54 protein-coding genes and 1 pseudogene (1 of these 55 cut by a window edge) are annotated in these 55,557 nt (G+C 66.0%); 26 read left to right on the top strand and 29 right to left on the bottom strand.

The genetic code is table 11. The features are described from left to right. Positions 1–12: 12 nt before the first annotated feature. The gene (locus QX051_RS12075) at positions 13–585 is read right to left on the bottom strand and encodes a septal ring lytic transglycosylase RlpA family protein (RefSeq protein ID WP_315740882.1); all 573 of its coding nucleotides are present in this window, start codon (positions 583–585) and stop codon (positions 13–15) included. Positions 586–784: 199 nt separating this feature from the next. On the opposite strand from QX051_RS12075, the gene QX051_RS12070 reads away from it, so the two are divergent. Beyond that, a complete protein-coding gene (locus QX051_RS12070) occupies positions 785–1,627 on the top strand; it encodes a nucleotidyltransferase domain-containing protein (protein ID WP_315776230.1) in 843 nt (280 codons plus the stop codon). A gap of 66 nt (positions 1,628–1,693) precedes the next feature. Here QX051_RS12070 and QX051_RS12065 read toward each other — a convergent pair whose 3' ends face one another. Then, positions 1,694–2,548, bottom strand: coding sequence for a DUF1194 domain-containing protein (locus QX051_RS12065; protein WP_315772915.1), 855 nt, complete (start codon positions 2,546–2,548; stop codon positions 1,694–1,696). Positions 2,549–2,773: 225 nt separating this feature from the next. Here QX051_RS12065 and clpS point away from each other — a divergent pair, with 225 nt between their 5' ends. After that, the gene (gene clpS / locus QX051_RS12060) at positions 2,774–3,079 is read left to right on the top strand and encodes an ATP-dependent Clp protease adapter ClpS (protein ID WP_035654766.1); all 306 of its coding nucleotides are present in this window, start codon (positions 2,774–2,776) and stop codon (positions 3,077–3,079) included. A gap of 12 nt (positions 3,080–3,091) precedes the next feature. Here the strand turns inward: clpS and QX051_RS12055 are convergent, their stop codons facing one another. Continuing rightward, complete coding sequence (locus tag QX051_RS12055) at positions 3,092–4,282, bottom strand: adenylate/guanylate cyclase domain-containing protein (RefSeq protein WP_315776229.1); 1,191 nt, start codon at positions 4,280–4,282, stop codon at positions 3,092–3,094. Positions 4,283–4,682: 400 nt separating this feature from the next. Between QX051_RS12055 and QX051_RS12045 the strand changes: the two genes are divergently transcribed. Continuing rightward, a complete protein-coding gene (locus QX051_RS12045; RefSeq protein WP_315776228.1) occupies positions 4,683–5,444 on the top strand; it encodes a hypothetical protein in 762 nt (253 codons plus the stop codon). Here QX051_RS12045 and aroC read toward each other — a convergent pair whose 3' ends face one another. From aroC to fabI, 3 genes are all read right to left on the bottom strand, one after another. After that, positions 5,445–6,530, bottom strand: coding sequence for a chorismate synthase (gene aroC, locus QX051_RS12040; protein WP_315740888.1), 1,086 nt, complete (start codon positions 6,528–6,530; stop codon positions 5,445–5,447). A 114-nt stretch (positions 6,531–6,644) separates the two neighbouring features. Then, positions 6,645–7,244 carry a histidine phosphatase family protein gene (locus QX051_RS12035; protein WP_315758041.1) on the bottom strand — a complete coding sequence of 200 codons (600 nt, stop codon included), beginning with the start codon at positions 7,242–7,244 and terminating at the stop codon, positions 6,645–6,647. Between the two features lie 26 nt (positions 7,245–7,270). After that, positions 7,271–8,104 (bottom strand): enoyl-ACP reductase FabI, encoded by an 834-nt coding sequence (gene fabI / locus QX051_RS12030; RefSeq protein ID WP_315776227.1) that lies wholly within the window; start codon positions 8,102–8,104, stop codon positions 7,271–7,273. Between the two features lie 205 nt (positions 8,105–8,309). Here fabI and QX051_RS12025 point away from each other — a divergent pair, with 205 nt between their 5' ends. Together QX051_RS12025 and QX051_RS12020 are read left to right on the top strand one after the other, a co-directional pair. Next, positions 8,310–8,798, top strand: a complete 489-nt coding sequence (locus tag QX051_RS12025; protein ID WP_315740891.1) for a sigma-70 family RNA polymerase sigma factor — start codon at positions 8,310–8,312, stop codon at positions 8,796–8,798. Positions 8,799–8,889: 91 nt separating this feature from the next. After that, on the top strand, positions 8,890–9,663 hold the full coding sequence (locus QX051_RS12020) for an anti-sigma factor (protein ID WP_315740892.1): 774 nt from the start codon (positions 8,890–8,892) through the stop codon (positions 9,661–9,663). Positions 9,664–10,032: 369 nt separating this feature from the next. Here the strand turns inward: QX051_RS12020 and QX051_RS12015 are convergent, their stop codons facing one another. Next, a complete protein-coding gene (locus QX051_RS12015; protein WP_315772904.1) occupies positions 10,033–10,992 on the bottom strand; it encodes a DnaJ C-terminal domain-containing protein in 960 nt (319 codons plus the stop codon). Between the two features lie 112 nt (positions 10,993–11,104). After that, positions 11,105–11,509, bottom strand: a complete 405-nt coding sequence (locus tag QX051_RS12010) for an RT0821/Lpp0805 family surface protein (protein ID WP_315776226.1) — start codon at positions 11,507–11,509, stop codon at positions 11,105–11,107. Between the two features lie 125 nt (positions 11,510–11,634). On the opposite strand from QX051_RS12010, the gene pdxH reads away from it, so the two are divergent. After that, positions 11,635–12,285 (top strand): pyridoxamine 5'-phosphate oxidase, encoded by a 651-nt coding sequence (pdxH, locus tag QX051_RS12005; protein WP_315740895.1) that lies wholly within the window; start codon positions 11,635–11,637, stop codon positions 12,283–12,285. Between the two features lie 139 nt (positions 12,286–12,424). Continuing rightward, complete coding sequence (locus tag QX051_RS12000) at positions 12,425–13,177, top strand: SDR family oxidoreductase (RefSeq protein WP_315776225.1); 753 nt, start codon at positions 12,425–12,427, stop codon at positions 13,175–13,177. Between the two features lie 275 nt (positions 13,178–13,452). On the opposite strand, the gene QX051_RS11995 is transcribed toward QX051_RS12000, so the two are convergent. Both QX051_RS11995 and QX051_RS11990 read right to left on the bottom strand, forming a co-directional pair. Further along, entirely contained in the window at positions 13,453–13,665 is a 213-nt protein-coding gene (locus QX051_RS11995; RefSeq protein WP_409998085.1) for a hypothetical protein, read from the bottom strand. Between the two features lie 423 nt (positions 13,666–14,088). After that, positions 14,089–15,066 carry a magnesium transporter CorA family protein gene (locus QX051_RS11990; protein ID WP_315740897.1) on the bottom strand — a complete coding sequence of 326 codons (978 nt, stop codon included), beginning with the start codon at positions 15,064–15,066 and terminating at the stop codon, positions 14,089–14,091. A gap of 343 nt (positions 15,067–15,409) precedes the next feature. On the opposite strand from QX051_RS11990, the gene QX051_RS11985 reads away from it, so the two are divergent. Next, the gene (locus QX051_RS11985; RefSeq protein ID WP_315758048.1) at positions 15,410–16,090 is read left to right on the top strand and encodes a L,D-transpeptidase; all 681 of its coding nucleotides are present in this window, start codon (positions 15,410–15,412) and stop codon (positions 16,088–16,090) included. Positions 16,091–16,669: 579 nt separating this feature from the next. Here QX051_RS11985 and QX051_RS11980 read toward each other — a convergent pair. Beyond that, positions 16,670–17,734 (bottom strand): annotated as a pseudogene (locus QX051_RS11980) (extensin family protein); the annotation flags it as partial. Positions 17,735–17,854: 120 nt separating this feature from the next. On the opposite strand from QX051_RS11980, the gene QX051_RS11975 reads away from it, so the two are divergent. From QX051_RS11975 to QX051_RS11965, 3 genes are all read left to right on the top strand, one after another. Next, on the top strand, positions 17,855–19,483 hold the full coding sequence (locus QX051_RS11975) for a fatty-acid--CoA ligase (protein ID WP_315776224.1): 1,629 nt from the start codon (positions 17,855–17,857) through the stop codon (positions 19,481–19,483). Between the two features lie 131 nt (positions 19,484–19,614). Continuing rightward, entirely contained in the window at positions 19,615–20,832 is a 1,218-nt protein-coding gene (locus QX051_RS11970; RefSeq protein ID WP_315776223.1) for an MFS transporter, read from the top strand. Positions 20,833–20,965: 133 nt separating this feature from the next. Beyond that, positions 20,966–21,826: a DUF1499 domain-containing protein gene (locus QX051_RS11965; RefSeq protein WP_315758050.1), complete on the top strand. Its 861-nt coding sequence runs from the start codon at positions 20,966–20,968 to the stop codon at positions 21,824–21,826. A gap of 108 nt (positions 21,827–21,934) precedes the next feature. Here QX051_RS11965 and QX051_RS11960 read toward each other — a convergent pair whose 3' ends face one another. The 3 genes from QX051_RS11960 to ribB form a co-directional block, all read right to left on the bottom strand. Then, positions 21,935–22,849, bottom strand: coding sequence for an MBL fold metallo-hydrolase (locus QX051_RS11960; RefSeq protein ID WP_315776222.1), 915 nt, complete (start codon positions 22,847–22,849; stop codon positions 21,935–21,937). 219 nt (positions 22,850–23,068) lie between these two features. Continuing rightward, a complete protein-coding gene (locus tag QX051_RS11955; protein ID WP_315715517.1) occupies positions 23,069–24,283 on the bottom strand; it encodes an acyl-CoA dehydrogenase in 1,215 nt (404 codons plus the stop codon). Between the two features lie 64 nt (positions 24,284–24,347). Further along, on the bottom strand, positions 24,348–25,424 hold the full coding sequence (gene ribB, locus QX051_RS11950) for a 3,4-dihydroxy-2-butanone-4-phosphate synthase (RefSeq protein WP_315740903.1): 1,077 nt from the start codon (positions 25,422–25,424) through the stop codon (positions 24,348–24,350). A gap of 176 nt (positions 25,425–25,600) precedes the next feature. Here ribB and QX051_RS11945 point away from each other — a divergent pair, with 176 nt between their 5' ends. Continuing rightward, entirely contained in the window at positions 25,601–26,839 is a 1,239-nt protein-coding gene (locus QX051_RS11945; protein ID WP_315776221.1) for a PLP-dependent aminotransferase family protein, read from the top strand. Positions 26,840–26,850: 11 nt separating this feature from the next. Here the strand turns inward: QX051_RS11945 and QX051_RS11940 are convergent, their stop codons facing one another. Next, positions 26,851–28,131, bottom strand: a complete 1,281-nt coding sequence (locus QX051_RS11940) for an amidohydrolase/deacetylase family metallohydrolase (protein WP_315740905.1) — start codon at positions 28,129–28,131, stop codon at positions 26,851–26,853. A gap of 170 nt (positions 28,132–28,301) precedes the next feature. On the opposite strand from QX051_RS11940, the gene QX051_RS11935 reads away from it, so the two are divergent. Beyond that, on the top strand, positions 28,302–28,751 hold the full coding sequence (locus QX051_RS11935; RefSeq protein ID WP_315776220.1) for a hypothetical protein: 450 nt from the start codon (positions 28,302–28,304) through the stop codon (positions 28,749–28,751). Positions 28,752–28,889: 138 nt separating this feature from the next. Further along, on the top strand, positions 28,890–29,117 hold the full coding sequence (locus QX051_RS11930) for a hypothetical protein (RefSeq protein WP_315758055.1): 228 nt from the start codon (positions 28,890–28,892) through the stop codon (positions 29,115–29,117). A gap of 79 nt (positions 29,118–29,196) precedes the next feature. On the opposite strand, the gene QX051_RS11925 is transcribed toward QX051_RS11930, so the two are convergent. The 3 genes from QX051_RS11925 to QX051_RS11915 form a co-directional block, all read right to left on the bottom strand. After that, a complete protein-coding gene (locus QX051_RS11925) occupies positions 29,197–30,018 on the bottom strand; it encodes an aldo/keto reductase (protein WP_315758056.1) in 822 nt (273 codons plus the stop codon). Between the two features lie 187 nt (positions 30,019–30,205). Beyond that, positions 30,206–30,625 (bottom strand): hypothetical protein, encoded by a 420-nt coding sequence (locus QX051_RS11920; RefSeq protein WP_315740909.1) that lies wholly within the window; start codon positions 30,623–30,625, stop codon positions 30,206–30,208. A 316-nt stretch (positions 30,626–30,941) separates the two neighbouring features. Next, positions 30,942–31,823, bottom strand: a complete 882-nt coding sequence (locus tag QX051_RS11915) for an aldose 1-epimerase family protein (protein WP_315776272.1) — start codon at positions 31,821–31,823, stop codon at positions 30,942–30,944. 318 nt (positions 31,824–32,141) lie between these two features. Between QX051_RS11915 and QX051_RS11910 the strand changes: the two genes are divergently transcribed. Continuing rightward, on the top strand, positions 32,142–33,338 hold the full coding sequence (locus QX051_RS11910; RefSeq protein ID WP_315776219.1) for an amidohydrolase family protein: 1,197 nt from the start codon (positions 32,142–32,144) through the stop codon (positions 33,336–33,338). 272 nt (positions 33,339–33,610) lie between these two features. Here the strand turns inward: QX051_RS11910 and QX051_RS11905 are convergent, their stop codons facing one another. The 8 genes from QX051_RS11905 to QX051_RS11870 form a co-directional block, all read right to left on the bottom strand. Further along, positions 33,611–34,126: a MarR family winged helix-turn-helix transcriptional regulator gene (locus QX051_RS11905; RefSeq protein WP_315740911.1), complete on the bottom strand. Its 516-nt coding sequence runs from the start codon at positions 34,124–34,126 to the stop codon at positions 33,611–33,613. 13 nt (positions 34,127–34,139) lie between these two features. Beyond that, on the bottom strand, positions 34,140–34,844 hold the full coding sequence (locus QX051_RS11900; RefSeq protein ID WP_315740912.1) for an ABC transporter ATP-binding protein: 705 nt from the start codon (positions 34,842–34,844) through the stop codon (positions 34,140–34,142). Then, complete coding sequence (locus QX051_RS11895) at positions 34,841–35,632, bottom strand: ABC transporter ATP-binding protein (protein WP_315740913.1); 792 nt, start codon at positions 35,630–35,632, stop codon at positions 34,841–34,843. Before QX051_RS11895 ends, QX051_RS11900 begins: the two co-directional genes overlap by 4 nt. After that, positions 35,629–37,515 (bottom strand): ABC transporter permease, encoded by a 1,887-nt coding sequence (locus QX051_RS11890; RefSeq protein ID WP_315776218.1) that lies wholly within the window; start codon positions 37,513–37,515, stop codon positions 35,629–35,631. Before QX051_RS11890 ends, QX051_RS11895 begins: the two co-directional genes overlap by 4 nt. Positions 37,516–37,698: 183 nt before the next feature. Beyond that, positions 37,699–38,901, bottom strand: coding sequence for an ABC transporter substrate-binding protein (locus tag QX051_RS11885; RefSeq protein ID WP_315776217.1), 1,203 nt, complete (start codon positions 38,899–38,901; stop codon positions 37,699–37,701). Between the two features lie 26 nt (positions 38,902–38,927). Next, positions 38,928–39,512, bottom strand: coding sequence for an amino acid synthesis family protein (locus QX051_RS11880; protein WP_315776216.1), 585 nt, complete (start codon positions 39,510–39,512; stop codon positions 38,928–38,930). A 39-nt stretch (positions 39,513–39,551) separates the two neighbouring features. Then, positions 39,552–40,439 (bottom strand): UPF0280 family protein, encoded by an 888-nt coding sequence (locus tag QX051_RS11875; protein WP_315776271.1) that lies wholly within the window; start codon positions 40,437–40,439, stop codon positions 39,552–39,554. Further along, positions 40,436–41,887: a 6-hydroxynicotinate reductase gene (locus QX051_RS11870; protein ID WP_315776215.1), complete on the bottom strand. Its 1,452-nt coding sequence runs from the start codon at positions 41,885–41,887 to the stop codon at positions 40,436–40,438. The genes QX051_RS11875 and QX051_RS11870 overlap by 4 nt, the downstream gene beginning before the upstream one ends. A 285-nt stretch (positions 41,888–42,172) precedes the next feature. On the opposite strand from QX051_RS11870, the gene QX051_RS11865 reads away from it, so the two are divergent. The 9 genes from QX051_RS11865 to QX051_RS11825 all read left to right on the top strand — a co-directional run bounded on the left by QX051_RS11865 (position 42,173) and on the right by QX051_RS11825 (position 53,800). Continuing rightward, a complete protein-coding gene (locus tag QX051_RS11865; protein ID WP_315776214.1) occupies positions 42,173–42,655 on the top strand; it encodes a (2Fe-2S)-binding protein in 483 nt (160 codons plus the stop codon). Then, complete coding sequence (locus QX051_RS11860; protein WP_409998084.1) at positions 42,655–46,200, top strand: molybdopterin cofactor-binding domain-containing protein; 3,546 nt, start codon at positions 42,655–42,657, stop codon at positions 46,198–46,200. The genes QX051_RS11865 and QX051_RS11860 overlap by 1 nt, the downstream gene beginning before the upstream one ends. A gap of 153 nt (positions 46,201–46,353) precedes the next feature. Beyond that, on the top strand, positions 46,354–47,136 hold the full coding sequence (locus tag QX051_RS11855; protein ID WP_315740919.1) for an IclR family transcriptional regulator: 783 nt from the start codon (positions 46,354–46,356) through the stop codon (positions 47,134–47,136). Further along, positions 47,136–48,011 (top strand): ABC transporter permease, encoded by an 876-nt coding sequence (locus QX051_RS11850; protein ID WP_315758074.1) that lies wholly within the window; start codon positions 47,136–47,138, stop codon positions 48,009–48,011. The genes QX051_RS11855 and QX051_RS11850 overlap by 1 nt, the downstream gene beginning before the upstream one ends. Before the next feature lie 8 nt (positions 48,012–48,019). Continuing rightward, positions 48,020–48,898, top strand: a complete 879-nt coding sequence (locus QX051_RS11845) for an ABC transporter permease (protein WP_315776213.1) — start codon at positions 48,020–48,022, stop codon at positions 48,896–48,898. A gap of 14 nt (positions 48,899–48,912) precedes the next feature. Continuing rightward, positions 48,913–49,977, top strand: a complete 1,065-nt coding sequence (locus QX051_RS11840) for an extracellular solute-binding protein (protein WP_315776212.1) — start codon at positions 48,913–48,915, stop codon at positions 49,975–49,977. Beyond that, a complete protein-coding gene (locus QX051_RS11835; protein ID WP_315776211.1) occupies positions 49,974–51,062 on the top strand; it encodes an ABC transporter ATP-binding protein in 1,089 nt (362 codons plus the stop codon). Before QX051_RS11840 ends, QX051_RS11835 begins: the two co-directional genes overlap by 4 nt. Positions 51,063–51,155: 93 nt before the next feature. Further along, a complete protein-coding gene (locus QX051_RS11830; RefSeq protein WP_409998090.1) occupies positions 51,156–52,244 on the top strand; it encodes a DUF917 domain-containing protein in 1,089 nt (362 codons plus the stop codon). 2 nt (positions 52,245–52,246) lie between these two features. Continuing rightward, on the top strand, positions 52,247–53,800 hold the full coding sequence (locus QX051_RS11825; RefSeq protein WP_315776209.1) for a hydantoinase/oxoprolinase family protein: 1,554 nt from the start codon (positions 52,247–52,249) through the stop codon (positions 53,798–53,800). A 10-nt stretch (positions 53,801–53,810) separates the two neighbouring features. Here the strand turns inward: QX051_RS11825 and pncA are convergent, their stop codons facing one another. After that, complete coding sequence (pncA, locus tag QX051_RS11820; protein ID WP_315776269.1) at positions 53,811–54,446, bottom strand: bifunctional nicotinamidase/pyrazinamidase; 636 nt, start codon at positions 54,444–54,446, stop codon at positions 53,811–53,813. A 170-nt stretch (positions 54,447–54,616) separates the two neighbouring features. Here pncA and QX051_RS11815 point away from each other — a divergent pair, with 170 nt between their 5' ends. Next, positions 54,617–54,910 carry a hypothetical protein gene (locus tag QX051_RS11815; protein WP_315776208.1) on the top strand — a complete coding sequence of 98 codons (294 nt, stop codon included), beginning with the start codon at positions 54,617–54,619 and terminating at the stop codon, positions 54,908–54,910. A 59-nt stretch (positions 54,911–54,969) separates the two neighbouring features. Continuing rightward, positions 54,970–55,170 carry a hypothetical protein gene (locus QX051_RS11810; RefSeq protein ID WP_315776207.1) on the top strand — a complete coding sequence of 67 codons (201 nt, stop codon included), beginning with the start codon at positions 54,970–54,972 and terminating at the stop codon, positions 55,168–55,170. 2 nt (positions 55,171–55,172) lie between these two features. On the opposite strand, the gene QX051_RS11805 is transcribed toward QX051_RS11810, so the two are convergent. Beyond that, a complete protein-coding gene (locus QX051_RS11805) occupies positions 55,173–55,373 on the bottom strand; it encodes a DUF3606 domain-containing protein (protein ID WP_315776206.1) in 201 nt (66 codons plus the stop codon). Between the two features lie 76 nt (positions 55,374–55,449). After that, a protein-coding gene (locus QX051_RS11800; RefSeq protein ID WP_315776205.1) for an aldehyde dehydrogenase family protein crosses the window boundary here: on the bottom strand, positions 55,450–55,557 show its 3' end. It continues 1,443 nt past the right edge of the window; only the last 108 of its 1,551 coding nucleotides appear in the window; its start codon lies beyond the right edge, outside the window; the stop codon is at positions 55,450–55,452.

Here is a 55,557-nt window from a genome sequence, read left to right as displayed (position 1 = left end):
ACGAGGACATGTCTACCTGACCACGCTGACCTTCACCGGCGCGACGCCGGAGTTGACCATGCCGAGCGCCTGCGCGGCTGAGTAGGACACGTCGACCACCCGCCCCTGCACGAACGGTCCGCGATCATTGACGCGCACCACCACGGAGCGGCCGGTCTTGACGTTGGTGACCTGCAGCCGCGTGCCGAACGGCAGGCTGCGATGCGCGGCCGTCAGCTCGGAGGGATTGAAGCGCTCGCCGCTCGCGGTCTTCTGGCCTTCCGAATAGTAGCTGGCGAGACCGGACGCTCCGGAGTGCGCCGGCGGCGGGCTGAGCTCGGCCCGCCGGACGCGCACCACTGACTCCGGCGCCGTCTCCGCACGCTGCACCTGCGGCCGGAATTCGGCTCCGGCTTGCTTCGTCGGCGCCGCCCAGCGCGCCTGCCGGACCGCCGATGATTGCGCGCAGGCTGCGAGCGAAGCCGCCGCCGCACACACCAGCGCTGCCCTGAGAAGTTGGCAAGCGAGCCCTGCACGCGGACCTTGGATGACTGACGAGCGCCTGACGCGCTGCGCGGGATGGGCTGTCCGGTCGATGATACGCATGTTCTGTGCGCCTCCGCCTCAACCCGCTCATGGTCGCGGCCCAATCGCGGCGGCACGGTGGCAAAGGGAAACTTGCGAGAGGTACAACCCCTGGTTTTTGGGAGATTGTGGCTTAATGGCAACAGATCAGCCTGAACGGCGGCCCTGTGGAGTTTTTCCACGCAAGAACTTCATACTGTCATCCTGGGAGAACACGTGAATGCCTGACCCGCTGCTGACTCGCATCGTTGGCGAACTTGCCGATGTCCCGGGACTGCGCGCCATCGCGCTCGGTGGATCACGTGCGCGCGGCACCGCGCAGGCGGGCTCGGACTACGACGTCGGGCTCTACATCGCATCCAGGCACGACCTCGACACCGACGCGCTGCGCGAAGCAGTGCGGCGGCTCGTCGACGCCCCGCAAACGGTCGAACTGACGGCGGTCGGCGGCTGGGGACAGTGGGTCGTCGGCGGCGGCTGGCTCAGAATCGACGGGCACAAGGTCGACCTGCTCTATCGCGAGATCGATGCGGTCGGCGGCGTGATCGACGACTGCCGGAAAGGGCGGATCGAGATGCACTACCAGCCAGGCCATCCGCATGGCTTCGTCTCGGCGATCTGGATGGGCGAGGTCGCGCTCTGCCGCCCGCTGCACGATCCCGCGCAACTGCTGGCGAGACTGAAGTCGCGCTGCACGCCCTATCCGCGCCGCCTGCGCGACGCGATTATTGCGCGCTTCCAGTGGGAGATCGCATTCAGCATCGATAATGCCGAGTTGGCTGTCGGGCGTGGCGACCATACCCACGTCGCGGGCTGCGCCTATCGCGCCCTCGCCTGCCTTGCGCAGGTGCTGTTTGCGGTCAACGGGCGCTACCTGATCAACGAGAAGGGGGCGCTCAAGGAGGCCGCGACGTTTGGACTGGCGCTCGGCGGTCTCGCGGCGCGCGTGGAGCTCATCTGGCAATCGATCGGCAATGGCGAATTCGGTGCGGCGCTCCGCAGCCTGCGGGAGGTCGAGGCCGAATTGAAACAGGCGTTGGTCCATGCTGCGACGGCCGGCTGAGATCGCGGCGCCTTACCAATCAAGCCTCCCCGCGCGCTCGTCTGCTCGGCAGCCCGGGCCTGCTGGTCACCGCCCCCAGCGGTCCTGCCAGATCTTCTCGCCGATCGTGCAGGACACGCGCGGCTCCTTGTCGGCATCGTCGGCGACCGGCACGATGCGCGGCGGCGGTGTACGTCCGGCGACCTCCATCAGCAGCTTGGTGCGGATGGCTTCCTTGAATTCGTCGCGGCTCTTGATCGTCACCACGAACGAGCCGTGGCCGCCGGTCACGCAATCCTTGTAGTAGAGATCGAGATTCTCGATATCCATGGTCGAGTAGGACGGCTCCTTGACCATGATCGGCAGGCCGTTGATCGTGATGCCCTTGTCGACGGCCTCATCGCGCGCGATCGTCACCGGCGAAGGACCATTGTTGTTGGGCCCGTCGCCGGAGATATCGATGACGCGGCGCAGCCCGCGATAGGGGTTCTCATCGAACAGCGGCATGGCGAAGTAGATCGCGCCCGAGATCGAGGTGCGCGACGCGCGGCGGATCGGCGTCTTCATGATCTCGGCGGCCACGGCGTCGGCACTTTCCGGTCCGTCGATCAGGCGCCATGGAATGATGATCTTCTGGTCGCTCGAAGCCGCCCATTCGAAATAGGTCACGGCGATGCGGCCGTGCACGCCGCTCTTCAGTGCCTGCAGGAACTCGCGCGAGCTGAGCGCCTGGGCGTAGCCTTCGCGCTGGATCGCCAGCTCGTCCAGATCCATCGAGTAGGACACATCGACGGCGAGGATCAGTTCGACGTCGACGGACGCTTCCTTCTCGCTCAGTTGCTGAGCCGGCTGGGCCCTCGGCGCTGCCACGACGGTGGCGACGTCGCCGCCGGCCAAGGCGCCTGCCAGACACGCCACCCCGATCGAGATCCACCAGCGCATGAGCTGCCCTCCAATCGCGTCTGACGATGGTGACATGCAATCCGCAGAGCGCAAAGCGGGAACGCACACATCCATTCACATTCCGGTTAGTCCCCGGGGTTTGCCCGGATGTCAGGCAGCTGCGTGCGCCCATCGCGCAAGGCATGCAGCCCGTGGTTTCCCGGAGCAGCCGAAGCCTGTATCGTGGCCCGACTGCCGCATCAGGAACACAGGCGCGCCCTTAGAATGAACGATGCCGTCACCAAGCCCAAGACGAAGGTACGCACCAAGACCGAGCGTCCGCGGCTCTACAAGGTGATCCTCGTCAACGACGATTTCACCCCGCGCGATTTTGTGGTGATGATCCTGAAGGCGGAATTCCGCATGACCGAGGACCAGGCCTACAAGGTCATGATCACGGCGCATAAGCTCGGCGTCTGCGTGGTGGCCGTGTTCACCAAGGACGTTGCCGAGACCAAGGCGACCCGCGCGACCGATGCCGGCCGCGCCAAGGGATACCCGCTGCTGTTCACTACCGAGCCGGAGACCTGAGCCGGCGGCGAACTAATTCCCTTCCTCACGCAGCCCATACACACGTTGTGCGGTCGCGAGGCCAGCGATCGGAAATTCACCGAGATCGGTCCAGAGATCGGTCAGCGGCTCGGGACAGGCGCCGGCAAAGGCCTCGGACGCGACCACCGTCCGCTGCAGCCGCGCGGCCATCTTCTCCAACCGTGCGGCGAGATTGACGGCCGGGCCGATGCAGGTGAAGTCGAGCCGGTTGCCGCCGCCGATATTGCCATAGAGCAACCGTCCGACATGCAGGGCGACGCCGAAGCGAAAGCGCTCGATCCGGCCGCCAACCGCATATTCCAGCGCATCGACACTGGCGCGCGAGGTCCGCGCCGCCGAGAGCACGCGCCCGCAGACCGCGCTCGGATCACCGTCCTGCTCGGGAATCGGAAACACCGCGAGCAGACCGTCGCCCATGAACTTCAACACTTCGCCGCCCTGCTCCCGGATCGCGGCGACCTGGCAGTCGAAGTAGTTGTTGAGGATCTCGACCACGTCTTCGGCCGGCAGCCGGTCCGACAACGGCGTGAAGCCGCGCAGGTCCGACAGCCAGATCGCCGCATCCATCGTATCGGTATGGCCGCGGCGGATCTGGCCGCCGAGAATGCGCTCGCCGGCGCTGTTGCCGACATAGGTGTCCAGCAGCATCGAGGCAGTCCGGCGCAGCGTGACGATCTCGGTGTAGCGTGCCAGGGCCGGCATCAGCGACCGGATTGCGTTCACGTGCTGCTCGCTGAAGCCACGGGGATCCCTCGTGGTCCAGCTCGAGGCATGGATCGCCCGATCGACGAAGGTCAAGGGCAGCGCGAGATAGTCGGTCGCCCCCTCGGCGCGCACATCCATCAGGATCGGAAAGCGCTCGGCCTCCGAGCCGCGAGGATCAGCCCTGAATTCCGCCCCGCTCTCGAACACGAGCGCGAGCGGGCTGCTCCTGTAAATCGGGCGGCTCTCAAAGCCGAAATCAACGGTGGAGGTCTCGACCTCCGCTCCCGGCCGCCAGATGAAGCTGCGGCCCGCAATGTCCGGATGCAGGGTGCGGACGAACACGCCGACGCGCCACAACGGCACACCGAGCCCGACCAGCCGCTCGCAGCATTCGGACATCATCTGGCCCGGCGTCGCTGCGGAACGCGCACCGTCGACCAGCCAGTCCTTGATCTCCCGCAGCTTGGACGTGTCCATGGGCCTACATTAGGCGAGCGGCGTGACGACGGCAAACTGTCGAGGCGAGCCCATCCCTACCCGACCTGACCGCGATGGCACAGCAAATGGTCGGCGAGGACGCAGGCCATCATCGCCTCGCCCATGGGCATCTCGCCTGGCGCAGCTTCAGGATCGAGGAGGTCGACTTGACCGCGAAGCGCATCACGGGCCGACCGTTTCGCTCGGCTCGTGCACAGACCATGCGCTGGCGATCAGCCAGGAGATGAACTCCAGATACGTGGTCCGGTCCATGGCGCGAGGTCAGGCCAAGAGCGGCGAGCCCGATAGCTCATGCGGACATCGGGGCCGCGCTCAGCGTGCTGACAATTTTAGTCATTGGCGAGAACGGGCATTCAGCTCCACGCAGTATCATGGCGGCATGAAAGAGAGCCTCCGCAGCGCGCCATCCACCATCGTTCCTCAGACCTCCTTCGGACCGCTCCGGCTGCTGCCCGCATTGCCATGGCTGATCCTTGCTGCGGCGATGCGGGTGATCGCCTTCGCTGGCGGCCCCGCCAGCCTGCCCGCCCTGATCGTTGCAGCGGTCGCGGTGCTGCACGCCTTCATCGTCACGGCGCAGCGTTGCATCGAGGCAAGCGGCGGGACCAGCGGCCTGGGCGACCTGACCTTGGGCGAGCAGTTGAGGCTCTCATTGGCGGTGCTGTGGCGGATCGCGTTGCTCATGGTCATCGCCACGCTGGCGCTGGCGTTCACGCCCTATGCAGCGCGGAGCCATCACCTGATGGCCGGGCTGGATGGCATGGCCTTCGACCAGTTAACTCATCTCGGCCGGTTCTGGAGCGCATTCATCGCAGCCCTGGTGCTGCTGATGATCCTTCAAGCCGAGCGGAACAACGGCCGGACTGCGTTCTTCCCGGCACTCGGTGAGTTCGCCCGGCGCGTTCTATGGCTCGGCACCGCCGTGCTGGTGCTGGGCCTGGTCAACATCGGACTGGGCCACGGTCAGAATGCCGTGCGCAGCATGATCTGGACGTTCGGACAGACCGACGCCACCCAGTTCGCCAAGAACCTGATCTTCTTCGTCTTCATCTTCTCGTTCGCGATGCTGCGACTCTGGGTGACGCTCTCGATCGTCACCTTCGGACTGAAGGCATCGTATGTATACGGCGAGAGCGACTAGCTAGCCCACCTGACCGCGATGGCGCAGCAGGTGATCGGCCAACACGCAGGCCATCATCGCCTCGCCGACCGGAACCGCGCGGATGCCGACGCACGGGTCGTGCCGGCCCTTGGTCAGGATCTCGGTCTCCTGGCCTGAGCGGTCGACGGTCTGGCGCGGGGTGAGGATCGACGAGGTCGGCTTGACCGCGAAGCGCAGCACGATCGGCTGTCCAGTCGCGATGCCGCCGAGAATGCCGCCGGCATTGTTGGAGAGAAAGCGCGTGCCGTCATTGGCCGAGCGCATCTCGTCGGCATTCTCCTCGCCGGTCAGCTCGGCGGCGCCGAAGCCGGCGCCGATCTCGACGCCCTTCACGGCATTGATGCTCATCATCGCCGCGGCGAGTTCGGCATCGAGCTTGCCGTAGAGCGGCGCGCCAAGTCCCGCCGGCACGCCCTCGGCGACGATCTCGAGCACGGCGCCGATCGACGAGCCGGATTTCCTGATGCCGTCGAGATAGTCCTCGAAGAACGCCGCCTTGTCCTTGTCGGGGCAGAAGAAGGGATTGCGCGCGACCTCGTCCCAGTCCCAGTTGCCGCGGTCGATCTTGTGCGGGCCCATCTGCACCAGCGCGCCGCGCACCTTCACGTCCGGCAGGACCTTGCGCGCGACGGCGCCGGCCGCAACGCGCGTCGCGGTCTCGCGCGCCGAGGAGCGGCCGCCGCCGCGATAGTCGCGCAGGCCATATTTGGCCTCGTAGGTGAAGTCGGCGTGACCCGGACGAAACTTGTCCTTGATCTCGGAATAGTCCTTGGAGCGCTGGTCGGTGTTCTCGATCAGGAGCGCAATCGGCGTGCCCGTGGTGACCTGCGCTCCCGTGTCGGGATCGGCCATCACGCCGGACAGGATCTTCACCTGGTCCGGCTCCTGGCGCTGGGTGGTGAAGCGCGACTGGCCGGGACGGCGGCGGTCGAGATCACGCTGGATCTCCTCGGCCGTCAGCGGAATGCGTGGCGGACAGCCGTCGACGACGCAGCCGATGGCGACGCCATGGCTCTCGCCGAAGGTGGTGACGCGGAACATGTGGCCGAAGGTGTTGAAGGACATGATCTGATCACCCAATCGGAAAAACCGTCATTCCGGGATGGTCCGAAGGACCAGACCCGGACTCTCGAGATTCCGGGTTCGCCTCTGCGAGGCGCCCCGGAATGACGGGGATAACTAACTGTACTTCTCGAACCCGTTCTCGCCGAACACATAGACCGCGCCCTGCTGGATCGGCAGGTCGACGGCGCCGTGCGGCGTCTCGAAGCCCAAGGCGACCATCAGCGCCCGCGCCGTGCCGCCATGGGCGACCGCCACGATATCGCCAGACAGCCCATCGTACCAGTCGCGCACGCGGCGCTCGACGTCGGCATAGGTCTCGCCGCCCTCGGGCGCCAGCGACCATTTGTCGGTCAGACGCCTGGCATAGAAGGCGGGATCTGCCGCCTGCATTTCCGGCAGCGTCGCCCCTTCCCATTTGCCGTAGCCGATCTCGCGCAGCCGGGCATCGAGCGCATAGCCCTCGGCCGGCAGCCTCAGGGTCTCACGCACCAGCTCCATGGTCGCGCGGGCGCGGCTGAGCGGACTCGCGACGTAAGGCAGGCCCGCCGCATCATGGCCGTTGCGCGCAACAATCTCGGCCAGGATGTTGCCGGCCTGGACCGCCTGCACCTGCCCGAGCGCGTTCAGCGGAATGTCCTGCGTGCCTTGCAGCCGGCCGAGCGCATTCCATTCCGTCTCGCCGTGGCGGATGTAGTAGATCGTGGGCCGTGGCATCGCGCGTTGACGTTATTCCTTGAACGCTATTCTTTGGCGCCGACGGAATTGCTGAGCGAGATGTCGGGCGCCTCGGGCCGCTTCATGCCGACGACGTGATAGCCGGAATCGACGTGATGCACCTCGCCGGTGACGCCGCGCGACAGGTCGGACAAGAGATACAGCGCGCTGTCGCCGACCTCGTCGATGGTCACGGTCCGACGCAGCGGCGCATTGTACTCGTTCCACTTCAGGATATAGCGGAAGTCGCCAATGCCCGAGGCGGCCAGCGTCTTGATCGGTCCTGCCGAGATCGCGTTGACGCGGATGTTCTTCTCGCCGAGATCGGCGGCGAGATAGCGCACGCTGGCCTCCAGCGCGGCCTTGGCGACGCCCATCACGTTGTAGTGCGGCATCCATTTCTCGGCGCCGTAATAGGTCAGCGTGATGATCGAGCCGCCGTCGGTCATCAGCTTCTCGGCGCGCTGCGAGATCGCGGTCAGCGAGTAGCAGCTGATCAGCATGCTCTTGGAGAAATTGTCCTGCGTGGTCTCGATGTAGCGCCCGTCGAGCTGGTCCTTGTCGGAGAAGGCGATGGCGTGGACGACGAAATCGATCTTGCCCCACTTCTCCTTGAGCACGTCGAATACCGCATCGATGGTGGCGGGATCGGTGACGTCGCAATGGCCGAGCACGAGGCCGCCGAGCTCGGCCGCCAGCGGCTCGACCCGCTTCTTCAGCGCGTCGCCCTGGTAGGTCAGCGCGATCTCCGCGCCGGCCGCACGCGCCGCCTTGGCAATGCCCCAGGCGATCGAGCGGTTGTTGGCCACGCCGAGAACGACCCCGCGCTTGCCCTGCATCAAACCTGAAATCTGCGCCATGCGGCTTCCCATCGAACTGATTATTAAGGACTGGACGTACACCACCGGTCTGGCCCGGTACAGCCCCATTCCGCCCGCTCTGTGGCAAACTCCCCGCAGGGCTTGCGGCCCGGAATAGGCGCGTCATCGCGGTGTTATGATCTTTGCAAGGCACAGGCTGCGGCCTGCGCCCGTGTCATCGCAGCGAACAGCCGCAGGGCATTCCATGAACGCGTTCCGCCAGAGCGTCGAGGCCATGATTCCGGCACTGCGCCGTTATGCCCGGGCGCTGGCGCGCGACATGGACGCGGCCGACGAGCTGGTCCAGGACACGCTGGTGCGGGCACTGCGCTCGGAACGGCTGTTTCTGGGCGGCGACATCAGGAGCTGGCTGTACACGATCCTGACCAATCTGAACAAGAACCGCCGGCGTTCACTGGCGCGGCGGCCCCACTTCATGCCGCTTCGGGACGACAATCCCGACGCCAGCGGCACCGAGGCCGAGGGCCGGGACATCGAGCGCGCACTGGCGACCCTGGTGGAGGAGCAGCGCGCAGCACTTCTCCTCGTCGTGCTCGAAGGCATGAGCTACCGCGAGGTCGCCGACATCCAGGGTGTCCCGATCGGCACCGTGATGTCCCGCCTCGCCCGCGCTCGCGCCCATGTCCGTGCCGTGCTCGAGGGCGAGCGGCCGGCGCTGCGGAGGGTGAAATGACCACTGCACAAAAGCCGCCCTGCCATGTTCGCCTGCTCAAGCCTGCAGCGACCGCGCATCGCCGCAGCCGCTCGATTGCCATGAGATCCCGATGATGACCGACCCGACCATTCCCGTCACCGAAGACGAGCTGCACGCCTATGTCGACAACGAGCTGCCGGCCGAGCGCCGCAGCGACGTCGAGCGCTGGCTGGCCGAGCATCCGGCGGACGCCGAGCGGGTGCAATCCTGGCGCAGCATGGCCGAGGCGCTTCACGCCCGCTACGATTCGATCGTCAACGAGCCGGTGCCGCCGCGGCTCGACCTCGACGGTCTGGACCGCCGGCCGCGGCGCTGGGTCATCGGTGCGATGGCGGCAAGCGTGGCGGCCTTCGCGGTCGGCGGCGCGGTCGGCTGGGTCGCGCGTGGCGCCGCGTCCTCGCCGTCGCCGCTGCAGGCCCTCGCCGGCGAGGCGCTCGATGCGCACCGGCTCTACGTCGTGGAGGTGCGCCATCCGGTCGAGGTCCCCGGCGACGAGAAGGCCCATCTGCAGCAATGGCTGACGCGGCGCTGTGGTCGCACCGTGCAGGCGCCGGAGCTGGAAACCACAGGACTGAAGCTCGTCGGTGGCCGGCTGCTGCCGGGACCGGCCGGCCCGGCCTCCTTCCTGATGTATGAGAGCACCTCCGGCGAGCGCTTCACGGTGTATGCGACCAAGGTCGGGATCGAGGCGGCCGAGATGCGCTATACGGCGCAGGGCACCACCGCTGCGCTGTCCTGGGCGGAGCGCGGCGTCAGCTACGTCGTCAGCGGCAGCAGCGACCGGACGCGTCTCACCCAGGTTGCGCGCCTTGTTTATGATCAGTCCGAACGGACGGGCGGCTAGCGGCGAGACGCCGGAGATCTTGGCCCCCACGAGTACCGTCACAATTCCCGATACGATCTGAAGGGCTTGCTCGCAGGCTGCAGGAGATGAGCGAGGGGAAGCGGTGCCTGCGTCCTCCCGCGCAGGGGGACACGCCAAAGCCGGCGCCGCAATTCGGTCACCGGAAATCTGGAATCCGGCCACCGGCACGTCTCAATATAGCGCCAAATGTTCACGAAAAAATGAGGAGTGTTCGATCCGCCGATCGACACGGAAGCGGCCTCGATTGGGGTTTTGTACCGCGCTGGTCCCCCTTTCGAGGCCGCACTTTTTTCTCAGCTTTCCAGCTCGCACTTCAACTTCTAGCCGATATACCTGCGAAATGCAACCTCAGGAGAGGTTGCTGCGCGGATTGTAGGTATGGCGATCGCGCCACTTGGTCATCAGCGCCTCGAGCTCGGCGTCGTTGCCGTCGGGCAGCACGATCCGGGTGGTGACGAACAGATCGCCGGCCGAGCCATCGCTCTTGGGCAAGCCCTTGCCCTTGAGCCGGAAGGTCCGGCCGCTGGACGTGTTCTTCGGGATCGATAGCTCGACCGCGCTGCCGAGCGTCGGCGCCCTCACCTTGGCGCCCAGGACCGCCTCGTAAAGCGTGATCGGCAGATCGAGCCTGAGGTCGCTGCCCTCGACCTTGAAGAACGGATGCGGCGCGATCTGGATGGTGATCAGGAGATCACCCGGCCGGTGTCCGGGCGCGCTCTCGCCCTGCCCCTTCAGCCTAATCTGCTGGCCGGCGGTGACGCCGGCGGGGACCTTGACGTTGAGCTCCTTGCCCGACGGCAGCCGCACGCGCTTCTCGCCGCCCTTGACGGACTCCTCGAGCGAGACCGACATCGCAACCTTCAGATCGAGGTCGAGGCCGACACCGCCGGCGTCGAACTCGAACGGGCTGCCCCCGCCGCGCGCGCCGCGCTGGGCGCCGCCGAACATGCTGTTCAGAATGTCCTCGAAACCGCCGCCGCCGAAGCCGCCGCCCGGCCCGCCGCCACTGCGGAAGGTATAGTTCTCGAAGCCGCCCCCTGGACCGCCGCGCCCGGCGCCGCCACCAGGAAAGCCCTGGAAGCGCGGCTTGCCGTCAGCATCGATCTCGCCGCGATCGAACTGCTTGCGCTTCTCCTCGTCGCCCAGGATCTCGTTGGCAGAACTGATCTCGGCAAACCTTGCCGATGCCTTCGGATCATCCTTGTTGCTGTCGGGATGGTGCTTCTTGGCGAGCTTGCGATAGGCGCTCTTGATGGCCGCAGCGCTGGCGCTTCGCGGCACCCCCAAGACCTCATAGGGGTCGCGCATCCGTCACGTCTCCTTACAGAAAGTCAGATACTAACCTATGGGCTCCCCGCCCGCTTTGCATTTCATCTGGGGAGTCCGTTGTATTTTTGCAACGGGTTTCAGACGATCCCAGCTAGCTTTGCTGCCAGGGCTTGAGCGTCTGGATGTCCCAGCGCCCCCGCTCGATCCGGCACGCCGACCCCTGCAGCCAGCGCTCGGTCTTGCCGTTGACGTAGCTCGCCAGGAAATCCCGGCAGGTACGGCCGTTGTCCGCGGTGTAGGACTTGGCGATCGGCGTCACCGAGCCGCGGGCGCCGGTCTGCGGATTCTGCCAGGGCTGGCTGGAATCCTTGGTCCCCTTGGTCAGCACGTCCGACGCAGCGTTGCGGGCAAAAGCGAGATCGGCTTCGGTCGGCTCGCGCTCGGGCGGCGGGCTGATCGCGCCGGTGACCTCCGCATCGTCCATCTTGGCAAAGGCCGTTTCAGGGTGCGACAGGCTGCAGCCGCTGCCGGACAAGCCGACTAGAATGAGTGTCAAAGCGGTGCCGGCATGACCGATCGCGGATAGGCCAAGCCGGACCGATGCCCTATATAGGGCCGGACCAGAATGGACTTGCACGCGCCTGGCCGCGGGTGAACGCAAAACTCGGACTCCCCATACACATGACCGACCCCACGAGCATCAAACACCAGACAACCTTAACATCCGGTACATCGGCCGATTTTACCCAGGCCGGCGAGCCGTTTGCGCTGTTTGCGGCGTGGTTTGCCGAAGCCGGCAAGAGCGAGCCCAACGATCCAAATGCGATGGCGCTGGCAACGGTCGACGACAGTGGGTTGCCTGACGTGCGCATGGTGCTGATGAAGGGCTATGACGCGGACGGCTTCGTCTTCTACAGCCACAAGGCCAGCCAGAAGGGCCGCGAGCTCGCCGCCAATCCGAAGGCCGCGCTGCTGTTTCACTGGAAGTCGCTGCGCCGCCAGGTCCGCATCCGCGGCCTCGTGACGCCGGTGACCGACGAAGAGGCCGACGCCTATTTCGCGACCCGGCCGAAGCAGGCGCAGCTCGGCGCCTGGGCCAGCAAGCAGTCGCAGCCGCTGGAAAGCCGCTTCGCGTTCGAGCAGGCGATCGCCAAGGTCGCCGCGCAATACATCATCGGCGACGTGCCGCGCCCGCCAGGATGGAGCGGCTGGCGCATCACGCCCGTCAGCATGGAGTTCTGGCACGACCGGCCATTCCGCCTGCACGACCGCATCGAATTCCGGCGCGAGGCTTCGGGCCAGCCCTGGACCAAAGTGCGGATGTATCCGTAGGGGGATCGCCGCGCGCGCTTGCGCCCGGCCTCTAGGCGTCCGACGCGCCAACGAAACGCCATCGCGCGCGTGAATCAGGCGCCGAACACACAACCATTGTGGTAAGTTGATCCGTCCGGGATCGTGAAAGACGCAATTCATGCCGACCTCTTCCAACCAGCCACGGCGCACGATGCTGCTGACCGGCGCCAGCCGCGGCATCGGCCATGCCACCGTGATCCGCTTCTCCTCTGCCGGCTGGCGCGTCCTCACCTGCTCACGGCACCCCTTTCCCGAAGAATGCCCGTGGGGCGCCGGCCCCGAGGACCATGTCCAGGTCGACCTGTCCGATCCCGAGGACACCGTGCGCGCGATCGCCGAGATCAAACAGCGGATCGACGGCGGCGAGCTGCACGCGCTGGTCAACAACGCCGCGATCTCGCCGAAGGGCGCCGGCGGCGCCCGGCTCGGCACCGTCGACACCGACCTCGACACCTGGAATCACGTCTTCCGCGTCAACTTCTTTGCGCCGATCATGATGGCGCGCGGCCTGATCAAGGAGCTGAAGGCGGCCAAGGGCTCCGTCGTCAACGTCACCTCGATCGCGGGCTCGCGCGTGCATCCCTTCGCGGGCGCGGCCTACGCGACCTCCAAGGCGGCGCTGGCCGCCCTGACCCGCGAGATGGCGTCGGATTTCGGCCGGGTCGGCGTCCGCGTCAACTCGATCGCCCCCGGCGAGATCGACACCTCGATCCTGTCGCCGGGCACCGAGAAGATCGTCCAGGAGCAGATCCCGATGCAGCGCCTCGGCACCCCCGACGAGGTTGCCAAGATCATCTATGTGCTGTGCTCGGAGACCAGCTCCTACGTGAACGGCGCCGAGATCCACATCAACGGCGGCCAGCACGTCTGAGGCAATCGACGCAGAGACGCTTGCCCGTCTTCGATTTGGTTCATAGCGGCGATTTGGTTCATAGCGGCTTGCCACGTTCGGCAAGTTCCGGATGACCGGACGAAGGCGCGATTAACGCCATCTCCGAAGATCGCTACGGAACCTACCGACCACCACAAACAAGACAGCGCTCCCGGAGGGAACGCTGTTCATGGGATGGGATCGGCGCACCGAATTTCCGATCATTGGCAGCGCGGGCGACATTGCCTGAATACCGCCCGGTCGAGAACGGTCGTTCAGCCTTCGCACACCAAACCGCGCAAAATCTGCGCGGCGCGCCAGCGCAGGCGGTCGGACTCGACGTTGAGAGCGCTGGAGCAATCATCATCGCGCTCGTCGTCCTCGAGTTCGGCGCCGCAGTAGCGGCAGGTACGCGGCGACAACGCCACGACAATGTCGGCGCGGCTGCGCTGATAGCTGGCAAGATCGATCACGTTGTTCGATGCCATTATGCGTTTCTCAACCATTGCCGCCGCCTCTTGGATAAGGCGCGATGAACGCGCCCTCGAGCTCTGCCTTGCATGCCACGCGCCGAGGCGCTCGTTGTTTGTCATGCTGGTGCAGATTTATCGCAGAGAAGTTTCGATCAAACGTTCAGCGTTCCCGTCAAATTTTACCTGAGGAATTGGGGCGGCTTTGCAGCGGCATTGCAGCCGGCCTAACAAGTATTTCCTATTATGTGTTGCATCTCACCGCTTGTGTCACCTTAAGTGCATAGCGACGGACGGCATGACGATCGATCAATGACATGTCTATGCCGCTGCTAACAACAGGGCGCGAATGAGGCATCGCCTGGAATGACGGCACAATGCCGCAGGCCTCGCGCAGATTCGTCCCTCTCGCGTAGAGCCTGGATTTTCAGGCCCGCGGCACTACAGCCACTTCTTCAATTTGAAGATGTAGTACGGCACGATCGCACAGATCAGCATCAGCACCAGCGCCATCGGATAGCCGTGCACCCATTCGAGCTCCGGCATCATCTTGAAGTTCATGCCGTAGATCGATGCGATCAAGGTTGGCGGCATCAGCACCACCGCCATCACCGAGAACAGCTTGATGATGTTGTTCTGCTCGAGGTTGACGACGCCTAACATCGCATCCAGCACGAAGGTGATCTTGCTCGCGAGGTAGGACGCGTGGTCGGTCAGCGAAGCGACGTCGCGCTGCATGGTCTTGAGCTGCTCACGCATGTCCTTCGACCACTTCACGCCTTCGACCACCGCAGACAGGAAGGTGACGAGGCGGCCGATCGACACCAGGCTCTCACGTACCTTCGAGGTCAGGTCGCCCTTGCGGCCGATCGCGATCAGGATCTGCGAATATTGCTTGGCATGGCCGTGACGCTCATTGTTAGGCTCGAAGATCTCGTGGCTGACCTGGTCGATATCAGCCCCGACCTTCTCGAGAATGTCGGCGCAGCGGTCGATTACCGCATCGAGCAACTCCATCAGCACCATCTCGCCGGTGATCCCGGGCGCACAGTTGCGGGCGAGCTTGGCCTCCACCACGGCGAAGGGGCGCGGCTGGTCGTAGCGCACCGTCACGAGACGGTGGCCAGCCAGGATGAAGGTGACGGCCGTGGTCCTGGGCATATCGGAATCCGAGTGACACATCAGCGTGGCCGTCATGTAACGGGCCCCGTTCTCGATGTAGAGACGGCTGGAGATCTCGATCTCCTGCATGTCCTCGCGGGTCGGCACCGCAATCCCGGCCAGCTTTTCGACGGCCCGATCCTCGGCATTGCTCGGGTTGACCAGGTCGACCCACACCGCATTCTCGGGCAGAGCCGCGGGATCGGTGACCGCCACCTTCTTCAGCGCGGCTTCCGACGGGACGAACACCGAGAACATGGACAAACTCCGAATCGCGAAACGTGAATTTCGGGGACTTAGCGGTGGGATGCTGCTGCCTTGTGACGCAGCTTGCGGGCCCGGTCCATGGACTTTTCAGGCCCATGCTCCGCGGCCTCTCGCGCAGCGCCCAGGGGGGCATGACCGTGCCATTCGGAGCACAGCTGTGGATGACTGCCCGCAACTTTGCGGCAAAAAAGCAACAATCGCGGCGCTGCAGCGTGACCTGTGCGTGTAGCGGCTGGAATTGAGAACGATTTTGACGATAATGGGACATGTGGAATCGCGCTGCAGTGGCGCGGCCGTGTCATTGCAACGTCAGCTGTCGATTGGAATTGGTGACATGTCGCTGAAGGTGAAACTCGGACTCCTGGCCGCCGGCCTGATGCTGTCGGGCTGCATGCAGGCCACGACGTACGAGGCGACCAACACCCAGGCCTTCAAGCCGAAGGACAAGGAGCTTCTCGCGAAGATCCGCTACACCAACACGCCGGTGGCCGAGCCCTATCGGCGCGCGATCGTCGACTATCACCGCAAGGAAGCCCCGGGCTCCATCGTGGTCGATTCCGACAGCCACTACCTCTATTACGTGCTCGATGGCGGCAAGGCGATTCGCTACGGCATCACCGTCGGCGAAGAGGCGATGGCGTGGTCGGGCATCGCCAAGGTCGGGGCCATGACCGAATGGCCGGCCTGGCATCCGACCAAGAGCGAGATCGAGCGCCTGGGCGTCCCGACCTACGTTGCGGCCGGTCCGGACAATCCGATGGGCTCGCGCGCGATGTATCTCTATGCCAACGGCAAGGACACGCTGTTCCGCATCCACGGCACCAACCAGCCGGAATATATCGGTGCTTCGATCTCCTCGGGCTGCATCCGCCTGACCAACGAGGATGCGATCGATCTCTATAACCGGGTGAAGGTCGGCACCATCGTCGTGGTGCTGGATCCGAAGAAGGGTGATTCGCCCTACAAGCCGCAGATGGCGCTGCAGGGCGGCGGCACCTACGCCGCGATGCAGTAAGCATCGCCTGCGGCGGACGAAATTCAAAAGCCGAGAAACGCGTTTAGCATCCTTCTTTGAGAGCGCCGGGCAACCGGCGCTCTTTTGTTTTGGGCGCTAGAGCGCGATGCCTCTTGGTTGAATCGACTTAACCGCAGGCTCGCTTCACCTCTCCCGCTTGCGGGGGAGGTCGGCGCGAAGCGCCGGGTGGGGGCTCTCTCCGCTCGGGCAGCCTCAATCGCGGCAACACCCCCACCCCAGCCCTCCCCCGCAAGCGGGAGAGGGAGCGCACCTTCGTTCGCAGCTAGCAACCAGACCTCATCTCATCACGCGCTAGAACAATCCACGGAACGGATCCCAGCTTCGGCGACTGTGATGGCGCTTCCGCGACGCCGGCTTCGAGGGCAAGGCTCGCTCCCCATTCTGGCTCGTCTGCGCGCGCTGGTCGCGCCCGGCTGCATCGCGGGTTTTGTCCGACACTGCGGATGGACCGCCTGCCGGCGGCTTGGCGGTCGAGGATCGCGCCTCTGGCGCAGCGGCTTCGACCTTTTGCTGCTCGGGCGCCGGCTTTGACGCCGTGCGCCGATTGCGGGCCGAATCAGCTGGTTTTTGCGCGGGAGAGCGCTCTTCCACGGCGGACCGTTCGGTCCCCTCGTCAGCTGACGGAGCGGTGCCGTCCGCTGCGGTAGACGTTCCGGCCTCCATCTCCGCCGAGACGCCGCGACTGGTGCCGTTGCGCTCGGCCGGGGTGCTCGCGGTCTTCCTGGAGCGTTCAGTGCCGGCCTGTTCGGTCTCGCGCGGCGGCGCATCGTCAGGCCGGGCGGCCGGCATCAAGGGCGCGACCTTCGGCAGCGGGTCGAGCACGTCCCATTGGCAGATCCGGTAATTGTTCCGCCGCTCCATCAGGTCGAGATGGATGTGATCCTCGTGGTACCAGTCGGAGTCGGGGCCGAGCACCGTGGAGAAATGGGTGCACACCGCGTGCAGCACCGCCTCGCGCAAATCGCGCGGCTGGGTGCGGTCGGTGAGATCGATCATGCGGCCGTCGGCCAGCCCGAAGCCGTGGACGTCCAGTGCATTGGCACGGCCGTGCTCCGATAGCTGCGCGCCGCTGACATTGTTGCGGCCGCGGCACTGATATGAATCGAAATTGTCGAGCGCGGTGACCGCGCTGCCGAGCCGTTCGGCCAGCGGCGCCACATCGTCGCGCACCCAATTGACGACCGCAGTCGCCATCGGACAACGCATGGTCGCCGCGGGCGTCAGCGCCACCCTGCGCTTGTCAGGCAGCACCACCGCCTCCAGCCGCACCAGATCCTCGCCGCCGCAGCCGCCAGGACCCTTGATCGGCGGAATCGACGGCGCGATCGCGACCTCTTCGGTCAGGGCCAGCCTGCAAGCCGAAGGCGGCGGCGGGGCTTTGGCATCCACCTTCGGACCGGTGCTGGCCTCGTCGCGCGGAGCGGCATCCTCGCCCTTGGCCGCCTCCCGCGCCGGCGCGTCGGCCGGCCGCGGCTGCGGAAGCGGCACTTTGGCAACGCCATCGGCCAGCTTCGCAGCGAGCTCAGAGGCCGCGGGCGGGCTGCGGTGCGCTGATTTCGCGGCCGCCGCCGGCGCCGCCATGAGCCAGCTCAATGCGATCGCCACGGCCACAGCGCTAACCATCACGCCCGGCGCGACGTCGTGGCCATCACAAGTCCATTTGCGTCGGATGCGGCACGCGCTAAAATTGACCAAAGAGACCAAAAGACCCTCGCTGCAAGCGAATACCGGAGGAACGACCTGATGCTTGGTTTGATGCAAGACTGGCCCCTGCTTTGTCACCGGATCATCGAGCATGCGGCGACAATCCACGGCTCCCAGGAGGTCGTGACCCGCTCGGTCGAAGGCCCCATCGTTCGCACCACCTATCGGCAAATCCACGACCGCGCTCTCAAGGTCTCGCAGAAGCTGACGCGCGACGGCATCAAGCTGGGCGACCGCGTCGCCACCATCGCTTGGAATACCGGCCGCCATCTCGAGGTCTGGTACGGCATCATGGGAATCGGCGCGATCTGTCACACGGTCAATCCACGCCTGTTTCCCGAGCAGATCGGCTGGATCATCAACCATGCCCAGGACCGCATCGTCATCACCGATCTGACGTTCGTGCCGATCCTCGAGAAGCTCGCCGACAAGCTGCCGAGCGTCGAGCGCTACATCGTGCTGACCGACGCCGCACACATGCCGCAGACGACGCTCAAGAACGCCGTCGCCTACGAATCGTGGATCGGCGAGGCCGACGGCGATTTCGCCTGGGGGACCTTCGACGAGAACACCGCAGCCGCGATGTGCTACACGTCCGGCACCACGGGCGATCCGAAAGGTGTGCTGTATTCGCATCGGTCCAACGTGCTGCATGCGTTGATGGCCAATAGCCGGGATTCGCTCGGTACGTCCGCAGCAGACACAATGCTTCCGGTGGTTCCGCTGTTCCATGCCAACAGCTGGGGCATTGCCTTCTCCGCTCCCTCGATGGGCACCAAGCTGGTGATGCCCGGCCCCAAGCTCGACGGCGCGTCCGTCTACGAGCTGCTCGACACCGAGAAGGTGACCTACACCGCCGGCGTGCCGACGGTGTGGCTGATGCTGCTGCAGCACATGCAGGCGCATAACCTCAAACTGCCGCATCTAAAGATGGTGGTGTGCGGCGGCTCGGCGATGCCGCGCTCGATGATCCAGGCCTTCCTCGACATGGGCATCGGCGTGCGTCACGCCTGGGGCATGACCGAGATGAGCCCGATCGGCACGCTCGCCACCCTGAAGCCGCCGTTCCTCGGCGCCGACGGCGACGCCAAGCTCGATGTGCTGCAGACGCAGGGCTTCCCCCCGTTCGGGGTCGAGATGAAGATCACCGACGATGCCGGCACCGAGCTGCCGTGGGACGGCAAGACCTTCGGCCGGCTCAAGGTGTCCGGACCCGCGGTGTCGAAGGCCTACTACAAGGTCGACAGCAACATCCTCGACGATGAAGGCTTCTTCGACACCGGCGACGTCGCCACCGTCGATGAACATGGCTATATGCGCATCACCGACCGCTCCAAGGACGTCATCAAGTCCGGCGGCGAATGGATCTCCTCGATCGACCTGGAGAATCTCGCGGTCGGCCATCCCGCCGTCGCCGAGGCTGCCGTCATCGGCGTCTATCATCCGAAATGGGATGAGCGCCCGCTGCTGATCGTGCAGTTGAAGCCCGGCCAGACGACGACGCGCGAGGACATCCTGAAATACATGGAAGGCAAGATCGCCAAATGGTGGATGCCCGATGACGTCGCCTTCGTCGACGGCATTCCGCACACGGCAACCGGCAAGATCCTGAAGACCGCGCTGCGCGACCAGTTCAAGAGCTATCGCTTCCCCAACGCCGCGGCCTGAGCAGGCCACGTCCAACGGCGCATCATTACGAGCGGCCTCTCCATCACCGGGGAGGCCGTTCTGCATTGCCGCCGGCATACAGCGTTGACGTGGCGCAAGGCTCGACGAGATCCAATCGCTACAATGCCGCGATGAACACGACAGGACCACGGACCGCGCGCACGACATGGCGCGACGTGCCGTCGACGGTGCTGACGCTCGGGCTGGTGTCGCTCCTGATGGACATCTCCTCGGAGCTGATCCACGCGCTGCTGCCGATCTTCCTCGCGACCGTGGTCGGCGCTTCTACGGTGACCATAGGCCTGATCGAAGGCGTGGCCGAGGCCACCGCGGCGGTGACGAAGGTGTTCTCCGGCGCTCTGTCGGACCGGATCGGCAAGCGCAAGCTTCTGGTCGGGATCGGCTATGGGCTGGCGGCACTGACCAAGCCGGTGTTTCCGCTCGCCAGCACGTCGTGGCAGATCCTCGCCGCACGCTTCGTCGACCGCATCGGCAAGGGCATCCGCGAGGCGCCGCGCGACGCGCTGATAGCCGACGTGACGCCGGAAGGCATCCGCGGCGCGAGCTACGGCCTGCGCCAGGCGCTCGACACGGTCGGCGCCTTTGCCGGTCCCCTCCTCGCCGTGGCACTGATGGCGCTCTACGCCAACGACTTCCGCGCGGTGTTCTGGTGGTCGGCACTGCCGGCCGCGCTCGCCGTGCTGCTGATCCTGTTCGGCCTGCGCGAACCGGTGGAGACCGCGCCTGTGCCGCGCCGCGATTGGCCGATCCATGCGCGCGAGCTGTGCCGGCTACCACGCGCCTATTGGATCGTGGTCGCCATCGGCGCGGTATTCGCGCTGGCCCGCTTCAGCGAGGCGTTCCTGGTGCTCAAGGCGCAGGCCGACGGCCTTCCCCTATTCCTGATCCCGCTGGTCTACGTGCTGATGAACCTGGTCTATGCCGGCGTGGCCATGCCGGCCGGAATCCTTTCCGACCATATCGGCCGCAGCAACGTGCTGACCTGTGGCCTCGTCGTGCTGACAGCCGCCGACCTGACGCTGGCATTCCTGCCCGGCCTGATCGGCACCGCGATCGGCGTTGCGCTTTGGGGCCTCTATCTTGGACTGTCGCAGGGGCTGCTCTCGGCGATGGTCGCCGATACCGCCCCACCGGACTTGCGCGGCACCGCCTTCGGCCTTTTCAACCTCGTCACCGGCGGTGCGCTGCTCGTCGCAAGCCTGCTGGCGGGCTGGCTGTGGCACGCCTATGGGCCGCGGGCGACGTTCACGACCGGCGCAGCATTCTCCATCACGACCGTCCTGTTGATGCTGACGGCCTTGCGTATCCGCCCCAGCGAAAGCACCTGAGACGGTGTCCGGATCATCCGCCCTCTCCGGACCAGACGCCTCTTGAATTTACCCCATCCGCGTGGTCTCACACGGATGACCCGGCCGCCCGGCGCAATGCAGGCAGCGGCCCAACCCGGCAGTTCCTGACACGATGGCACGCAGGTTTCACGCCCCCTATCTGTCGGAGCCGATCTCCAGCCTCGCGACCTGGACCCGCAATCTGGCGGTGTTCTCGGTCGTCGCCGTGCTGGTCTCGATCCTGATCCTGCGCTTCGATTTTCTGGAGATGAAGCCGGCGCTGGCGACGTTCTTCGGCGCGCTGGGGCTTGCCGCGCTGTCGATCCTGCTCGGACTTGCCGCCTTCGTCGCGATCTGGCGCAACGGCAGCCGCGGCATGAGCCGGATTCTGCTCGCCTTCATGATCGACGCCGTGGTGCTGGCCTATCCGGCCTACCTCGCGCTCCAGTACCGCAAGCTGCCGAAGATCTACGACATCACCACCGACCCGATCGATCCGCCGCGCTTCGAGGCTTTGGCGCCGCTCCGCAACGGCGACGGCACCAACACGGCCGTCTATGCCGGGCTGTACTCGGCCGAGCAGCAGCAGAAATTCTATCCGGACATCGAGCCGGTGCAGATCGAGCTGCCGCCCGATCGCGCCTACGCGATCGCCCTGAAGCTGGTCAACCGGCGCAAATGGTTCGTGGTCGACGAGCGCGCGCCGCAGCCGCCGCGCCGCGTCGGCCGCATCGAGGCGGTCGCACGCACACCGATCATGGGCTTCCGCGAGGACATCTCGATCCGCATCCAGCCCGACGGCGAGGATTCCCGCGTCGACGTCCGCTCCGCCTCGCGCTATTTCGAGTCCGATATCGGCAGCAACGCCGCGCGCGTGACCAAGCTGATCGAGGACCTGTCCAACGCCGGCGAGGCCGAGGCGCAGAAGCCGGTGAAGAAGGTCACGCCGCCGCCGGTGGCGGCGAAGGGGAATGCGAAGACGGTGAAGAAGTGAGCGGGGCGAATGGCGAATAGGGAGTAGCGAATAGGGAATGAAGTCTTCCCGGCTCGCACTCTTCCCCTACTCGCTATTCCCTACTCGCTATTCCCTATTCCCTATTCGCTACACCAGCCGATACGTCCCGCCGATCACCGGATCGCCCTCCGTTGCGACGATGCCGCGGGCGACGAGGTCTTCCAGATGGGCGAGAACGGAGTAGCCCGCCGCCGTGGTGAGCCGCGGGTCGATGCCGATGTAGATCGCGCGCACCATCGTCGGGATGTCAGCCTCGCCCTTGGCGAGACGATGCAGGATCGAGGCTTCGCGCGCCTGGCGATGGCGCATCAGGAAGCGCGTGTAGCGTGGTCCCTCCGGAATTTCCGGGCCGTGGCCTGAGAAATACAGCTCCTCAGGTCGCGCGGCGAGCCGCTCCAGCGAGGCCATGTAGTCGACCATCGCGCCGTCGGGCGGCGCCACGATCGAGGTCGCCCAACCCATCACGTGATCGCCGACGAAAGTGGTGCCGCGCTCGCCCCAGGCGAAGGCGAGATGGTTGGCGGTATGGCCGGGCGTCGCCACGGCTTCGAGCTGCCAGCCCTGCCCTTCGATCACGTCGCCGTCAGCAACGGTGACATCCGGCGCAAAGTCGCGGTCGACGCCGGATTCCGGATTGTGCTTCTCGCTCTCGTAGCGCGGCCGCGAGGCGCGATGCGGGCCCTCCGCATAGACGGTGGCGCCGGTCGCGGCCTTCAGCCGGCCGGTGTTCGGCGAGTGATCGCGATGGGTGTGCGTCACCAGAATGTGCGTTACCGTCTCGCCTCTGATGGCATCGAGCAGCGCCTGCGCATGGGCCTCGTTGTCCGGGCCGGGATCGATGATCGCGACGTTGCCGGTGCCCACGATGTAGCTGACCGTGCCGGTGAAGGTGAACGGACTCGGATTGTTGCAGAGGATGCGGCGAATGCCGGGGCGCACCTCTTCGACGACGCCCGCGGGAAGCGGGAAATGACGGTTGAACGGGACGTCTTCCTCGGCCATCGCTTGCCTCATCTTTCGACGGGCACTTGATGACCCGTTTCTCGGACGTCATGCCCCGCGCAGGCGGGGCATTCGGTACGCCGCGACATCTCGACTGATCCTGTTGTTTCCGAGTACCGGATCGTCCGCTGGAGCCTGTCCTCAAGCTCGCCAAAGGCGAGACCCGGGGGCGGACGATGACAGTTGGGGACTCCTGCAGAGCCCCCGGAACGACGAAGACTAGAAGAACGCCTGGATGCCGGTGATGGCGCGGCCCAGGATCAGCGCATGAACGTCATGCGTGCCCTCGTAGGTGTTGACCGTCTCGAGGTTGGCGGCGTGGCGCATCACCTGATACTCGATCGAAATGCCGTTGCCGCCGTGCATGTCGCGCGCGACGCGGGCGATGTCGAGCGCCTTGCCGCAATTGTTGCGCTTGACGATCGAGATCATCTCCGGGGCCATCTTGCCCTCGTCCATCAGGCGGCCGACGCGAAGCGAGGCCTGCAGGCCGAGCGCGATCTCGGTCTCCATGTCGGCAAGCTTCTTCTGGACCAGCTGCGTGGCAGCCAGCGGCTTGCCGAACTGCTTGCGGTCGAGCGTGTACTGGCGAGCGCGATGCATGCAATCCTCGGCGGCGCCGAGCACGCCCCAGGAGATGCCGTAGCGGGCGCGGTTGAGGCAGCCGAACGGCCCCTTCAGGCCGGACACGTTGGGCAGCAGCGCGCTCTCCGGCACCACCACGCCGTCCATCACCACCTCGCCGGTGATCGAGGCGCGCAAGGAGAGCTTGCCGCCGATCTTCGGCGCCGACAGGCCCTTCATGCCCTTTTCGAGGATGAAGCCGCGGATCTGGTTGTCATGCGCGGCCGACTTGGCCCACACCACGAACACGTCGGCGATCGGCGCGTTCGAGATCCACATCTTGCTGCCGGTCAGGCGGTAGCCGTCGGCGACCTTCTCGGCGCGGGTCTTCATGCCGGCCGGATCGGAGCCGGCATCCGGCTCGGTGAGGCCGAAGCAGCCGACCCATTCGCCGCTGGCGAGCTTCGGCAGATATTTCTTGCGCTGGCTCTCGTCGCCGTAGGCGTAGATCGGATACATCACCAGCGAGGACTGCACCGAGTTCATCGAGCGATAGCCGGAATCGACCCGCTCGATCTCGCGCGCCACGAGGCCATAGGCGACGTAGCTCGCATTGGCGCAGCCATATTCCTCCGGCAAGGTGATGCCGATCAGGCCGAGCTCGCCCATCTCGTTGAAGATCTCGCGGTCGGTCTTCTCTTCGAGATAGGCCTTGGTCACGCGCGGCAGCAGCTTGTCCTGGGCGTAGGCGCGCGCGGTGTCACGCACCATGCGCTCGTCCTCGGTCAGCTGATCGTCCAGCAGGAAGGGATCGTCCCACTGGAAGCTCGACTGGGCCGGCTTGTCCTTTGCCTGAGGGCGCGCGCTCATGAATGGTCCTTTCGCGTCTCGCTGCGCACGGGTCGCAGCAGTCTAGAGGTTAAATCCTGGAGGTTCAGCCTTCAAGCCGCTCGTTGGCGACGATCTCGATGCCGAAACCCGACAGGCCCTTGTAGTCATGCGCCGACGACGTCAGGTTCCGGATCGAGGTCACGCCGAGATCACGCAAGATCTGCGCACCGACGCCGACCTCGCGCCACTGACGATGGCGATCGGCCTCCGCGGTGTGCGGCTCTTCGACCGGCTCGACGGGAACGCCGGCCGCCCCGTCGCGCAGATAGATCAGCACGCCGCGACCGGCCTGCTTGAAGTGCTGCAGCACCGCCTGGATACGCTGCGGACCTGCGATCAGATCCTTCACGATGTTGGGCTTGTGCAGCCGCGTCAGCACGTTCTTGCCGTCGCCGATGCCGTTATAGACGAACGCGGCGTGGGTGATCGGATCGAACGGCGAGCGGTAGGCGAAGCCCTGCAGCGGCCCGATCGGGCTGTCGGTCGTGAAGGTCGACACCCGTTCGATCAGCTTCTCGCGCGCCTGCCGGTACGAGATCAGATCGGCGATGGTGACATGCTTGAGATTGTGGGCCGCGGCGAAACGAACGACCTGCTCGCCTTTCATCACAGTGCCGTCGTCGTTCATCAACTCGGAGATGACGCCGACCGGCGGGAGCCCCGCGAGCTTGCAGAGATCGACCGCCGCCTCGGTGTGGCCGGAGCGCAGCAGCACGCCGCCGTCACGCGCGATCAATGGGAAGATGTGGCCGGGGCGCGCGAAATCAGCGGCGCCGGCATTCGGGTTGGCGAGCGCACGACAGCAGGAAGCGCGCTCTTCGGCCGAGATGCCGGTGCCACCATCCGGCTTGTAGTCGATCGAGACGGTGAAGGCCGTGGTGTGGTTGGAATCATTGTGCGCGACCATCGGGTCGAGCCGCAGCCGCCGCGCGTCGTCGGCCGTGATCGGCGCGCAGACGATGCCCGAGGTATGGCGAATGATGAACGCCATCTTGTCGGGCGTGCAGAGCGAGGCGGCGACGATGAGATCGCCCTCGCCCTCGCGGTCGTCGTCATCGGTCACGACGACCATCTCACCCTTGGCGAAGGCGTACAGAACTTCCTGGATCGAGTCGGCCATTGCAAGTCTCGCTGCTTTTCCGGGCTGCTTTAGCCGGGATCGCAGGCGCGCGCCAGAGCGGTGGAACCGCCGTTCGAAGGTCGCCTTCCCCCGGGAAAAGGACCTGCCCTGCGAGGACAAGCGCCCTGGTATCTGTTTAAAGTCGCCTCAAATCGAGAACAAGGGAGCCGCGCCTCATGGCCGCATTCGATTTTGCCCCCCTCTTCAGCCCCGGCCTGCCCGCACCGGCCGCGCGCTGGACGGGACTCGCAAGATACAGCTTCGTCGGTGGCAACAACGACGCCGATGCCGTGCCCGTGGAGGGCTTGCGCGCGGCCGCCGACGCCGTGCTCGCCCGCGAGGGACGCGCGCTGGCTACCTACGGCCTCGCGCATGGGCCTCAAGGTTACCGGCCGCTACGGGACTTCCTTGCCGCCAAGCTGACGCGGGACGCCGGCATGTCGGCGCGCGCCGACGACATCATGATCCTCTCGGGCTCGCTGCAGGGCCTCGACCTCGTCAACCAGGCGCTGCTCACGCGCGGCGACACCGTGCTGGTCGAGCAGGACAATTACCAGGGCACGCTGACGCGGCTGGCGCGACTGGGCGTCAAGGTCATCGGCATCCCGCTCGACCGCGACGGCATGCGAACGGATGCGCTGGCGACGGTGCTGGCCGATCTAAGGGATCGCGGCATTCGGCCGAAATACATCTATACCATTCCGACGGTACAGAACCCGACCGGCACCATCATGCCGGAAAACCGCCGGGCCGAGCTGCTATGGCTGTCGCGCGCCTATGGCGTACCGGTGTTCGAGGACGACTGCTACGCCGACCTGATCTGGGATGGCAAACGGCCCCGCGCGATCCACGGCATGTCCGACCATGGCGGGGTGATCCATCTCGGGTCGTTCTCGAAGTCGGTCGCGCCCGCGTTGCGGGTCGGCTTCCTGGTCGCCCCCTGGGAGATCATGTCGGTGCTGCTGTCCCTCAAGACCGATGCCGGCTCGGGCGCGCTGGAACAGATGGTGCTTGCGGAATATTGCAGGCCGCATTTCGCGACCCACGTGCCGCAGCTGGTGCGGGGCCTGCGCGCCAAGCTGGACACCCTGATCGAGGCGCTCAACGCCGAGTTCGGCACCGCCGCCGAGTTCGAGGCGCCGAAGGGCGGAATCTTCCTCTGGCTCAAGCTGCCGGACCAGGTTGACGCGATGAAGCTGTCACAGGCCGCGCTCAAGCGCGGCGTGTCGATCAATCCGGGACCGGAATGGTCCACCGACGCCGCGCATGCGCGGAGCCGCCTGCGGCTGTGCTTCGCCAGCCCCTCGCATCAGGACATCCGCGAGGGCATCGCGGTGCTCGCCGACGTCTGCCGGGAGGAGTTCGGCGTGCCACTGCGCTCGTCCAATGTGGAGCGGACGCGCGCGATCGAGTGATCGCGCGCTGCTCACCGCACCGAAAAGGGCGACTGGTAGGGCCGCCCGAACGGCACGCCATTGATCACCGTCTGGACCGGCTTGAGCTGCAGCTTGCCCTCGCGCTTGTTGCCGCGGGTATCGACGAAGCTGACGGGACCCTCGACCAGGTCCATGATTGCGACGTCGGCCGGCGCGCCGACCTGCAAGCTGCCGATCTTCGGCGCACGGTTGATGATCTTGGCCGGCGCCGAGGTCGCCATGCTCACCACCTGCTCCAGCGAGAGTCCCATCGCCATGAATTTCGCCATCACGTTGGGCAGGAACGGCATGCCCGGGCTGTTGCCGGAGAACACGTGGATGTCGGAGGAGATGGTGTCCGGGCCGCAGCCGCCGGGGATCGCGACCTCGGCCACGGTGAAATCGAAGCTGCCGCCGCCATGGCCGACATCGAACAGCACGCCGCGCTGCTTGGCGGCGAGCGCCGCGGGCAGCAGCTTGCCGTCCTGGACGATGTTGGTGAAGGCGCCGCCCATGTTCGGCGCGCCGGAATAGGCATGGGTCAGGATGTCGCCGGGGCGCAGCAGGTCCAGGATCTGCGACATCAACTCGCCGGTCTCGACCCCACCGATATGCACCATCATCCGCGCCGGCCAGCCGCACAACTCGCAGGCCTTGATGCCGCGCTTCAGCGGCTCGAGCCCATGCTTGAAGATCACGTTCTCCGACATCCGCACCTTGACGCCGAGCAGAAAGTCCGGGTTCTCGGCCAGCGCCATGGCGCAGGCATCCACCTGGGCGTTGTCGATGTTATAGAGCTCCGCGACCGGAAATGCCGACAGACCATTGTTGGCGATATGCACGAAGGCGTAGATGCGGGCGCGCGACTGGGCGGCGATGAAGCGGCGCAGCGCCGCCAGATTGTTCACCCCGGCATCGCCGGCCGAGACGACCGTCGTGGTGCCCTGGAATTGCACGAGCTCGTCCGGCGGAATCCCGATCGCCGAGCCATAGGGATAGACGTGGCTGTGGAGGTCGATGAGGCCCGGCATCACCAGCCGGCCGGCAGCGTCGATCGACCGCAGCGCACGCTCGACCGGAATGTCCGGTTCGAGGGCCTCGACCACGCCCCAGCGGATCCCGATGTCGCGCCGGCCGCGCAGGGCCTGGCTGGGATCGATGACGTCGCCGCCCTTGATGAGAAGGTCGAACTTGTCGGCCGGCCCCATCGCCGCGTGAGCCGGGCCCGACACCGCAGCCATGGCGGCCGCTCCGGAAGACAACAGGAAATGACGGCGCGACAGCGCGGACATGCTCGGCCTCCCCCACATCTTATTTGTAGTTGCCGATAGCATGCGCCTTGTCGGCGGCTCCGGCAAGACCCGCACCGGAAGATCGACGCTTCGGGCCTATCTCGCAGGTCCGACATTGCGCCGTTGACGCGGTGCATTAAGATGGACGGACGACATTCCTGCGAGACCCCATGACCTCGATCTCCCAACGCCTGCTCGCAATCCTCCTGCTCGCATCATCCTTTGCGCCGGCCGCCTCGGCGGACGATACGGCCGAGGTGGCACGTGCGTGGGGCCTGATCGGAACCTGGGCTGCTGATTGCGGTGCGCCTCCGGTCAGAGGCCGCGGCGCCATCATCTCCTACGAGATCTCGCCGGACGGCAGCCTGGTCTATCGCCGCGACCATGATCCCTCCGACGTCAATGAGGTCGCCACCGCGCGGATCGAACCCGACCAGACTCTAGTCCTCTCGATCGTCCTGTCGAGGGCGCGCCAGACGCGCGAGAATGGGATCATCAAGACGACGGACGGCGGCATCCGCTCGGTGTTCAATCGTGGCGAGGACGGCAGCTATACCATTCGCGAGGCGCGCTTCGTCGCCAACGGCAAGCCGACGCCAGCGCTCAGGAAGTGCGACTGACGCGGCAGGCTCGAGACGCAGCTCGCCCGCAAGCGTGAAGACCAAATCTGAACGTGTATTCAGCAACTTCGTGGAAGGTCCTGCGGAACGTTCTTTCACACTTCAAGTTGATCCCGCACTTTCATTCTGGAGGACAACATGAAGAAAATCGCTCTCGCGCTCGCTTCCCTTGCGGTCGTCGCGCTCGCGGCACCGTCGATCGCCAACGCCGAGACGGTGGTCATCAAGCGTGGCGGCCATCACTACCACCACGGCTGGGATCGCTCCCACGCCGAATACCGCATGCATCGTGAGTACCGGCCTCACCGCTATGTCCGGCCGCTCCACCGCCATCATGACCGCACCGTGATCATCAAGCGCGACTGATCCGCGGACTTCGCCGCAGCAATGGCCCCGCAAGGGGCCATTTTCTGTGGTCCATTCACCCTGGCCCGATGCACGGTCGTCAGCGATCCCAGTCCGGCGCAAAGGCCGGATTGACGAAGCGCTTGTCCTTCGGGAGGGACGCGATGGTGGCACGATCCTCATCATCGAGTTGAAGCTTCATCGCATCCCAGTTCGCCCGCTGACTTTCCGGGCGCGCTGCCTTGGGGATCGCCGCCACCCCATCCTGGTCCAACAGCCATTTCAGCGCGACCTGGGCGGCGCTGGCGCCATGCTTCCTGCCGATGGCCCCCAGCGTCTCGTCGGCGGCGGCGCGTCCCTGCGCCAGCGGGCAATAAGCCACCAGGGGAATTGACCGGCTCGCCATGTAAGCCATCAGCTTCGACTGATCGAGCATCACGTGATACTCGACCTGGTTGCACGCCACTGGCGCCCGAATCTCCTCGACCGCCTGCTTCAGCAGCGCGACGGTGAAATTGGCGACGCCGACCGCGCGCGTGCGCCCCTCCTCCTTCAGCTTCAACAGTGTCTCCAGCGCAGCCGGCAGGTCCATTCCCTTGGCCGGCCAGTGGATGAGATAGAGGTCGACGAACTCCAGCCTGAGCTTCCTCAGACTCGTGTCGAATGCGCGACGGATCGCGTCCGGCGCGAGGTTCTCCGGCCAGACCTTGGTGGTGACGTGCAATTCGGCGCGCGGCAGATTTGTTGCCGCAAGTGCAGCACCGATCGCGTCCTCGTTGGCGTACATCTCGGCAGTATCGATGTGGCGGTACCCGAGCGCGAGCGCGCTCTCGACGGCCTCGCGGCAGACGGTGCCCTGCATGCGAAAGGTGCCGAGCCCGAGCTTGGGCAGACGAATACCCTGGGTGTCGATGGCGTTCATGAATTCTCCTGGAATCGCGCGAACCACTCGCCAGCGAACGCCGGCGGCAGCCTCGAAACATCAAGACCTTGGCGGGAAGTGCTCAGCTTGCCGTCGCTCCGCTTGCGAGTTCAAGCGAGCCGGCATCCACCTCAATCAAGATGTCGGGAGGTCGGTTCCGGCGTGCAGGCGCACGCCGAGCCTGTGCTCAGCGCCAGTTGCAGATGCCGCCGCTGCCGGGCCGGCACGGCCAGGTCTGGATGCGCGTATCCATCGCCTGCGCGTCCAGCGGATTGCCGCGCCGATGGACGAGCTTGGTGCGAGCGGCGCCGCGGGGCCGCTCGGCCGTCCTGGTGCCTTGAGCGCGCCGGGTGGCGACGGCGCGCGGGATGGCGGAGCGCTCGTCCGGGTCGATCGCGGAACGGACGGCGACCGCAGGTCGATCTGATTTGGCTTCGATAGGCACAGGTTCGAAATGCGCCTCGGGGCCGAGCGGCTCCGGCGACAACACGGCCTTCGACAGATCAAGCTTGAGGAAGTCACCCGGCCGATAGGCCCCCGCCACAGCATCGCTCGCCGTGAGCAACACGGCGCATGTAATCGTGCCGATAACAGCTCTCAACACCATCCCATCCTCCCGTTCCCCGCGTAACGCCACTTACGCGCCCCGCCGCGAGATCTCTGCACGCCGGCCGATGGCGAACTCGCAGCGCTGCCCGGCTGCAAGAGCCAGCTAAGAGCGCCTGACATCACGCCGCACATCATGTTCGGTGATCGACCGTTATCAGTTCGGAGAAAGCGCCCACCAACCGCCGGTCGTTTGACGCATCATAGCCAAAGTTCCGCGCTCGTCTCTGATGTAGGTCACGGCGCCGTCATTTCCAGGCCCAAAACTGCGAGTCACAGTTACCGCTGTGCACGCAAATGGGCGCTGCGAGCATTAGTCATAGCAATCCGTCGACCCGGATGCGGCATCGCAGCGTCTCTGCAGAGTCCGGGGCGATGTGCAGGACGCCGGGCTTGGCCGCAAACTCGCCGTCGAAATCGAGCGGACTGGCGAAACCGCGCCACGGCTCGATGCACAGGAACGGCACGCCGCCGGGCTTCGACCAGATTCCAAGCTGACGAAAATGATCCCAAGTTAACTCAAGCGCCGGTCCTGTGGTTCCGACGAGGCGAACCGAACGGCTGGCCGGCTGATCGAGGATCACGGCATCGTCGTCGAACAGACGTTCGCTCAACGGGAGAACGCGCCCCTCGATCGGTGAGGGCTCCGGCCGCTCGCGCAGCAAACCGCCAGTCAGACGGCGGATCGGCGCCGGCTCCGGCTCTGCAAAAATTAGCCGGTAGCTCTCCTTCGGCTGGCCGGGGAGCAGCGGCCAGTTGAAGGCGGGATGGCATCCGAACGAGGCGGGCAGAACCTCCGCGCCGGGGTTGGCGATCTCGACCGCCACGTCCAGCGCATCAGCGGTGATCCGGTAGCTCACCGTGAGACGGAAGGCGAACGGATAGCGCGCCCGCGTCGTCTCGTCGTCGGTCAGCTGCAACACGCATGACTCGGCCCCGCGCTCCAGCCAAGTGAAGCGGAGGTCGCGGGCGAAGCCGTGCTGCGTCATCGGATAGGTCTGGCCGCGGTGGTGGAGCTGGTCATTCTTGAGTCGGCCGACGGTCGGAAACAACCATGGCGCATGGCGCGGCCAGACGGCTCCGGCCTGCCAAAGCAACTCCAGGCCCCCGCCCGTCTTCAGCGAGCACAGCTCGGCGCCGTCAGCCTTGACCGCGGCAGTGATGCCGCCCGCGCTGATCGTGTGAAGGTCGTCGCTCATTGCCGTCACCGACGTCGCAAAAGGATCGCACGAGGTGATGCCGGATTGCGGCAGCAACGTCCAGGGGTGCGGTTCATCACCAGCGCGTAGACCACCGCCACAAGCACAGGGCACGGGAATGTCGAACACGCGACCGAAGCCGCACTCATAGGGCCCGCGCTGTGTCTGAAGGGTAGGCAACCCGCGCCAAATCTTCGTGCAGGCCGCAGCTTGCCGGCCCTGATCATTCGTGTACGAATGATCGAAACCGGCTTGATGCTGCGCCGCGTGCAGGCGCAAACTGCCGCAAATGCTTTGCCAGGAGAGAAGGATATCCCGATGGCCCATGACGCGCCGCAAGCAACCGGTCCCAGCAAGCTGGTCATCCGCAACATCGGCCTGATGCTGTCCGGCGCACTGGAACGGCCCATCCTGGATGCCGACACGATCGTCGCCGAGAACGGCAAGATCACGGGAATCGGCCGCTTCAAGGACGTCGAAACCGAAGGCGCGACGACCATCGTCGATGCCCATGGCACGACGGTCGCGCCGGGCCTGATCGACAGCCACGTCCATCCCGTCGCCGGCGACTGGACGCCGCGGCAGAACCAGACCAACTGGATCGACTCCTATCTGCATGGCGGCGTCACTACGATGATCTCCGCCGGCGAGGTGCACATGCCCGGCCGTCCGCGCGACGTCGTCGGCCTGAAGGCGATGGCGATCTTCGCGCAGCGCGCGTTCTGGACCCTGCGACCGGGCGGCGTGAAGGTCCATGCCGGCGCGCCCGTGATCGAATGCGAGATGGTCGAGGACGACTTCAAGGAGCTCGCCGCGGCTGGCGTCAAGCTGCTCGGCGAGGTCGGTCTCGGCGGCGTCAAGGATGGCCCCACCGCACGCAAGATGGTCGGCTGGGCACGCAAATACGGCATCCAGAGCACCATCCACACCGGCGGCCCCTCGATCCCCGGCTCCGGCCTGATCGACAAGGACATCGTGCTGGAGGCCGGCACCGACGTCATCGGACACATCAATGGCGGCCACACCGCCCTGCCCGACGATCAGATCCGCTGCATCTGCGAGGGCTGCAAGGCGGGGCTCGAGCTGGTGCACAACGGCAATGAGCGCTCGGCGCTGTTCACCTTGCGCACCGCGCGCGAGATGAACGAGCTCAACCGCGTCATCCTCGGCACCGACGCGCCGGCCGGCTCCGGCGTGCAGCCGCTCGGCATCCTGCGCATGGTGTCGCTGCTGTCCTCGCTCGGCGACGTGCCGGCCGAGATCGCGTTCTGCTTCGCCACCGGCAACACCGCGCGGATGCGCGAGCTCGACTGCGGCCTGATCGAAATCGGCCGCTCCGCCGATTTCGTCATCATGGACAAGGCGCAGCACTCGCCGGCCAAGACGCTGCTCGACAGCGTCCAGCTCGGCGACCTCCCGGGCATCGGCATGACCATCATCGACGGCATCGTCCGCACCCAGCGCAGCCGCAACACGCCGCCGGCGACGAAGATCCCGGAGATCGTGGCGAAGTAGGATCGACCGGCTTTCTCCGCCGTCATTGCGAGCGCAGCGAAGCAATCCAGGGCCGCATGTGAAGCTCTGGATTGCTTCGGCGCAAGGGCGCCTCGCAATGACGCCGTGAGTTTGATGAAGATTGCGTAGCAAGGTTGGGCAAAGGCGCGCGCGACGCGCCAGCGCCGTGTGCGACGCACCCAGCGTCTTCGTCGCAGCATGGATGGTGGGCACGACGTATTCGCTACGCGAATGCGTCTTTGCCCACCCTACACGACCTGCGCTCGTGGCGACTACCGCAGCCTGTTCAACAACCCCAGCAGCGTCTCGCGTTCCTTCGCATCCAGCGGCGCCAGTGTCTCCTTGGAGATCGCCAGCGCCAGCGGCGCGGTCTTCTCCGCGAGCTGCTGGCCGGCGCGGGTCAGGCTGACCAACAGCCTGCGACCATCCTGCGGGTCCGGGCTGGTTTCAGTGAGACCGCGCGCCGTCAGCCGATCGATCACGCCCTTGATGGTCGCGACATCCATCGCCGTGAACCGTCCGAGCTGGTTCTGCGAGCACGGTCCGGTCTCGACCAGCTTCGACAGCGCCGCCCATTGCGTCGGCGTCAGGTTGCTGCCGATATCGCGCGCGAAGATCATGGTGTGGCGCTGCCACACCTGCCGCAGGATGAAGCCGATCTGGTCGTCCAGCACATAGGCCGTGCGGGCCGGCTTTGGCGCAGCCTTCGCGGCTTGCTTGGCCTGTGGCTTCGGCGTCGTCTTGGTCGCCGCTTTTGTCGATCGCTTCAGCGGGGCGCTCTTGGCCATATCTTTCCTCGCCTCAGATCGACAGATGCGCGTCGCGGATGTCGGGCCGCGCGTCGAGCTCGGCCATGGTGCCGGAGAAGCAGATGCGACCGCGCTCGATGATGTAGGCGCGGTCAGAGATCAGCTTCGCGAAATGCAGGTTCTGCTCGGAGACGACCAGCGAGACGCCTTCCTTCTTCATGGTCAGGATCGCATCGACCATCTGCTCCACGATCTTCGGCGACAAGCCTTCCGAGGGCTCATCGAGCAGGACCAGCGACGGATTGCCCATCAGGGTCCGAGCAATGGTCAGCATCTGCTGCTCGCCACCGCTCATGCGGCCGCCCGGGCGGCTCTTCATCTCGCCAAGATTTGGAAACAGCTGATACAACTTCTCGCGGGTCCATTGCGGGGCATTGGGCCGCGGCTTCTGGCGCCCGACCTCGAGATTCTCCTCCACCGTCAGCTCGGTGAAGATTCTGCGCTCTTCCGGAACATAGCCGAGGCCGGCGCGGACGATCTCATGGGTCGGCGCGGACGAGATGTCCTTGCCCTCGAACATGATCTGGCCTTCGCGCAGCTCGACCAGGCCGACGATCGAGCGGAAGGTCGTCGATTTGCCGGCGCCGTTGCGCCCGAGCAGTGCCACCACCTCGCCCTCGCCGACCTCGAGGCCGATGTCGAACAGGATATGCGCAGGACCGTAGTGGCTGTTGAGATTGGCGACGGACAGCTTCATGCCGGAGCTCCCTCGCGATGATCGGCATCATACAGCAGGCCTTCGCCGAGATAGATCGCCTGCACCTCGCGATTGGCCCGCACCTCGGCTGGCGATCCCTCGGCAATGAGACTGCCACGATTGAGCACGAGAATGCGGTCCGCATGCTCGAACACCACGTCCATGTCGTGCTCCGTGAAAAGGACGCCGATCGACTGCTCACGCGCGATTCCGGCGGTCAGCCGCATCAACTCGACGCGCTCGCGCGGCGCCATGCCGGCGGTCGGCTCGTCCATGAGCAGCAGCTTCGGCTGGTTGGCGAGCGCGATCGCGAGCTCCAGCCGCTTGAGGTCGCCATAGGCGAGCTCGCCGCAGGGACGCTCGGCATAGCCGGCCATGCCGACGAGATCGAGCAGGCGATCTGCTTCGTCCCGCTCGATGGCAAGCATCGGGCTCCAGAAATCGAACAGGCGGCGATGATGCGAGACCAGCGCGACCTGGATGTTCTCACGCACCGTCATGGTCGGATAGGTCGCGGTGATCTGGAAGGTCCGCCCGACTCCGAGCCGCCAGACCTCGCGCGGCTTGCGCCCCGTGGTCTCCTGCCCCATCACGGTGATGCGGCCGCTGTCCGGCACGTTCTGGCCGTTGAGCATGTCGAAGCAGGTGCTCTTGCCGGCGCCGTTCGGACCGATCAGCGCGAGGATCTCGCCGGCCTGCAGCGTGAACGACACGTTGCGGACGGCGTGAATGCCGCCATAGGATTTCGACAGGCCTTCGACGGAGAGCAGCGACACGCCGAGACTCATTGTGCGCCCTCCATCTTGGCCGACAGCGAAGCCCCCTTGGGGGCCGCTGCGCGGCGCCGATGCATGACGGTTTCGACCACGCCCACGATGCCTTTCGGGAACACCACCACGATCAGCACGATGAAGATGCCGAGCACGAGCTTCGACCAGTCGGTCTGGCTGACCAGCCAGATGTTGAGCGCCTTGTAGACGATGGCGCCGAAGATCGCGCCGGGCACCGTCTCGACGCCGCCCAGCAGCACCATGACCAGGGCATCGACCGACAGCGAGATGCCCATGTTGTCCGGAAAGACGCTGCCCTTGAGATAGGCGAACAGCGCACCGCCGAGGCCGGCCGTCGTGCCGGCGATGATGAACGCCGTCCACTGGATGCGCTTGCCGTTGATGCCGATCGACTCGCTGCGCAGCGGAGAGTCGCGCATTCCGCGCAAGGCGTAGCCGAACGGCGAGAAGGTGATCAGACGCAGCACGCTGACGACGAACGCGGAGACGCCGAGCGCGAGCCAGTAGAAGTGCGACGGCGACGCGGCCCATTTCTCCGGCCAGAGCCCGAGAATGCCGTTGTCGCCGCCGGTCACCGCAACCCACTGGAACGCGATCGACCACACGATCTGTGCGAATGCGAGCGTCAGCATCGCGAAATACACGCCCGAAAGCTGGACGGCGAAGGCGCCGAACACGGCCGCACCAAGCGCGCCGAGCAGCGGCCCCAGCAAGAGGCAGGCGATCATCGGCAGCCCCGCCATCTTCGCGAGGAAGGCGACGCCGTAAGCGCCGAGGCCGAAATAGGCGGCATGACCAAACGAGGCGAGGCCGCCGACCGCCATCAGGAAATGCAGCGACGCCGCGAAGATCACGAAGATCGCGATCTCGGCGCCGACGGTCAGCGCGTAGTTGCCGGCGATGAAAGGCAGCATCGCCGCCAGCGCCAGCACGACGAGAGACGCCAGCCGCTCGACCGAGCTCAGCGGACGCCAGGGAATGACGGTGAGACCGGGTGTGCGCCGCGCCGGCGCCTCCTTCTTGCCGAACAGGCCCCAGGGCCGCACGACCAGCACGACGGCCATCACCAGGAACACCAGGATCAGCGAGATCGTGGGGAAGATGAGAATGCCGAAGGCATTGAGCTCCGACACCAGAACCGCGGCGACGAAGGCGCCGAGGATGCTGCCGAGGCCGCCGATCACGACGACCACGAACACCTCGACGATGATGCGCAGATCCATCGCGTGATGGACCGCGTCACGTGGGATCTGCAGCGCGCCGCCGAGCGCGGCGAGGAAGACACCGACCGCGAACACCGAGGTGAACAGCCACTTCTGGTTGACGCCGAGCGCCGCGACCATGTCGCGGTCCTGCGTCGCCGCGCGCACCAGGATGCCCCAGCGGGTGCGCTGGAACAGCAACCAGAGCACACCGAGCACGATCGGACCGAGCGCGATCAGGAACAGGTCGTAGCTCGGGATGTTCTGACCGAAGAAATCGACCGCACCTTTCAATCCCGGCGCGCGGCGGCCGACCAGATCATCCGGTCCCCAGATCAGCACGACGAGATCCTCGACCATCAGGGTCAAGCCGAAGGTCGCGAGCAACTGGAACAGCTCCGGCGCGTGATAGATCCGGCGCAGCAGCACGATCTCGACGAGCACGCCGATGGCCGCGACCACGAGCGCCGCCACGACGATGCCGCCCCAGAAGCCGAGCGGACCGGACAGCCGCTCGGTGAGCGAAAAGGCCACATAGGCGCCGAGCATGTAGAACGCGCCATGGGCGAAATTCACGATGCGGGTGACGCCGAAGATGATCGACAGTCCCGACGCCACCAGGAACAGCGAGGCTGCACTGGCAAGGCCGGTCAGGAACTGGACGAAGTAGAAGGCCATGGGCGGTCCGCATGAGGAGATCGTCGAATCGATGAGCCGCATTTGCGCTCGGGCGCTCCTTCAGAGAGCTGACGAGCAAGCGTGGGGTGAGGGATCTCGGCCCGAACCTGTAGATCAGGCGTCGTATTCCCTCACCCCGCCCGCTCTCCCCCTGCGGGAGAGGGAGAAGCAGGATCGTGTGGATCAGTCCTTCGGCCGGAGCTTGCCGACTTCCGCGTCACCAGGCAGATAGTCCGAGCCCTTGCGGTAGACGGTGTCGACCATGATGCCCTTGCCGTCCTTCAGCGCGGTCTTGCCGACGTAAGCGCCGAGCGTCGACTGGTGGTCGATCTTACGGAACGTGATTTCACCGAAGGGCGACGGCACGGACAGTCCCTCGGCCGCGGCGATCAGCTTGTCGGTATCGGTCGAGCCGGCCTTGGCGAGAATGGCGGCCGCCGACTTGATGGTCTGGTAGCCGACGATCGAGCCGAGCCGCGGATAGTCGTTGTACTTGGCCTGATACGCCTTCAGGAACGCGTCGTGCTCGGGCGTCTTGATCGAGTACCAGGGATAGCCGGTGACGATCCAGCCCTCGGGCGTCTCCTCCTTGAGCGGATCCAGATATTCCGGCTCGCCGGTCAGGAAGCTGACGACCTTGCGGTCCTTGAACAGGCCGCGGGTGTTGCCTTCGCGGACCAGCTTCACGAGATCGGCGCCGAAGGTGACGTTGAGGATCGCCTCCGGATTGGCGGCGGCGACGGCCTGCACCACCGGACCGGCGTCGATCTTGCCCTGCGGCGGCCACTGCTCGTCCACCCACTGGATGTCGGGCCGTTTCTCCGACAAGAGCTTCTTGAACACCGCGACGGCCGACTGGCCATATTCGTAGTTCGGCGCAATGGTGGCCCATCGCTTGGCGGGAAGCTTGGCAGCCTCCTCCACCAGCATCGCCGCCTGCATGTAGTTCGACGGGCGCAGGCGGAAGGTGTATTTGTTGCCCTTCGCCCAGGTGATGGCGTCGGTCAGCGGCTCGGCCGCCAGGAAGAACACCTTCTTCTGGTTGGCGAAGTCGCTGACGGCGAGGCCAATGTTCGACAGGAACGTACCGGCGAGCATCGCGACGTTCTCGCTCGAGACCAGCTCGTTGGCTGCGGTCTGCGCATCGGCCGGCTTGCCGCTGTCGTCCTTGGAGACGACGACGAGCTTCTTGCCGTTGATGCCGCCGGCTGCGTTGACCTCCTCGACCGCAAGCTGCCAGCCCTTGCGATAAGGCTCGGTGAACGCCGGCAGCAGCGAATAGCTGTTGATCTCGCCGATCTTGATGACGTCCTCGGCGCGCGCCGCGCTCGTCAGTCCCGCGACGGCAAGGCCCAGGCCTGCCGCAAGCATCGTTCTCCGTCGCATCCCTTCAGCCTCCATGTTGAGTCGAATTACCGTAGACCGTCCTCGCCCTTGATCTCGGCGACCGTGAGCCCGCCGACGCGCGGCAGCGGACGGCCGCTGTCGGTGACCGCGAGCGCGACCATGATCTCATTGGCGCGTGGCGCGTCGTTGATCTGCACCTCCATGCCGTCGAAATGACTGCGCACGAAGGCCGCATCTTTGTGGCCGAGCGGAATGTCGAGCGTGCAGCCAACGCCGCCGCGCTTCTTCGACGAGGGGATCAGCGCCGCGCCCTTGCCGAGCACCTTGCGCACCGGCGCCCCCATCTTCGGATGCAGGATCGCGGCCGCATGCTCCAGCTCGCCATCGCTGCCGACGGCCGCCGCCTTGCCATAGCTGTGCGCGGCCGGACCCTCGATGCCGAGCGCGGCAACCGCGCGCTTGGCCAGCATCTCGCCGAGCTCCTCGCCGATCGCGATCAGCGGCGACAGGTCCTCGACATAGCGGCCGGCAAACGGATTCTCGATCACCGCCACTGCCGCAGCCCGCCGCGTCGGCGGCGACACGGTCCGGCCCATCTCCTGATGGACTTCCTCGACCACGGTCACGATCTTTCTGATGACGGCGCTCATCGTCGACCCTTCGTATTCTGGCACATCATGCATCAAACCTCACGCCGCCGCCGCCCGCAACTGCGGCCGACGAACGATCTCGACCGCGCGCGGACCGACAACGCGAATGTTGCCGCGGAGCTGCAGAACAGCGCCTTCGATCAGACCGGCCGACAGCAGCGACTGCCCACGATGCTCGCCCGCGGCCAGCGCTTCGGCAATCTCGGCATCACGGAGCTCTCCGACCTCGCATGTGACGAGGCGGTCACCGAGATCGCTATCCGGTTGCAACTCGCACGCGGGTCGGCGAAGCACGGCCGGATGCCCCGGAAGGTCGACCGCGTTGCCGATCACCGTCGCAGCCGCATCGGCCTGCGCTGCGCTACGCGCGAGCACCGTCACCGCATCGGCAATGCCCAGTGAGAAGCTGCGACCGTGGCGGCCCGATGTGGCGACACCGCCGATCGCGTCGGCAGCACGAAGCGTCATCCTCCGCATCACGCCCGCGCCGTCGGGACGGTCCATCAGCCCGACGCTGAAGGTAGCGGCATCCCGCAGATGGAGTGCGATGTCACCACCATTGTTGACATAAGCCCGCGTCAGCTTCGCCGCGCCGCACATGGCGCCGAGGATCTCCTCGGCGACGCTCCCGGCAACCGCGGCCATCGGCGTGATGAACATTTCGCGCGCGAACGGCGACACGGCCGCATGCATCCGCCTCGCGACGACACCTTTTAATTGGCATCGATCGTGATCGGCTCCCCTGCGCAGATCGGACAGTTCGGCACACAGCTCGTCCAAGAGACCCGTGAAACGCTCGGCCGCCGCACGATAGGCCGCACCAATATCGCCATCGGCCGCATCTGCGCCGATGATCAGATCGATCGGGCCGTCCTGCAGATGCAGCCGCCGGTCGGGCAACAAGGCGATCTGTGGCCGCCGGCTCATGAGCCCGGCCTCGGCCACGGCAATTGGCGGATGTCCTTGCTGACATCCTTCAGCGAAGCGAGCGGCTGGACGTAGTCCATGTGCCCGCCGAGCGCCGCATAATCCGATAGCCTCAGCGTGAACTCGATCGGCGCGACGATCGCAGGCGTCGGCACATAGCCGAAGGCGCCGGCCGGCATCTGGGTCACGTCGACCATATAGGTGATGCCGCCGCCCGGCCAGACATAGACCGGCGCACCGCCGCTCGTCACCCGCGTCAGCGTATCCTTGACCGAACGCGTCAGCCGCACCGGATTGTCGGTGACGCCAGCGCGCAGCGAGCCGCCGGCACCGGCCATGAACAGCACGGTGCACAGCGCCGGCTCGCAGTTCTCCTGGATGCGCTCGACCGAGAACTGCAGCTCCGGCGGCATCTCGCGCTGCACCGGCCTGAGCGACTCGTCGAGCACGTAGTATCCGGCATGCTCGCCCGTCGTGGACACCATCAGCAGCGTCGTTCCCGGCTTCGCCGTCTTCGGATCGAACGGCCCGAGGATCGACAGCGGATCGGAGATGTCGGTGCCGCCCCAGCCGGTTCCGGGCTGCGCCACCTGGAAGTAGCGGCCCGGCGTGGAGCGACGTCCCTTCATTTTGATGCCGGTCGCAGGAATGTCGAGCAGCTTGCCGGCCTGGTGCTCCGAAAGAACGCCGGTGATGTGATCATCAACCACGACGACCTCGTCGACCTTGCCCTGCCATTGCTTGGCGAACATGCCGATCGTGGCCGAGCCGCAGCCGACGCGCATGCGCTCTTCCTTGACGCCGTTGACGATCGGGGGCTGCCCCGCCTGCACGATCACGCTGGAGCCCCCGTCGACCACGAGCTCCACGGCTTTGCGGTTGCTGAGGTCCATCAGCGCGTCACAGGTGACACGCCCCTCCTTCTTGGAGCCGCCGGTCAGATGATGCACGCCGCCGAGCGACAGCATCTGCGAGCCGTATTCGCTGGTCGTGACGTGACCGACCGCCTCGCCGTCGACGCGCACCGTCGCCGCTTCCGGGCCGAGATAACGGTCGGTATCGATCTTCACCTTGACGCCGCAATAGCTGAAGATGCCCTCGGTCACGACCGTGACCATGTCGACGCCATCGACCACCGACGACACGATGAACGGCGCCGGCTTGTAGTCCGGATAGGTGGTGCCGGCGCCGATCGCGGTAACGAACAGCTCGGGCTGATGCACGATCTTGCCGTCCCAGTCGCCGCTCGCCTGGAACGGCACCAGCTTGCCGCCATGCGACACCGTGCGCTCCAGCAGGATATGCGGATCGACGCGCACCAGCACACCGTCCTGATTGGCATAACGGTCGCAGGCACCTGCCGCGCCCGGCTTGATGTAGCACATCACCGGACAGGCATCGCAGCGGATCTTGTCCGCGGCACCGTCGCTCGCCGTTTCGGTCACCATGCAGAGAAGCCTATCTTGAAGCGGAGCTGGCGGCAAACGTCCACACGCCGCGGCAATTCGTTCGTATACGAATGATGTCGCGCCCCTCCGCCGGCTGTCAAGCGCCACCGCGAACGAAAAGCACGATTGCCGGATAAACGATCAGTTTGCCCTGCACAATGACGACAAATCGTGCATACGCTGCAGCGCAAAACGTGGCACTTGCATGTTAGTACACAAACGATACGCTCGGAGCGATCGCCATCGCATCCTCGTTGACGATAGCATAGCGGACGACAGAAGGGCATGACGCCAGCAATGATTCGGCTGACCGTGAACGGACGGGCGCACGACGTCGCCGCCGCGCCCGGCACGCCCCTGCTTCATGTGCTGCGCAACGACCTCGCCCTGAACGGTCCGAAATACGGCTGCGGCCTGGGGGAATGCGGCGCCTGCACCGTGCTGATCGACGGCCGCGCCGCCCGCTCCTGCGTCATTCCGGTGGAAGGCTGCATCGGCCGCGATGTCACCACGCTGGAAGGGCTGGGCTCGCGCGAGGCGCCCGATCCGGTGCAGCAGGCCTTCATCGCCGAGCAGGCTGCGCAATGCGGCTATTGTCTCAACGGCATGATCATGACGACCAAGGCACTGCTGGCGATCAAGCCCGATCCGTCACGCGACGAGATCAAGCAGGCGCTGCGCTACAATCTCTGCCGCTGCGGCGCCCATGTCGAGATCCTCCGCGCGGCGATGCGGGCGGCCGGCCACACGCTCGAGGCGCTGGACTGATGAACGATCGCCTCACCAAGGACGAAGACATGCCTCGCGGCTGGCTGGTCGTCGAGCGTCCCATGGCCGGCAACAATGGCCGGTCCGAAACCTTCATCCGGATCACGGCGGCAGGCGAGGTCTCGGCCTTCAACGGCCATGTCGATCTCGGCACCGGCATCCGCACCGCGCTGGGACAGATCGTTGCAGAAGAGCTCGACGTCTCCTTCGCCCGCGTCGTGGTCGTGCTCGGTGACACCGCGGTCGTGCCGAACCAGGGCGCGACCATCGCCAGCGAGACAATTCAGATCACCGCCGTGCCCCTGCGCAAGGCGGCGGCGCAGGCGCGCGCCTTCCTCTTGGCGCGAGCGGCCGCGCAGCTCGGCCTCGACGTTCAGGATTTGACGGTCGAGGACGGGCTGATCCGCGGGCCCAACAACCGCGTCCTCAGCTATGGCGAACTGATCGGCGATGAGACGATCAGCCTCGCGCTCGCCGACGATATCATCGTCAAGTCGGTGAACGACTATCAGGTCGTCGGCCGCTCGGTGCCGCGCGTCGATCTGCCGGCGAAGGCGACCGGCGAGCTCACCTACGTACATGACGTGCGCGTGCCCGGCATGCTGCACGGCCGCGTCGTGCGCCCACCCTATGCCGGCGTCGATGCCGGTCCCTTCATCGGCACCAGCCTTCTCGGCGTCGACAGAGACTCGATCCGCGACATCCCGGGTCTGGTCGACGTCGTCGTCATCGGCGATTTCATCGGCGTCGTCGCCGAGCGCGAGGAGAACGCGATCCTGGCTGCCGAGCGCCTCGAGGTGAATTGGAGGCCGGTGCCGACCTTGCGCGATCTCGACGATGTCGAGAACGCGCTGCGAGCCAATCCGTCCGCTCCGCGCCGGCTGCTCGACAAGGGCGATGTCGACGCCGCCATCGCCGACGCCGCCAAGCCGATGCGGAGGACCTATCTCTGGCCCTATCAGATGCACGGCTCGATCGGGCCGTCCTGCGCTGTCGCCGACTATCGCGACGGGCAGATCCGCATTTATTCCGGCACGCAGAATCCGCACATCCTGCGCGGCGATCTCGCCATGCTGATCGACTGTCCAGAGGATCACATCGAGCTGGTCCGGCTGGAGGCCGCCGGCTGCTATGGCCGCAACTGCGCCGACGATGTCACGGCCGATGCGCTGCTGCTGTCGCGTGCGGTCGGCCGCCCGGTGCGCGTGCAGCTGACGCGCGAGCAGGAGCATCTGTGGGAGCCCAAAGGCACCGCGCAGCTGATGGACGTCAATGGCGGCCTCAATGCCGACGGTTCGGTTGCGGCCTATGAATTCGCCACGCGCTATCCCTCGAACGGCGCGCCGACGCTGGCCTTGCTGCTCACCGGCCGCATCGCGCCGGAGCCCGCCGTGTTCGAGATGGGCGACCGCACCGCGATTCCGCCTTATGATTACGACCATATGCGCATCACAGCGCATGACATGCCGCCGATCGTGCGCGCCTCCTGGATCCGCGGCGTCTCGGCCCTGCCCAACACCTTCGCCCACGAGTCCTACATCGACGAGCTCGCCGCCGAGGCCGGCGTCGACCCGATCGAATACCGGCTGCGCTATCTGAAGGACGAGCGCGCGCGTGATCTCGTGAACGCCGTGGCCGAACGCGCCGGCTGGACGCCGCGCCCCGTGCGGGAAGAGAAGACGCCCGAGAACGGCGTCGTCCATGGCCGCGGCTTCGCCTACGCGCTCTACGTCCACAGCAAGTTTCCCGGCTACGGTGCGGCATGGTCGGCCTGGATCGCCGATGTCGCCGTGAATACGACGACCGGCGACGTCAGCGTCACGCGGGTGATCGCAGGCCAGGACTCCGGCCTGATGATCAATCCGGACGGGGTACGCCACCAGATCGAAGGCAACGTCATCCAATCCACCAGCCGGGCGCTGATGGAGGAGATTCCCTTCACGCGCGGCAAGGTCGCGGCGCGGGAATGGGGCGCCTATCCGATCATCACCTTCCCCGACGTGCCTGAGATCGACGTGCTGATGCTGCCGCGACCGGATCAGCCGCCGCTCGGCGTCGGCGAGTCAGCGTCCGTGCCAAGCGCCGCCGCGATCGCCAATGCGATCTACGACGCCACCGGCGTCCGCTTCCGCGAGCCGCCATTCACGCCGGAGCGCATCCTGAAAGGACTGCGCGGCGAACGGGTGGAGACGCCGGCGCCGCAGTCGCTGCCCGCCCCCGAAAGACCGGCGACCACGTGGCTCAAGCCCTTTGCCAAGCGGGGCGGCGTGATCGCCACCGCCGTCGCGGCCTGCGCCGCGGCGATCGGCGTCGCCGCCGCCGTGCTGCCCTGGCGCGCCATCGCGCCGATCACCCGCCCCGATCCCTCGGTCTATTCCGCTGCGACGATCGCGCGCGGGGAGGCGCTCGCGGCGCTCGGCAATTGCGCGGTCTGCCATACCGCGGATGGCGGCCTGATCAATGCCGGCGGCCGCGCACTGGAGACGCCGTTCGGCACGCTGTTCAGCACCAATATCACGCCCGACGTCGAGACCGGGATCGGCGCCTGGTCCTATCCCGCCTTCGAGCGCGCGATGCGCGAGGGTGTGCATCGCGACGGCCGGCAGCTCTATCCGGCGTTCCCCTACACGCATTTCGCACGAACCGATGATGCCGACCTGCAGGCGCTGTACGCCTACCTGATGGCACAGGCACCGGTCCGACAGCAGGCGCCGGACAACGCGCTGCGCTTCCCGTTCAACCTGCGGCCGCTGGTCGCCGGGTGGAATGCACTGTTTCACGACACGCAGCCGTTCAGGCGTGATCCAACACGATCAGAGCATTGGAATCGCGGCTTCTATCTCGTCGAAAGCCTCGGCCATTGCAGCGCCTGTCACTCGCCGCGCAACGCGCTCGGCGCCGAGCAGCGCAACGCATATCTCGCTGGCGGCTTCGCCGAGGGCTGGGAAGCCCCAGCGCTGACCTCGCTCTCGAGTGCCCCGATCCCGTGGACCGAGGACGAGCTCTACACTTATCTCCGCTCCGGTCAGTCGCGCTTCCATGGCGTGGCCGCCGGTCCGATGGCACCGATCGTCAAGGATCTCGCGACGCTGCCCGATGCCGACATTCGGGCCATGGCGATCTATCTCGCCTCGTTCCAGACGCCCTCGCCCGCGGCAGCGAAGCTGGAGGCGATGGCCGCGGAATTGGAAGCGCGCACCAAGGTGACCTCGACGCCGTCTCCGGCGGCACGGCTCTATCTCGGCGCCTGCGCGGTCTGTCACGAGGTCGGCGGCCTGCCATTGTTCGGCAGCCGGCCCTCGCTGGCGCTGAACAGCAACCTGCACAGCGCCACACCCGACAATCTGATCCAGGTGATCCTGCACGGGATCATGAAGCCGGCCTCGTCCGACCTCGGCTACATGCCGGCGTTCAAGGAGCATCTCAGCGACGTCCAGCTCGCCGAACTCGTCGCCTATCTCCGTCAGCAATTTGCCCCGGACAAGCCGGCCTGGACGGGCGTCGACGCCGCCATCGGTCGCATCAGGTCCGCCGTGGCGCAGTGAGGCCGAGCATGCTCCTTCAGCGCCCGGCGCCCCGACCACCACCCTGACGCGCATTCGGGCACCTCCTTGCCAGTAATTTCGCCTTGCGGCAGTCGCCCTGCCGCTTCTAGAATTTGGGACTATGTTCCAAAAAATGGAACAAATGGTATCATCATGAGCGCCCTGACCAACGCCATCGACATCCTGCGCTGCTTTTCGACCGCGCGACCTGACCTCTCCTTTGCCGACGTCCAGGTCCTGACTGGCAAGCCGAAGAGCTCGACCTCACGCCTGCTCCGCTCGCTGCGCGATTGCGGCCTGCTCGAGCAGGACCCACATAGCCGACGCTACCGCCCGGGCCTGCTGACCTTCGAGCTCGGGCGGCTTCACCGGGCCCATGACGACCTGATCGCCACCGCCGAGGGCGAACTGCGCGATGTCTGCGCGCGCACTGGCCACACCGGCTACATCGCCGTGCTCGACGGCTATCAGCAGGTGGTGCTGCGGATCGTGCCCGGCTCCAATCCGCTGCGCGTCGTCAACCCGCCCGGCCAGCGCACGCCGGCAATCATCACCTCGAATGGCCGCGCCATGCTGGCGCGTCTGTCAGACCAGGAGATCCGGGCGCGCGTGCCGCTCGACTACCCGAAGGTCCCGGCCAACTCGCCGCAGAACTTCACCGAGCTGATGGCGCGGCTGAACGAGATCCGCCGGACCGGCATCTCGGACGCCGCCGACGAGGCCATCGAGGGCGTCGGCTCGCAGGGCTTTGCGCTGGCGAGCGGCGAGAGCGGTGAGCTGATCGGCATCGCCGTCTCCTATTCGGTGCAGGCGACCACCGAGATCGAGCGCGCCAACGTCCGCCGCGAGCTCGGCGCGATGGCTGCCAAGCTGCGCCGCATGACCGGCGATCCGCTCGGCCAGACCATCGAACAACTGGCCGGACTGGCCTCCTGATGACGAGCAGCAGCGCGCCGCGCGTCAACAGCATGGCGCTGTTGATCCTGCCGAGCGCGTTGCTGTTCGCGCTGTTCTTCTTCCTGCCGATCGGATTGATGGCGCTGATGAGCGTCCTGACCGGCAACCCCGTGGTCATGCCGAACGTCGCCCTCACCGCCAAACACTATGCCCGCATGGGCGATGACGGCTACTATCTCGAGGTGATCTGGACCACGATCCGGATCGGCCTCTGGACGACCCTGGCCGCGCTCGTGATCGGCTACCCGCTCGCGCATTGGATGGCGCGGATCAAGAGCCGCACCGGCCATGCGCTGCTGCTGATGGCCGTGCTGGCGCCGATGCTGACCGGCATCGTGGTGCGCACCTTCGCCTGGATGACGCTGCTGTCCGACAAGGGTGTCATCAACCAGATCCTGACCGCGCTCGGGCTGATCACCAGGCCGTTGCAGCTGATGTACAATGAGACCGGCATCATCATCGGCCTCGTCCACATCTATGTGCCTTTCATGGTGCTGACGCTGACTGGCGTGATCGGCCGCATCGACGAGCGGCTGGAGCAGGCGGCGGAGAATCTCGGCGCCAGCCCGTGGCGCGCTTTTCTCGAAATCACCCTGCCGCTCAGCCTGCCCGGCATCCTCGCCGGTTCGCTGCTCGTCTTCGCGCTCGCGATCAGCGCCTACGTCACGCCGATCCTGCTCGGCGGCTTCCAGATCATGACCCTGCCGATCCTGATCTACCAGCAGATCTCCGCGAACTTCAACGTCGGATTCGCGGCTGCGCTCGGCATGGTGCTGCTCATCATTTCGCTCTCGCTCGTTGTCGCGTATAATCACGTGCTCGGCCTCGTTTCGGGCCAGCGCGAGCTGCAATGAGGGCCAATATGACGAGCCTTGCTCCAGGATCGCGGCCGCCGCTTGCTGCGCCGATCGATCTGGCGGCCACACCTGCCCTTCGCAGCAAGACGCGGCCGCTCCGGTGGGGTCGCAGGCTCTATCTCACCGCCAATACCGGCATCCTCGCCTTCCTGCTGACGCCGATCGCGATCGTGATCGTGTTCGCGCTGAACCCCACGCCTTTCATCCAGTTTCCGCCGGTCGGCGTCTCCTTGCGCTGGTTCGAGAAGTTCTTCGCCTCGCGCGACTTCATGCACGCGCTGCTCTTCAGCATCGAAGTTGCGGCCATGACCACGGTCGCGGCCACGGTGCTTGGCGCGTCGGCCGCGCTGGCGATCGCCCGCGGCAACCTGCCAGGCTCTCGGCTGATCGTGGCGACCATGCTGTCGCCGCTGATGCTGCCCGCGATCCTGACCGGTCTTGCATTGTTCCAGTCCTACGTGCTGCTCGATGTCGGGCGTCCCTTGTGGGGCCTCGTCGCGGGCCATACGCTCGTGACGATTCCCTACGTCGTGCGCACCACGCTCGCGGTGTTGCATAATTTCGATGTCAGGCTGGAGGAAGCCGCGCAAAATCTCGGCGCCAGCCCCACCCGGGCCTTCTTCGAGATCACTCTGCCGCTGGTGAAGCCCGGCGTTCTGGCAGGCGCGATCTTTGCTTTCATCGTCTCGTTCGACCAGTTTCCGGTGTCGCTGTTCCTGGTCGCGCCGGGTAGCGAGACCTTGCCGATCACGCTGTTCAACTATCTGAAGTTCGATCTCGACGGCACCATCGGCGCGGCCTCGGTGGTCTCGATCCTGCTCGCCTTCATCGTCGTCATCGCGCTCGACCGCACCGTAGGTCTTCGCTCCTACGTCAAACTCTAAGGGAGATCCCGGACATGACCGCCTCATCGCGTCGTTTTCCTCTGAGCCGCCGCCGCCTGCTGACCGCGGCTGCGTCGCTCGGCGCCGGCGTTGTCGCTGCTCCCTATGTCGCGCGTGCGGACGAGCCCGTTCTCAACGTCACCGGCTGGGGTGGCAAATGGGGTGACGTGATGAAGGCCGAGATCGGCCCGGCCTTCGAAAGCGAGTTCAAGTGCAAGCTCAAGACCGACACCGCGCTGCCATTCCTGCCGAAGCTGCAGGCGAGCTCACGCTCGGCCCCGGTCTACGACGTGCTGCACACCAACTCCAACGAGCAGTGGGCGGCCGTGGAGATGGGTCTCGTCGAGCCCAAGGTCGACCCCAAGCTGGTTCCGAACGTTGCCGACGTCTACCCTTACGCCGTCAGCGACAAGATCGTCGGCGTCTGCATCTTCACCAGCGCCATCGGTCTCGGCATGCGCACCGACAAGGGCTATGGGAGCGTCACGTCGTGGAAAGACTACTGGGACGCGAAATTCAATGGCGCGCGCGGCGGCTATGTGATCCCAGCCAATAGCCTGGGACAGGCGTTCGTGATGATGTGCGGCGCGCTGTATGGCAAGGGCCAGACCGACCTCGACGCCGCCTATGCAGCGCTGGAGAAGCTGAAGCCGATCAAGCTGGTCGACTTCACCGGCGCGATGGAGAAGCTGATCCTGTCCGGTGAGGTCGGCCTCGGCATCCTGCATGATTCCGGCATCTATCGTTACGACGGTCAGAACCAGCCGGTCGACTTCGTCACGCCGAACGAGGGCGTGCTGTCGCTCGAGCAAGTGCTGAGCATCACGCCCGGCAGCAAGGTGAAGGTGCTCGCCAACGCCTATATCAACTACATGCTGCGCCCCGAGGTTCAAAAGCGCCTCGCCGAGACGGTGTGGTATTCGCCGGCCAACAGGAAGGTCAAGCTCGACGCCAAGTATGACGCCAAGCTGCTGACGACGCCGGAGAAGGTCAGCAAGCTGATCCAGGTCGACTGGAAGTGGTACAACGCACGGAAGGACGAGATCGACAGCCGGGTCAACCGGATCTTCCGCGCATGAGCGCTGCCATCGAGATCGCCGCGGTCAGCAAGATCTATGACGGCGGCGTACGCGCAGTCGATGCGGTTGCCGTGAACATCAGGCCTGGCGAGTTCTTTTCGCTGCTCGGCCCGTCCGGCTGCGGCAAGACCACCACCCTGCGCATGATCGCCGGCTTCGACAGCCCAAGCGCCGGCGAGATCCGCCTCGACGGCGCCGACATCACCCATGTGCCGGCGCACAAGCGCGACATGGCGATGGTGTTCCAGAACTACGCCCTGTTTCCGCACCGGACCGTGGCCGAGAACGTCGCGTTCGGCCTGCGCATGCGCAAGATCGACAAGGCGACGATTGCCGCGAAGGTGAAGGCTGCGCTGGCGATGGTTGAACTCGGAGGCCTGGAGAACCGCAGGCCGGCGCAACTGTCCGGCGGACAGCAGCAGCGCGTCGCACTCGCCCGCGCCATCGTCATCTCGCCGCGCGTGCTGCTCTGCGACGAGCCGCTCGGCGCGCTCGACAAGAAACTGCGCCAGCAGATGCAGTTCGAACTCAAGCAGCTGCAGAAGACGCTCGGCCTCACCCTCGTGTTCGTCACCCACGACCAGGAAGAGGCGCTGGCAATGTCGGACCGTATCGCGGTCATGAACGCCGGGCGCATCGAGCAGATCGGCACCCCGGTCGAGATCTACGATCAGCCGCGAACGCGTTTCGTCGCGGATTTCATCGGCGACACCAACATTTTTCGCGGCCAGCGCGTGACCTTGGACAATGGCGTCGGCATAGCCGTCGGCAACGGTCTGGTGCTGGCCCTGGCGGGCACGGTCGCAGCAGCCGAGGGCGAGGTTCTGTCGGTCGCGCTGCGGCCGGAGAAGATATCGGTGTCGCCAGCCGAGGTGGCCGATGCCAAGCGGACGGGCATGTCCGTGCGCGGCACCGTCGAGAGCACCAATTTCCTCGGCGGCGCGGTGCTGTACCGCGTCGCCCTGGAGAGCGGACAGCACGTGCTGGCGCAACAGCCGAATTCCGGGGCTGGTCCGCTCCACGCGCCCGGTCAAACGGTCACGCTCGACTGGCGTCCGGCCGATCTCGTCATTCTCGAGGATTGATATTGTGAGCGTCAAATTCTTATTCCCGCAGCAGTACCGTGCGCTGCAGTCACAGAGCAGCGTCGAGGAGCTCGTGCCGTGAGCGCGGCCGGCATGGAGACGATCAGCCTCGACGACATCGAGTCGCTCGCGGTCGGCGCCTGGATCCTCGGCACCGGCGGCGGCGGCAGTCCCTATCTCGGCCTGCTCAACCTGCGCCGGCTCTATGCGGAAGGACATCGCGTGCAGATGATGTCGCCGCTCGACCTCGCAGACGACGACTGGGTCGCGGTGGTCTCCAACATGGGCGCCCCCTTGGTCGGGCAGGAACGGCTGGCCGACAGCCGCAGCATCGCGCGTGCGGTGCGCATGCAGGAGGAGATCAACGGCATCACATTTCGCGCCGTGATGTCGGTCGAGATCGGCGGCGGCAACGGCATGCAGGCGCTGATGGCGGCGGCGCATCTGAACATCCCCGTGGTCGACGCCGACTGCATGGGCCGCGCCTTTCCCGAGGCGCAGATGACGTCGGTCGCGATCGGCGACCTCAAGCCCTATCCCTGCACGCTCTACGATCCGCGCGGCATCGAGGCCGTCGTGACCAAGGTGCCGAGCTGGAAGTGGATGGAGCGCGCCAGCCGCAAGATCTGCGTCGAGATGGGCTCGATCGCCTCGACCAGCAAGGCGCCGCGCACCGGCCGCGAGGTCAAGGACTGGGGCATCCATTTCACCACCACCAAGGCCATCGCGATCGGCCGCGCGGTCGAGGCCGCCAACAGGAGCCACCACGATCCGATCGCGGCGATCCTCGATTGCGAGGGCGGGCAGCGGCTCTTCAATGGCAAGATCGTCGACGTCGAGCGCCGCACAACCGAAGGATTTCTGCGCGGCAGCGCCGTCGTGGAAGGCAGCGACGACGATCGCGGCACCCGGCTCAAGCTGTCGTTCCAGAACGAATGGATCGTGGCTTGGCGCGATGGCGAAGCCATCGCGATGGCGCCGGACCTGATCTGCGTGCTCGACAGCGTCAACGGCCACGGCATCGGCACCGAGACGGTGCGCTACGGCCAGCGCGTCACCGTGATCGCGCTGCCCGCACCGGCCGTGCTGACCAGCCCGCGCGGGCTCGAATTCGTCGGCCCGCGCGCCTTCGGCTATGACCTCGATTTCCGGTCGCTGTTTGCGACCCCTGGAGCTCCCTGAGAATGAAGCGGATTGGCATTGACGTCGGTGGCACCAACACCGACGCCGTCCTGATTGCCGACGACGAGGTCGTCCACTCCGTCAAGAGCGCAACCACCGCCGACGTCACCTCCGGCATTCTCGCCGCGCTCAAGGCGCTGCGAGAAAATCCCGCGGCGGCCGTGCCGGTCGACGCGGTCGTGATCGGCACCACGCATTTCATCAATGCGGTGGTGCAGCGGCGGCACCTGCAGAGGATCGGCGCCATCCGAATCGGGATGCCCGCCTCCGCCTCGCTGCCGCCGTTCTGCGACTGGCCGGCCGATCTCGCCGCGCTGGTCAGCGCCGAGACCTTCATGCTCGAAGGCGGCCACGATTATGATGGTCGCCCTTTCATGCCGCTCGACACGGCCGGACTGAGGGCAGCCGCGCGCGCGATCAAGGCCAAGGGCCTGCGCGCGGTCGCGGTCGCCTCGTCGTTCTCGCCGCTCGACCCGAGCTGCGAAAACACTGCGCGCGAGATCCTCGCCGAGATCTGCCCCGAGGTCGCCGTCACCCTGTCGCACGACCTCGGCCGCATCGGACTGCTGGAGCGCGAGAACGCCGCCCTGCTCAATGCCGCGCTCCACGACCTCGCGGTCACGACGGTCGCCGCCTTCCGCAAGGCGATCGCGGAGTCCGGCATCGATGCGCCGCTGTTCCTGACGCAGAACGACGGCACCGTGATGCAGGCGGAGATCGCGACCGCCTTCCCGGTCATGAGCTTCGCCTCCGGCGCCACCAACTCCATGCGCGGCGCCGCGTATCTCTCCGGCCTCGACGACGCCATGGTCGTCGACGTCGGCGGCACCACCAGCGACATCGGCCAGCTGCGCCACGGCTTTCCGCGCGAGGCCAACGCCGTCGTCGAGGTCGGCGGCGTCCGCACCCTGTTCCGCATGCCCGATTTGCTCTCGATCGGGCTCGGTGGCGGCAGCCATGTCGAGCAGGATCCGGTCCGCGTCGGCCCGCTCAGCGTCGGATACCGGCTGACATCCGACGCGCTGGTATTTGGCGGCGACCGTCTGACCGCGACCGACATCGCGGTCGCGGCGGGGCTGATCGACATCGGCGACAGATCGCGCGTCGCGCATCTGCCGAAAGGCCTGATCGACGCCGCGCTCGCCGACGCCCACCGCAAGCTCGAGGGCGACATCGACCGCATGAAGACCGAGGCCGGCGACGTGCCGCTGCTCGCGGTCGGCGGCGGTGCCTTCCTGGTGCCGGAGCGCCTCGCCGGCATCTCCAACATCGTCCGCGTCGACCATGGCGACTGCGCCAATGCGGTCGGCGCCGCCATCGCCCAGGTCTCCGGCGAGGCCGACCAGGTCTTCCGCGACCTGACCCGCGACGAGGCCATCGCCGCCGCGCGCGGCATCGCCGAGGCACGCGCCGTGCAAGCCGGCGCCGCCCCCGATACGCTCAAGACGGTCGACGTCGAGGACATGCCCATCGCCTACCTCCCCGGCAACGCGCTGCGCGTCCGTGTTCGCGTCGCCGGCGCCATCGCCGAGCCGACCATCGGCGCGGCGGCGTAGTCCATTGTCATCACGCCAGCTCGGCGATCCGCTCGACCCCGGCCTCCGCGCCTTGCGCCTTGGCCGCCGCCATCGAGCCGCCGAGGTCAATGCCCCGGCAGGCGTTGTCGACGACGATGGCCGCGAAGCCGAGCCGCCGTGCATCGACCGCCGAATAGTGCACGCAGAAATCGGTGGCGAGACCGACGAGAAAAACCCGCTTCAGGCCGCGCTCGCGCAGATAGCCGGCGAGGCCGGTGGGCGTGGTCTTGTCGTTCTCGAAGAACGCCGAGTAGGAATCGATCGTGGCACGAAAACCCTTGCGGATGATGAGCTGCGCCTTGTCGGTCGCAAGATCGGCATGGAAGGCCGCGCCCGGCGTGCCTTGGATGCAGTGATCCGGCCACAAGGTCTGCGGTCCGTAGGGCATCGTGACGGACTCGAACGGCGCCTTTCCCGGGTGGCTCGAGGCGAACGAGCTGTGTCCCGCCGGGTGCCAGTCCTGGGTGAGGACGATGTGATCGAACATCCCGCTCAGCCGGTTGATCACCGGCACCACGGCATCGCCGTCGGCCACGGCGAGCGCGCCGCCGGGGCAAAAATCGTTCTGCACATCGATGATGAGCAGCAAATCCTCGTTGGCCTTGATCTGCATTCCGGTCTGCATCCGTTTCACGCGTACTCCATCAAGGATGGCCCCAGCCCGCGGCAATCTCAAGCCGGACCGCCGAACAATCCGCGGCAAGCCAGCCCCTCCATTTTGGAATCCCTGCCCTGCAGGCCGGGCCTGGAAACGCCAGCCGATTCATGGATTCTCCCGGCGGGAGAGAATGGCCGATGCAGACTGCCGTCACACACCATTCCAAGAGCCAGCCTCCCGAGCGCTGGGCGGTCGCCACTCTGCGCGAGGCCGGCGCGATCGTCGAATGCGAACAGCACGGCTGGATGCGCGAGCGCGGCGATCCGCATGCGCTGGCTCTTGCGCTTCGCATCGCACGCGACGATCCGCCACGCGGCTTGTGTAGCTCGGAAGCGGTCGCGGCGATCGAGGACGTCCTGGCCGCGACCGGCGACACCTGCCCTGATTGTTCACGGCACGGGGAGCCGGAAGATCCGCCGCGATTCAAATAAGTGATTCCGCAGCTACCCCAAGGTGCTCTAGCCTGAGGCCTCCAGCGGGAGACGCCATCATGCCGAATCATCCGGTCCCGTGGCTGCTGCGCAAGCCATGCCCGACCTGCGGTCGCGCGCTCGCGGTGCGCGAGGGCAAGGGCGGGCGCCGCGAGCTTACTTGCCCGACCTGCGATGGGCCCGATCCGCTGCACTCGCCCAAGGCGCTCCGCTGGGCGAGGGGATCGCTTCGGCCGCCGGAGCGGCTGAAGCAACATTGACGTCACTGGCGCGTAGGTTTGCGCTCGACTTTCTTGCGGCTGTTGCCGACCTTCTTGACCACCTTCTTCACCGCGGACGCCGAGCGGCCGCTTTTCTTGGCTTCGTAGCGGACTTCGTAGTCCTGTCCACCCGCGACGCGGGCGCGATCCTGCTTGCGTCCGCGCGCTGACTTTGCGGTCGAGGCTTTCTTCTTCGTTGCCATGGTGCATCTCCTTCTCAGCGCGCAACGCACGACCCATCGAAGCGGTTCCGCCGATGAGGAAGGCCCATCGCATCGATCAGCCGACGTCGAACTTGACGCCCTGCGCCAGTGGCAGGCTGCGGCCGTAGTTCACGGTGTTGGTGGCCCGGCGCATATAGGCCTTCCATGAATCCGAGCCGGACTC

It is taken from the genome of Bradyrhizobium sp. SZCCHNR1053 (assembly GCF_032381235.1).
Taxonomy (GTDB): domain Bacteria; phylum Pseudomonadota; class Alphaproteobacteria; order Rhizobiales; family Xanthobacteraceae; genus Bradyrhizobium.
Note: the sequence above shows the minus strand (reverse complement) of the source record. Positions and strands in the feature narration are given on the sequence as shown.

What these genes read in the sequence shown, in the direction of transcription:
- QX051_RS12075 (WP_315740882.1), bottom strand. Translation starts at nt 585, where the DNA reads ATGCGTATCATCGACCGGACAGCCCATCCCGCGCAGCGCGTCAGGCGC.
- QX051_RS12070 (WP_315776230.1), top strand. Translation starts at nt 785, where the DNA reads ATGCCTGACCCGCTGCTGACTCGCATCGTTGGCGAACTTGCCGATGTC.
- QX051_RS12065 (WP_315772915.1), bottom strand. Translation starts at nt 2,548, where the DNA reads ATGCGCTGGTGGATCTCGATCGGGGTGGCGTGTCTGGCAGGCGCCTTG.
- clpS (WP_035654766.1), top strand. Translation starts at nt 2,774, where the DNA reads ATGAACGATGCCGTCACCAAGCCCAAGACGAAGGTACGCACCAAGACC.
- QX051_RS12055 (WP_315776229.1), bottom strand. Translation starts at nt 4,282, where the DNA reads ATGGACACGTCCAAGCTGCGGGAGATCAAGGACTGGCTGGTCGACGGT.
- QX051_RS12045 (WP_315776228.1), top strand. Translation starts at nt 4,683, where the DNA reads ATGAAAGAGAGCCTCCGCAGCGCGCCATCCACCATCGTTCCTCAGACC.
- aroC (WP_315740888.1), bottom strand. Translation starts at nt 6,530, where the DNA reads ATGTCCTTCAACACCTTCGGCCACATGTTCCGCGTCACCACCTTCGGC.
- QX051_RS12035 (WP_315758041.1), bottom strand. Translation starts at nt 7,244, where the DNA reads ATGCCACGGCCCACGATCTACTACATCCGCCACGGCGAGACGGAATGG.
- fabI (WP_315776227.1), bottom strand. Translation starts at nt 8,104, where the DNA reads ATGGCGCAGATTTCAGGTTTGATGCAGGGCAAGCGCGGGGTCGTTCTC.
- QX051_RS12025 (WP_315740891.1), top strand. Translation starts at nt 8,310, where the DNA reads ATGAACGCGTTCCGCCAGAGCGTCGAGGCCATGATTCCGGCACTGCGC.
- QX051_RS12020 (WP_315740892.1), top strand. Translation starts at nt 8,890, where the DNA reads ATGATGACCGACCCGACCATTCCCGTCACCGAAGACGAGCTGCACGCC.
- QX051_RS12015 (WP_315772904.1), bottom strand. Translation starts at nt 10,992, where the DNA reads ATGCGCGACCCCTATGAGGTCTTGGGGGTGCCGCGAAGCGCCAGCGCT.
- pdxH (WP_315740895.1), top strand. Translation starts at nt 11,635, where the DNA reads ATGACCGACCCCACGAGCATCAAACACCAGACAACCTTAACATCCGGT.
- QX051_RS12000 (WP_315776225.1), top strand. Translation starts at nt 12,425, where the DNA reads ATGCCGACCTCTTCCAACCAGCCACGGCGCACGATGCTGCTGACCGGC.
- QX051_RS11995 (WP_409998085.1), bottom strand. Translation starts at nt 13,665, where the DNA reads ATGGCATCGAACAACGTGATCGATCTTGCCAGCTATCAGCGCAGCCGC.
- QX051_RS11990 (WP_315740897.1), bottom strand. Translation starts at nt 15,066, where the DNA reads ATGTTCTCGGTGTTCGTCCCGTCGGAAGCCGCGCTGAAGAAGGTGGCG.
- QX051_RS11985 (WP_315758048.1), top strand. Translation starts at nt 15,410, where the DNA reads ATGTCGCTGAAGGTGAAACTCGGACTCCTGGCCGCCGGCCTGATGCTG.
- QX051_RS11975 (WP_315776224.1), top strand. Translation starts at nt 17,855, where the DNA reads ATGCTTGGTTTGATGCAAGACTGGCCCCTGCTTTGTCACCGGATCATC.
- QX051_RS11970 (WP_315776223.1), top strand. Translation starts at nt 19,615, where the DNA reads ATGAACACGACAGGACCACGGACCGCGCGCACGACATGGCGCGACGTG.
- QX051_RS11965 (WP_315758050.1), top strand. Translation starts at nt 20,966, where the DNA reads ATGGCACGCAGGTTTCACGCCCCCTATCTGTCGGAGCCGATCTCCAGC.
- QX051_RS11960 (WP_315776222.1), bottom strand. Translation starts at nt 22,849, where the DNA reads ATGGCCGAGGAAGACGTCCCGTTCAACCGTCATTTCCCGCTTCCCGCG.
- QX051_RS11955 (WP_315715517.1), bottom strand. Translation starts at nt 24,283, where the DNA reads ATGAGCGCGCGCCCTCAGGCAAAGGACAAGCCGGCCCAGTCGAGCTTC.
- ribB (WP_315740903.1), bottom strand. Translation starts at nt 25,424, where the DNA reads ATGGCCGACTCGATCCAGGAAGTTCTGTACGCCTTCGCCAAGGGTGAG.
- QX051_RS11945 (WP_315776221.1), top strand. Translation starts at nt 25,601, where the DNA reads ATGGCCGCATTCGATTTTGCCCCCCTCTTCAGCCCCGGCCTGCCCGCA.
- QX051_RS11940 (WP_315740905.1), bottom strand. Translation starts at nt 28,131, where the DNA reads ATGTCCGCGCTGTCGCGCCGTCATTTCCTGTTGTCTTCCGGAGCGGCC.
- QX051_RS11935 (WP_315776220.1), top strand. Translation starts at nt 28,302, where the DNA reads ATGACCTCGATCTCCCAACGCCTGCTCGCAATCCTCCTGCTCGCATCA.
- QX051_RS11930 (WP_315758055.1), top strand. Translation starts at nt 28,890, where the DNA reads ATGAAGAAAATCGCTCTCGCGCTCGCTTCCCTTGCGGTCGTCGCGCTC.
- QX051_RS11925 (WP_315758056.1), bottom strand. Translation starts at nt 30,018, where the DNA reads ATGAACGCCATCGACACCCAGGGTATTCGTCTGCCCAAGCTCGGGCTC.
- QX051_RS11920 (WP_315740909.1), bottom strand. Translation starts at nt 30,625, where the DNA reads ATGGTGTTGAGAGCTGTTATCGGCACGATTACATGCGCCGTGTTGCTC.
- QX051_RS11915 (WP_315776272.1), bottom strand. Translation starts at nt 31,823, where the DNA reads ATGAGCGACGACCTTCACACGATCAGCGCGGGCGGCATCACTGCCGCG.
- QX051_RS11910 (WP_315776219.1), top strand. Translation starts at nt 32,142, where the DNA reads ATGGCCCATGACGCGCCGCAAGCAACCGGTCCCAGCAAGCTGGTCATC.
- QX051_RS11905 (WP_315740911.1), bottom strand. Translation starts at nt 34,126, where the DNA reads ATGGCCAAGAGCGCCCCGCTGAAGCGATCGACAAAAGCGGCGACCAAG.
- QX051_RS11900 (WP_315740912.1), bottom strand. Translation starts at nt 34,844, where the DNA reads ATGAAGCTGTCCGTCGCCAATCTCAACAGCCACTACGGTCCTGCGCAT.
- QX051_RS11895 (WP_315740913.1), bottom strand. Translation starts at nt 35,632, where the DNA reads ATGAGTCTCGGCGTGTCGCTGCTCTCCGTCGAAGGCCTGTCGAAATCC.
- QX051_RS11890 (WP_315776218.1), bottom strand. Translation starts at nt 37,515, where the DNA reads ATGGCCTTCTACTTCGTCCAGTTCCTGACCGGCCTTGCCAGTGCAGCC.
- QX051_RS11885 (WP_315776217.1), bottom strand. Translation starts at nt 38,901, where the DNA reads ATGCGACGGAGAACGATGCTTGCGGCAGGCCTGGGCCTTGCCGTCGCG.
- QX051_RS11880 (WP_315776216.1), bottom strand. Translation starts at nt 39,512, where the DNA reads ATGAGCGCCGTCATCAGAAAGATCGTGACCGTGGTCGAGGAAGTCCAT.
- QX051_RS11875 (WP_315776271.1), bottom strand. Translation starts at nt 40,439, where the DNA reads ATGAGCCGGCGGCCACAGATCGCCTTGTTGCCCGACCGGCGGCTGCAT.
- QX051_RS11870 (WP_315776215.1), bottom strand. Translation starts at nt 41,887, where the DNA reads ATGGTGACCGAAACGGCGAGCGACGGTGCCGCGGACAAGATCCGCTGC.
- QX051_RS11865 (WP_315776214.1), top strand. Translation starts at nt 42,173, where the DNA reads ATGACGCCAGCAATGATTCGGCTGACCGTGAACGGACGGGCGCACGAC.
- QX051_RS11860 (WP_409998084.1), top strand. Translation starts at nt 42,655, where the DNA reads ATGAACGATCGCCTCACCAAGGACGAAGACATGCCTCGCGGCTGGCTG.
- QX051_RS11855 (WP_315740919.1), top strand. Translation starts at nt 46,354, where the DNA reads ATGAGCGCCCTGACCAACGCCATCGACATCCTGCGCTGCTTTTCGACC.
- QX051_RS11850 (WP_315758074.1), top strand. Translation starts at nt 47,136, where the DNA reads ATGACGAGCAGCAGCGCGCCGCGCGTCAACAGCATGGCGCTGTTGATC.
- QX051_RS11845 (WP_315776213.1), top strand. Translation starts at nt 48,020, where the DNA reads ATGACGAGCCTTGCTCCAGGATCGCGGCCGCCGCTTGCTGCGCCGATC.
- QX051_RS11840 (WP_315776212.1), top strand. Translation starts at nt 48,913, where the DNA reads ATGACCGCCTCATCGCGTCGTTTTCCTCTGAGCCGCCGCCGCCTGCTG.
- QX051_RS11835 (WP_315776211.1), top strand. Translation starts at nt 49,974, where the DNA reads ATGAGCGCTGCCATCGAGATCGCCGCGGTCAGCAAGATCTATGACGGC.
- QX051_RS11830 (WP_409998090.1), top strand. Translation starts at nt 51,156, where the DNA reads ATGGAGACGATCAGCCTCGACGACATCGAGTCGCTCGCGGTCGGCGCC.
- QX051_RS11825 (WP_315776209.1), top strand. Translation starts at nt 52,247, where the DNA reads ATGAAGCGGATTGGCATTGACGTCGGTGGCACCAACACCGACGCCGTC.
- pncA (WP_315776269.1), bottom strand. Translation starts at nt 54,446, where the DNA reads ATGCAGACCGGAATGCAGATCAAGGCCAACGAGGATTTGCTGCTCATC.
- QX051_RS11815 (WP_315776208.1), top strand. Translation starts at nt 54,617, where the DNA reads ATGCAGACTGCCGTCACACACCATTCCAAGAGCCAGCCTCCCGAGCGC.
- QX051_RS11810 (WP_315776207.1), top strand. Translation starts at nt 54,970, where the DNA reads ATGCCGAATCATCCGGTCCCGTGGCTGCTGCGCAAGCCATGCCCGACC.
- QX051_RS11805 (WP_315776206.1), bottom strand. Translation starts at nt 55,373, where the DNA reads ATGGCAACGAAGAAGAAAGCCTCGACCGCAAAGTCAGCGCGCGGACGC.